At 71.8% G+C, this 56832-nt stretch carries 49 protein-coding genes and 2 tRNA genes (1 of these 51 only partly in view); 18 read left to right on the forward strand and 33 right to left on the reverse strand.

Going from position 1 to position 56832, the window contains the following annotated elements:
• Positions 1–102 precede the first annotated feature (102 nt).
• Positions 103–175 (reverse strand) — tRNA-Glu (locus tag IEX47_RS15635).
• A gap of 113 nt (positions 176–288) precedes the next feature.
• Between IEX47_RS15635 and IEX47_RS15640 the strand changes: the two genes are divergently transcribed.
• The 3 genes from IEX47_RS15640 (at position 289) to IEX47_RS15650 (ending at position 4658) form a co-directional block, all read left to right on the forward strand.
• Positions 289–362 (forward strand) — tRNA-Phe (locus IEX47_RS15640).
• A 94-nt stretch (positions 363–456) separates the two neighbouring features.
• Positions 457–3324, forward strand: coding sequence for an SCO7613 C-terminal domain-containing membrane protein (locus IEX47_RS15645; protein ID WP_188784954.1), 2868 nt, complete (start codon positions 457–459; stop codon positions 3322–3324).
• A 32-nt stretch (positions 3325–3356) separates the two neighbouring features.
• On the forward strand, positions 3357–4658 hold the full coding sequence (locus tag IEX47_RS15650) for a glycoside hydrolase family protein (RefSeq protein WP_188784955.1): 1302 nt from the start codon (positions 3357–3359) through the stop codon (positions 4656–4658).
• 3 nt (positions 4659–4661) lie between these two features.
• On the opposite strand, the gene IEX47_RS15655 is transcribed toward IEX47_RS15650, so the two are convergent.
• From IEX47_RS15655 to purL, 9 genes are all read right to left on the reverse strand, one after another.
• Positions 4662–4859: a BldC family transcriptional regulator gene (locus IEX47_RS15655; protein ID WP_188784956.1), complete on the reverse strand. Its 198-nt coding sequence runs from the start codon at positions 4857–4859 to the stop codon at positions 4662–4664.
• Positions 4860–5077: 218 nt separating this feature from the next.
• Positions 5078–5269, reverse strand: a complete 192-nt coding sequence (locus tag IEX47_RS15660; protein ID WP_188784957.1) for a DUF3073 domain-containing protein — start codon at positions 5267–5269, stop codon at positions 5078–5080.
• Positions 5270–5428: 159 nt separating this feature from the next.
• A complete protein-coding gene (gene purM, locus IEX47_RS15665) occupies positions 5429–6490 on the reverse strand; it encodes a phosphoribosylformylglycinamidine cyclo-ligase (protein ID WP_188784958.1) in 1062 nt (353 codons plus the stop codon).
• Between the two features lie 27 nt (positions 6491–6517).
• Positions 6518–8092: an amidophosphoribosyltransferase gene (gene purF / locus IEX47_RS15670; protein WP_188784959.1), complete on the reverse strand. Its 1575-nt coding sequence runs from the start codon at positions 8090–8092 to the stop codon at positions 6518–6520.
• A 59-nt stretch (positions 8093–8151) separates the two neighbouring features.
• Positions 8152–9495: a dipeptidase gene (locus IEX47_RS15675; RefSeq protein ID WP_188784960.1), complete on the reverse strand. Its 1344-nt coding sequence runs from the start codon at positions 9493–9495 to the stop codon at positions 8152–8154.
• Positions 9496–9597: 102 nt separating this feature from the next.
• Positions 9598–9957, reverse strand: a complete 360-nt coding sequence (locus IEX47_RS15680; RefSeq protein WP_188784961.1) for a sterol carrier family protein — start codon at positions 9955–9957, stop codon at positions 9598–9600.
• 75 nt (positions 9958–10032) lie between these two features.
• Entirely contained in the window at positions 10033–11343 is a 1311-nt protein-coding gene (locus IEX47_RS15685; protein WP_229662926.1) for an MFS transporter, read from the reverse strand.
• A gap of 21 nt (positions 11344–11364) precedes the next feature.
• A complete protein-coding gene (arfB, locus tag IEX47_RS15690) occupies positions 11365–11787 on the reverse strand; it encodes an alternative ribosome rescue aminoacyl-tRNA hydrolase ArfB (protein ID WP_188784962.1) in 423 nt (140 codons plus the stop codon).
• Positions 11788–11884: 97 nt separating this feature from the next.
• Positions 11885–14146, reverse strand: coding sequence for a phosphoribosylformylglycinamidine synthase subunit PurL (gene purL / locus IEX47_RS15695; protein WP_188784963.1), 2262 nt, complete (start codon positions 14144–14146; stop codon positions 11885–11887).
• A 235-nt stretch (positions 14147–14381) separates the two neighbouring features.
• On the opposite strand from purL, the gene IEX47_RS15700 reads away from it, so the two are divergent.
• Entirely contained in the window at positions 14382–15779 is a 1398-nt protein-coding gene (locus tag IEX47_RS15700; protein ID WP_188784964.1) for a glycoside hydrolase domain-containing protein, read from the forward strand.
• A 57-nt stretch (positions 15780–15836) separates the two neighbouring features.
• On the opposite strand, the gene IEX47_RS15705 is transcribed toward IEX47_RS15700, so the two are convergent.
• Genes IEX47_RS15705 through purS form a run of 3 tightly spaced genes read right to left on the reverse strand, consistent with a single transcriptional unit; the run spans position 15837 to position 17196 of the window.
• Positions 15837–16283: a DUF3817 domain-containing protein gene (locus IEX47_RS15705; RefSeq protein ID WP_188784965.1), complete on the reverse strand. Its 447-nt coding sequence runs from the start codon at positions 16281–16283 to the stop codon at positions 15837–15839.
• Positions 16283–16951: a phosphoribosylformylglycinamidine synthase subunit PurQ gene (gene purQ, locus IEX47_RS15710; protein WP_188784966.1), complete on the reverse strand. Its 669-nt coding sequence runs from the start codon at positions 16949–16951 to the stop codon at positions 16283–16285. Before purQ ends, IEX47_RS15705 begins: the two co-directional genes overlap by 1 nt.
• On the reverse strand, positions 16948–17196 hold the full coding sequence (gene purS / locus IEX47_RS15715) for a phosphoribosylformylglycinamidine synthase subunit PurS (RefSeq protein WP_188784967.1): 249 nt from the start codon (positions 17194–17196) through the stop codon (positions 16948–16950). The genes purQ and purS overlap by 4 nt, the downstream gene beginning before the upstream one ends.
• Positions 17197–17303: 107 nt before the next feature.
• Here purS and IEX47_RS15720 point away from each other — a divergent pair, with 107 nt between their 5' ends.
• Positions 17304–18197 (forward strand): alpha/beta fold hydrolase, encoded by an 894-nt coding sequence (locus IEX47_RS15720; RefSeq protein ID WP_188784968.1) that lies wholly within the window; start codon positions 17304–17306, stop codon positions 18195–18197.
• A 72-nt stretch (positions 18198–18269) separates the two neighbouring features.
• Here the strand turns inward: IEX47_RS15720 and IEX47_RS15725 are convergent, their stop codons facing one another.
• From IEX47_RS15725 to IEX47_RS15745, 5 genes are all read right to left on the reverse strand, one after another.
• Positions 18270–19820 (reverse strand): long-chain-fatty-acid--CoA ligase, encoded by a 1551-nt coding sequence (locus tag IEX47_RS15725; RefSeq protein WP_188784969.1) that lies wholly within the window; start codon positions 19818–19820, stop codon positions 18270–18272.
• Between the two features lie 102 nt (positions 19821–19922).
• A complete protein-coding gene (locus IEX47_RS15730) occupies positions 19923–20618 on the reverse strand; it encodes a TetR/AcrR family transcriptional regulator (protein WP_188784970.1) in 696 nt (231 codons plus the stop codon).
• A 40-nt stretch (positions 20619–20658) separates the two neighbouring features.
• Positions 20659–22389, reverse strand: a complete 1731-nt coding sequence (locus IEX47_RS15735; RefSeq protein WP_188784971.1) for an aldehyde dehydrogenase family protein — start codon at positions 22387–22389, stop codon at positions 20659–20661.
• Positions 22389–23507, reverse strand: coding sequence for an oxygenase MpaB family protein (locus tag IEX47_RS15740; RefSeq protein ID WP_188784972.1), 1119 nt, complete (start codon positions 23505–23507; stop codon positions 22389–22391). Before IEX47_RS15740 ends, IEX47_RS15735 begins: the two co-directional genes overlap by 1 nt.
• Before the next feature lie 171 nt (positions 23508–23678).
• Positions 23679–24563 (reverse strand): phosphoribosylaminoimidazolesuccinocarboxamide synthase, encoded by an 885-nt coding sequence (locus IEX47_RS15745; RefSeq protein WP_188784973.1) that lies wholly within the window; start codon positions 24561–24563, stop codon positions 23679–23681.
• 40 nt (positions 24564–24603) lie between these two features.
• On the opposite strand from IEX47_RS15745, the gene IEX47_RS15750 reads away from it, so the two are divergent.
• Positions 24604–24924: an antibiotic biosynthesis monooxygenase family protein gene (locus tag IEX47_RS15750; RefSeq protein ID WP_188784974.1), complete on the forward strand. Its 321-nt coding sequence runs from the start codon at positions 24604–24606 to the stop codon at positions 24922–24924.
• Between the two features lie 20 nt (positions 24925–24944).
• Here the strand turns inward: IEX47_RS15750 and IEX47_RS15755 are convergent, their stop codons facing one another.
• Both IEX47_RS15755 and IEX47_RS15760 read right to left on the reverse strand, forming a co-directional pair.
• The gene (locus tag IEX47_RS15755; RefSeq protein WP_188784975.1) at positions 24945–25433 is read right to left on the reverse strand and encodes an SRPBCC family protein; all 489 of its coding nucleotides are present in this window, start codon (positions 25431–25433) and stop codon (positions 24945–24947) included.
• Between the two features lie 21 nt (positions 25434–25454).
• On the reverse strand, positions 25455–26078 hold the full coding sequence (locus IEX47_RS15760; protein ID WP_188784976.1) for a TetR/AcrR family transcriptional regulator: 624 nt from the start codon (positions 26076–26078) through the stop codon (positions 25455–25457).
• A gap of 107 nt (positions 26079–26185) precedes the next feature.
• On the opposite strand from IEX47_RS15760, the gene IEX47_RS15765 reads away from it, so the two are divergent.
• Positions 26186–27394: a DUF2306 domain-containing protein gene (locus IEX47_RS15765; protein WP_188784977.1), complete on the forward strand. Its 1209-nt coding sequence runs from the start codon at positions 26186–26188 to the stop codon at positions 27392–27394.
• 11 nt (positions 27395–27405) lie between these two features.
• On the opposite strand, the gene IEX47_RS15770 is transcribed toward IEX47_RS15765, so the two are convergent.
• The 6 genes from IEX47_RS15770 to IEX47_RS15795 all read right to left on the reverse strand — a co-directional run bounded on the left by IEX47_RS15770 (position 27406) and on the right by IEX47_RS15795 (position 38406).
• Complete coding sequence (locus IEX47_RS15770; protein ID WP_229662927.1) at positions 27406–29196, reverse strand: BCCT family transporter; 1791 nt, start codon at positions 29194–29196, stop codon at positions 27406–27408.
• A gap of 153 nt (positions 29197–29349) precedes the next feature.
• Positions 29350–31614 (reverse strand): hypothetical protein, encoded by a 2265-nt coding sequence (locus IEX47_RS15775; RefSeq protein WP_188784978.1) that lies wholly within the window; start codon positions 31612–31614, stop codon positions 29350–29352.
• 477 nt (positions 31615–32091) lie between these two features.
• Entirely contained in the window at positions 32092–33510 is a 1419-nt protein-coding gene (gene purB, locus IEX47_RS15780) for an adenylosuccinate lyase (protein ID WP_188784979.1), read from the reverse strand.
• A 79-nt stretch (positions 33511–33589) separates the two neighbouring features.
• Positions 33590–34888: a phosphoribosylamine--glycine ligase gene (gene purD / locus IEX47_RS15785; RefSeq protein WP_188784980.1), complete on the reverse strand. Its 1299-nt coding sequence runs from the start codon at positions 34886–34888 to the stop codon at positions 33590–33592.
• A 45-nt stretch (positions 34889–34933) separates the two neighbouring features.
• Positions 34934–37912, reverse strand: a complete 2979-nt coding sequence (locus tag IEX47_RS15790; protein ID WP_188784981.1) for an efflux RND transporter permease subunit — start codon at positions 37910–37912, stop codon at positions 34934–34936.
• Positions 37912–38406 carry a hypothetical protein gene (locus IEX47_RS15795; RefSeq protein ID WP_188784982.1) on the reverse strand — a complete coding sequence of 165 codons (495 nt, stop codon included), beginning with the start codon at positions 38404–38406 and terminating at the stop codon, positions 37912–37914. The genes IEX47_RS15790 and IEX47_RS15795 overlap by 1 nt, the downstream gene beginning before the upstream one ends.
• 172 nt (positions 38407–38578) lie before the next feature.
• On the opposite strand from IEX47_RS15795, the gene IEX47_RS15800 reads away from it, so the two are divergent.
• A complete protein-coding gene (locus IEX47_RS15800) occupies positions 38579–39826 on the forward strand; it encodes a sensor histidine kinase (RefSeq protein WP_188784983.1) in 1248 nt (415 codons plus the stop codon).
• Positions 39823–40491 carry a response regulator gene (locus IEX47_RS15805; protein WP_188784984.1) on the forward strand — a complete coding sequence of 223 codons (669 nt, stop codon included), beginning with the start codon at positions 39823–39825 and terminating at the stop codon, positions 40489–40491. Before IEX47_RS15800 ends, IEX47_RS15805 begins: the two co-directional genes overlap by 4 nt.
• 6 nt (positions 40492–40497) lie before the next feature.
• On the opposite strand, the gene IEX47_RS15810 is transcribed toward IEX47_RS15805, so the two are convergent.
• Complete coding sequence (locus IEX47_RS15810; protein ID WP_188784985.1) at positions 40498–41784, reverse strand: adenylosuccinate synthase; 1287 nt, start codon at positions 41782–41784, stop codon at positions 40498–40500.
• A 196-nt stretch (positions 41785–41980) separates the two neighbouring features.
• Between IEX47_RS15810 and IEX47_RS15815 the strand changes: the two genes are divergently transcribed.
• Positions 41981–42877: a diacylglycerol/lipid kinase family protein gene (locus IEX47_RS15815; protein WP_229662928.1), complete on the forward strand. Its 897-nt coding sequence runs from the start codon at positions 41981–41983 to the stop codon at positions 42875–42877.
• Positions 42878–42965: 88 nt separating this feature from the next.
• On the opposite strand, the gene IEX47_RS15820 is transcribed toward IEX47_RS15815, so the two are convergent.
• Entirely contained in the window at positions 42966–45290 is a 2325-nt protein-coding gene (locus IEX47_RS15820) for an MMPL family transporter (RefSeq protein ID WP_188784987.1), read from the reverse strand.
• A gap of 185 nt (positions 45291–45475) precedes the next feature.
• Between IEX47_RS15820 and lysS the strand changes: the two genes are divergently transcribed.
• Positions 45476–47161 (forward strand): lysine--tRNA ligase, encoded by a 1686-nt coding sequence (gene lysS / locus IEX47_RS15825; protein WP_229662929.1) that lies wholly within the window; start codon positions 45476–45478, stop codon positions 47159–47161.
• Between the two features lie 224 nt (positions 47162–47385).
• Complete coding sequence (locus tag IEX47_RS15830) at positions 47386–48420, forward strand: type IV toxin-antitoxin system AbiEi family antitoxin domain-containing protein (RefSeq protein ID WP_188784989.1); 1035 nt, start codon at positions 47386–47388, stop codon at positions 48418–48420.
• Positions 48421–48522: 102 nt separating this feature from the next.
• Here the strand turns inward: IEX47_RS15830 and IEX47_RS15835 are convergent, their stop codons facing one another.
• Entirely contained in the window at positions 48523–48927 is a 405-nt protein-coding gene (locus IEX47_RS15835) for a DUF3151 domain-containing protein (RefSeq protein ID WP_188784990.1), read from the reverse strand.
• Between the two features lie 80 nt (positions 48928–49007).
• Between IEX47_RS15835 and IEX47_RS15840 the strand changes: the two genes are divergently transcribed.
• The 3 genes from IEX47_RS15840 (at position 49008) to mctP (ending at position 52638) form a co-directional block, all read left to right on the forward strand.
• Positions 49008–50516 (forward strand): DHA2 family efflux MFS transporter permease subunit, encoded by a 1509-nt coding sequence (locus tag IEX47_RS15840; protein WP_188784991.1) that lies wholly within the window; start codon positions 49008–49010, stop codon positions 50514–50516.
• A 131-nt stretch (positions 50517–50647) separates the two neighbouring features.
• The gene (locus IEX47_RS15845; protein WP_188784992.1) at positions 50648–50920 is read left to right on the forward strand and encodes a DUF3311 domain-containing protein; all 273 of its coding nucleotides are present in this window, start codon (positions 50648–50650) and stop codon (positions 50918–50920) included.
• The gene (gene mctP, locus IEX47_RS15850; RefSeq protein WP_188784993.1) at positions 50917–52638 is read left to right on the forward strand and encodes a monocarboxylate uptake permease MctP; all 1722 of its coding nucleotides are present in this window, start codon (positions 50917–50919) and stop codon (positions 52636–52638) included. Before IEX47_RS15845 ends, mctP begins: the two co-directional genes overlap by 4 nt.
• Positions 52639–52753: 115 nt before the next feature.
• Here the strand turns inward: mctP and IEX47_RS15855 are convergent, their stop codons facing one another.
• The 3 genes from IEX47_RS15855 to IEX47_RS15865 all read right to left on the reverse strand — a co-directional run bounded on the left by IEX47_RS15855 (position 52754) and on the right by IEX47_RS15865 (position 54816).
• A complete protein-coding gene (locus IEX47_RS15855) occupies positions 52754–53335 on the reverse strand; it encodes a hypothetical protein (protein ID WP_188784994.1) in 582 nt (193 codons plus the stop codon).
• Between the two features lie 4 nt (positions 53336–53339).
• Entirely contained in the window at positions 53340–54362 is a 1023-nt protein-coding gene (fbaA, locus tag IEX47_RS15860; RefSeq protein ID WP_188784995.1) for a class II fructose-bisphosphate aldolase, read from the reverse strand.
• 118 nt (positions 54363–54480) lie between these two features.
• Positions 54481–54816, reverse strand: coding sequence for a hypothetical protein (locus IEX47_RS15865; protein WP_188784996.1), 336 nt, complete (start codon positions 54814–54816; stop codon positions 54481–54483).
• An 81-nt stretch (positions 54817–54897) separates the two neighbouring features.
• On the opposite strand from IEX47_RS15865, the gene IEX47_RS15870 reads away from it, so the two are divergent.
• Positions 54898–55245 carry a hypothetical protein gene (locus IEX47_RS15870; RefSeq protein WP_188784997.1) on the forward strand — a complete coding sequence of 116 codons (348 nt, stop codon included), beginning with the start codon at positions 54898–54900 and terminating at the stop codon, positions 55243–55245.
• 15 nt (positions 55246–55260) lie between these two features.
• On the opposite strand, the gene IEX47_RS15875 is transcribed toward IEX47_RS15870, so the two are convergent.
• Entirely contained in the window at positions 55261–55965 is a 705-nt protein-coding gene (locus IEX47_RS15875) for a TrmH family RNA methyltransferase (protein ID WP_188784998.1), read from the reverse strand.
• An 18-nt stretch (positions 55966–55983) separates the two neighbouring features.
• Here IEX47_RS15875 and IEX47_RS15880 point away from each other — a divergent pair, with 18 nt between their 5' ends.
• The gene (locus tag IEX47_RS15880; RefSeq protein WP_229662930.1) at positions 55984–56658 is read left to right on the forward strand and encodes a DedA family protein; all 675 of its coding nucleotides are present in this window, start codon (positions 55984–55986) and stop codon (positions 56656–56658) included.
• A gap of 24 nt (positions 56659–56682) precedes the next feature.
• A protein-coding gene (locus IEX47_RS15885) for a pyridoxal phosphate-dependent aminotransferase (protein ID WP_188784999.1) crosses the window boundary here: on the forward strand, positions 56683–56832 show its 5' end (the start). It continues 1059 nt past the right edge of the window; only the first 150 of its 1209 coding nucleotides appear in the window; it begins with the start codon at positions 56683–56685; the stop codon falls past the right edge of the window.

The raw sequence follows: 56832 nt of genomic DNA on the forward strand, positions 1-56832 counted from the left end.
AAGGATTCACCCGGTGGCCGCGCCTACGTTGGAGGCACGCGCTCACTCAGGACGTCGTACACCACTCTGCTGGACTCCACTCTCCGGCAAGCGGCTGAGCCGCACCCCCTACCGGATTCGAACCGGCGCTACCGCCGTGAAAGGGCGGGGTCCTGGGCCGCTAGACGAAGGGGGCCCGCTCCGCCGCCTGGGCGCCGGAGCCCGCTCAGCATAGGGCCAGCCGCTGAGCACCCCCAAATGGTCGTTTTCACGCCTCCGGCACCTCTGCTGTATGGTTTCCGACGGCCCGGCCAGGTAGCTCAGTTGGTACGAGCGACCGACTGAAAATCGGTAGGTCGGCGGTTCGACCCCGCCCCTGGCCACACCACGAAAGCCGCAGGTCTCCGGACCTGCGGCTTTCGCCATTTGAGTAGCCGGACGCAGTCGGGCGAGGCCTCGGTGGCGGAGGATCGAGCCATGTTCCTCTACGCCGACCCGACGGCCTGCCCGCGCTGCCGCACGGCTCTGCAGCCCGGCAGCACCGACTGCACACGCTGCCGGGCCCGCCTCGACGACACCGCGGCGTACGACGTCTTCGTGGCGCTGCAGCAGGTCGACCGGCTCGTCACGCGCCTGGTGGAGCGCCCGGCGGTGGCCCCGACCGAGGTCGCTGCCGCCACGCCGGCGGCAGTCCCGCTGGCGGAAGCCCCGCCGGCACGGGAGGCGGCACGTTCGGCCATGTCGGGCCTGACCGTCCCGAAGGTCCTCCTCGGCCTCGGCGCCCTCTGCCTGGTCGTGGCGGCGCTGGTCTTCCTGGTGGTCGCTTGGGCCGCCCTCGGCGTCGGTGGCCGCACGGCGGTCCTGGTCGGCTTCACGGTGGTGGCCGGCGGCCTCGCCGCCTGGAGCGCCCGGTCGGGGCTGCGGGCGGGCGCAGAGTCCATGACCACGGTGGCCCTCGGCCTCCTCCTGCTCGACCTCGCGGGCGCGAGGAGCTCGGGCTGGTTCGGAGACCTGGGCGCCAGCGGTTTCGCGCTGCTCGCCGGCAGCGTCGTGACGCTCGTGGGGGCGGCAGCGACGCTGGCCACCCGGCGTACGACGGAGCCGCGGCTCCTCAGCGCGGAGGTCGCCGCCTCGGGCGGCATCGTCGCGGCCCTGGCCGGTCTGCAGGGGACGGTGACGTTCTCCGACGCTGCCTGGATGCTGACCTGCCTGGCCGTGACCGCGGTCCTCGCCCTGGCCGGCCGGCGTCTCCGGCTCGGCCTGCCGACGTGGACCGCGGTCGCGCTCACCGCGATGGCGTGGGTCGGGCTCGCGGGCATCGGCGCGGTCCGCAGCGTCAGCCACCCGTCGTGGGCCGAGCTCGCCGACCACGTCCGCATCTGGCCGCTGCTGGTCGCGGCCCTCCTGGCCGCCGCGCCCGCCACCGTCAGGCGCCTGCCGGTCGACGCGCGGGCCGCGGGCGCTGCTGTCAGCACGTTCCTCCTGACCCTGCTGGTCGCGGTGCCGGGCCTCGACGAGGGCGTCGTGCTCGTTGTCCTCGTCCTGGTCGCCGTCGTCGCCGCGCACGCCGCAGCCGGCTGGCTGCTCCCCCGCCCGTGGCGCCAGGTCAGCACCGCGCCCCTCGCCCTGGCCGGCTGTACGACGGCGCTCGCGGCCGCCGCGGCCGCGCTCGGCTCCGTGTCCACGTCGCCCCTGCTCACGCACGGGCTGTGGGACGCGACGGCGACCGAGATGATCGCTCCCGACCGGATGGACGCCGTGTGGGCGCTGCTGATGCCGCTCACGGCAGCGGCAACCGCCGTCGCGGTGGTGACCCTCGTGCGCCTGGTGTCCGCCACCTCCGGACGTGCGCTGGTCACACCGGCGGTCGCGTGCGTCCTCGCCAGCTGCGCCTTCTGCCCCGTCATCGTGGGCGCCCCGCGCTGGACCGTCGTCGCCGTGCTCCTGCTCGTCGCGGCGGGCCTGCTCGCCTGGGCGCTCAGGCGCTCCGCGCCCGTCAGCGGGCTGGTCGCCGTGCCGCTCGTCGCGCTGGCCTTCGCGTCCGCACTCGCCGACGACGGCCTCACCGTCACCGTCCTCATCCTGCTGACCGCCGTGCTCGCCGCCGCTGGCACGCCGGCGGCACCGCGCTGGGCCCGCACGAGCTCGCCGTGGCTGCTTCCTGCGAGCGTCGCGGCCACTGTCTGGTCCGTCGCGTCGGTGCTCGAGGTCGACGGCAGCTGGCGTGCCGTGCCCGTCCTCGCCATGCTTGCCGTGCTCGCCGTCCTGCGGCCCGCGGTCGCCCACGAGGTGTCCGGCCTGGTGATCGCCCTGCTGGCGATGGCGGTCTCCACAGGCTTCGGCCAACCCGACCTGCGGCTCGTCGCGGCCGAGCTGACCGGGCTCGCGCTCGTCGCGACGTACCTCGGCGTGCGCCACCGCCCGGGTGCGGGCCTCGTCGGCCTCGTCCTCCTGGCCGCTGGGGGCCTTGCTGCCTGGCCGGACGCACGCACCGCCACGATCGTGCTCGCCGTGGCGGTGGGCGTGACGGTCCTCCACGAGCTCCGCAAGGTCGAGCCCGCCGCGCTCACCGCGCGCGCGGCCACACCCGTCGCGCTCGGCGCGCTGCTCTGGACCGTCGCCGGCCTCGCCGGACTGCACGCGGCCTGGCAGGGCGTGCCGGTCGTGGTGGCACTCGGCGCGCTGGCCGTCTGGCGCCCCGACCCCGTGCGCGAGACGCCGGCCGCCCTCGTCGCGACCTGGGCCGCCGTGGCTGCCCTCGCCCCGCTTGCGGAGCCGCAGGGCTGGACGGCGGTCTACCTCACGCTCGGAGGCGTCGCGCTGACCGCCGCGTCGCTGCTCCACCCCACGCGCCGCATGGCCGCGTGGGCGGGCCTGGCGCTCCTGACCCTCGCCACCTGGCTCCGGCTGCAGCAGCTCGGCGTCGGCACCGTCGAGGCGTACACGCTGCCGCTCGCGGCGGTCCTCCTCGTCGTCGGCACCGTCGCGCTGCTCCGCGGCGACCGCTCCAGCCTGCAGACGCAGGGCGCCGGCCTGGGCCTCGCGCTCGTGCCGAGCCTGCTGCAGGCGCTCGCGGAGCCCCTCGCCCTCCGGGCTGCGCTGCTCGGCATCGGCTGCGTGCTCCTCATCGCCCTCGGCATCGGCCGGCGCTGGGCGGCTCCCCTGCTCGCCGGCGGCGCCACGCTGGCCCTCCTGGTGCTGCGGCAGATGACGATCGCCCAGGCGATCCCGCAGTGGGCCCTGATCGCGGCCGCCGGCGTGCTCCTCACCTTCCTCGGCCTCACCTGGGAGCAGCGGCTCGCCAATGTCCGCACCGCCGCCGGCTACGTCCGCGGACTCCGCTGAGGACGTCGCCGGCGGTCGCTAGGGTCGCGGGCATGATCCCGCCGCTGGCCCTCGTGCACCGGTTCCGCCCGGTGCAGCTGGTCCAGCACGAGCGCCGCACCGGCTTCCGCGCACCGTTCGTCGCGGTCGAGGCGGAGGTCGACCCGGCGGCGCCCCAGACGGTCCTGGAGATCCGCTCCGGCACGACACTGCTGACCGTCACCCACGACGTACGCCGCCGGCGCGTCCACCTCGACGTGCACCTGCCCCGCCGGAGCCGCCGCATCCGCAGCCGGCGCCACGGCGGCCTCGGCGCGCCAGCCGCGGGCCTCGCCCTCACCCTCACGGGCCGCTGGCTCACCGCGTGGACGCGCGACGCCCCCGATGCGCCCTGGACCGCCCGCGGCAAGGTGCACGTGACCGACTTCGTCGAGGTCCGCGACCCGGCCTTCCTCGCCGATCTCGAGGTGCTCGAGCCGCAGGGCGCGCTGACGTCGCGCTCGGGCACCTTCGGCCAGGTCGGCCTGCGCGACCTCCACCTCGTGACGTACGCCGACGGGTCGCCGTACGTCCGCGACGGGCGGCACCACGTCACGGTGACGCAGGCCGGGCCCGGCTTCGGCGACACCGCGCAGACCGGCGTGTGGTCGTGGGACGCGGGCACCGACGACCTCCGCCCCGAGGCGCTGCTGTGGTGGCGCCGCGACGGGCTGGTGCAGGGGGACCATGCGGTGCACCTCGTCCGTGACGGCGAGCAGTGGCACGTGCTCGCGAGCACGTGGGGCGACTTCGACCGGACTCGCGTCGCGATCACCCACACGACGACGGCTGACGACCTGCTGTCCGGCGAGCACGTCCTCGAGGGCGAGGAGCTCGACCTGCCACGACCGCCCGGTCGCCACGTGGGCGTGTGGGACCCGCACCTGGTCCGCATCGACGGGACATGGCACCTCTCGTGGGTCGCAGCGCGGAAGTTCTTCGACTTCCGGCCGGCCCTCGGGCGCGCGGCGACGCCGACCGGCCCGTGGGAGCTGGTCGGCGTGGTCGAGGACCGCTCCGCCACCGAGGGCGGGGTCATCGTCGAGACGGATGCGGGGTGGCGGCTGCTCGCGAGCGACGGCCCGGAGAACCCGCGGGGGCTGCGGCAGCGCTACCCGGCGTTCGACCTGGAGCTGAACGAGGTCGGCGCGCTGGACGCGGCGTACGGCACGAACATCCCGTGGCCGAGCGTGGTCCGTCTGCACGCCGTGCCGTCAGTGTGGGCGATGCTCACCTTCGACGGAACGGAGTACGGCGGTCCGCTCCCGGGCTACGGGACGCACGGGGACGTCCTGGTGCTGCGGAGCGACCGGTAGGGCTCAGTCCTCGTCGGTCGCTGCGTCGAGCAGTGCGCGCACCTCGGACTGACGGAACCGGCGGTGGCCACCCAGCGTGCGGATCGAGCCGATCTTCCCGGCTTGCGCCCAACGCGTCACGGTCTTGGGGTCGACGCGGAAGAGCGCGGCCACCTCCGCCGGAGTCAGCAGCGGATCATCGTCGACAGAAGTCGTCGTCATGGGGTGCACCCTTCCCGAGTTGGTTCACGTCAGCGGGACCCGAGTCCCACCGTTGTCGCACCGACTGCCCTCGAGCAGCCGGCCCCCGCGACGCGTCCAGACTGCCACATGGGTCGCGCCCGTTGCCATTCCGAACGGCCCGGGTGACCGAGGTCACCCAGCATCTGCGCATGCCACAGGACAGCCGGGGTATGCGCCCGTACGACGCCCCGCGGGCGTCAGTCGCGCGAGTCGGAGTACTCCGACCAATCGCCGAACTCGTCCTCCGGCGCGGGGTCGGGCTGGCTCGTGTAGGAGCCAGTCTGTGAATGCAGCTCGTTGGCCAGCGCCCCGAAGTCGGTCTCGTGAGTCCGGTACTTCAGGTCGCGGGCGACCTTCGTCTGCTTTGCCTTGGCTCGGCCGCGTCCCATAGGAGCCGACCCCCTCGCGCGTCTGCCGGGGCTGGCTCAGCCAGCACACCCGGTCTGGGTTCGTTGTGTCGTGGCCCCAACGCTACCGGGTCCGTGGTCGTTACCGGAAACCGGCGACGGGCCGCGAGACGTGGCGGTCGCCACGCCGGCCCGCACGGGTCACCAGCCGGGGTGCTGCCCCGTCAGCGCGACGGTGCCGTCACCGACCTGGACCTCGCCGGCGACCCACGCCTCGACGCCGTGGGCGGCGAGCGTGGCGATCGCGGTGTCGACGTCGGCAGCGGGAGTCAGCGAGACCATGCCGACGCCGCAGTTGAGCGTCGCCTCGAGGCTCGCCTGGTCGACGCCACCGGCCGTGCGGACCAGGTCGAAGACCGGCTGCGGCGTCCAGCTGGCGCGGTCGAGCGTCGCGGAGAGGTGCTTCGGCATGACGCGCGCCAGGTTGTTGGCCAGGCCGCCACCGGTGATGTGGGCCATCGCGTGGGTGCCGGTCGCGTCGGCGAGCGCGAGGCAGGCCTTCGCGTAGATCTTGGTGGGGATCAGCAGCTCCTCGCCGAGCGTCGAGCCGAGCTCGTCGACCTGGCGGTCGAGCGCCCAACCGAGCTTGGTGAAGAAGACGTGGCGGGCCAGCGAGTAGCCGTTGGAGTGGAGGCCCGAGGCCTTCATCGCGATGACGACGTCACCGGCCTCGACCTTCTCGGCGCCGAGCAGGCGGTGGGCGTCGACGACACCGGTCGTCGCGCCGGCCACGTCGTACTCGTCAGGGGCCAGGAGGCCGGGGTGCTCCGCGGTCTCGCCGCCGACCAGCGCACAGCCGGCCTCGGTGCACGCCTCGGCGATGCCCTTGACGATCGCGGCGATGCGCTCGGGGACGACCTTGCCGGTGGCGATGTAGTCGGTCATGAAGAGCGGCTCGGCGCCACAGACGACGAGGTCGTCGACGACCATGCCGACGAGGTCGAAGCCGATGGTGTCGTGCTTGTCCATCTTCCGCGCGATGTCGACCTTGGTGCCGACGCCGTCGGTGGAGGTCGCGAGCAGCGGGCGCTCGTACTTCTTGAGCGCGGAGGCGTCGAAGAGCCCGGCGAAGCCGCCCAGGCCACCCATGACCTCGGGGCGACGCGACTTGGCCACCGACTCCTTCATCAGCTCGACCGCGAGGTCGGCGGCCACGATGTCGACGCCGGCCTCGGCGTAGGCGTTCGGGGTGGTCTCAGTCATCGTCAGTCCTTGCTGTGGAGCGGCGGGTCAGGGGCGCGAGAGCGCGTCGGAGGCGCCGCCGGAAGCAGCGGTGGTCGCGACGCCGTCGAGCGGGTCGACGACGCAGCAGGGGTCCTGCTGGACCTCGAGCACGTCCTTGCCGCGGACCTCGGCCAGCGGCACGGGGTACTCGCCGTCGAAGCAGGCGCGGCAGAAGGAGTCCATCGGCAGGGTCGTCGCGTCGACGAGGTCGTCGAGCGAGACGTAGCCCAGCGAGTCGGCGCCGATCGAGGTGGCGATCTCGTCGGCCGAGAGGCCGTTGGCGATCAGCTCGGCGCGGGTGGCGAAGTCGATGCCGTAGAAGCAGGGCCACTTGACCGGCGGGCTGGAGATCCGGACGTGGACCTCCTTGGCCCCCGCCTCACGCAGCATGCGGACCAGCGCGCGCTGGGTGTTGCCGCGCACGATCGAGTCGTCGACGACGACGAGGCGCTTGCCCTCGATGACGTCGCGCAGCGGGTTGAGCTTCAGCCGGATGCCGAGCTGGCGGATCGTCTGGCTCGGCTGGATGAACGTGCGGCCGACGTAGGAGTTCTTGACCAGGCCCACGCCGTAGGGGATGCCGGACTCCTCGGCGTAGCCGATGGCGGACGGCGTGCCCGACTCCGGCACCGGGATGACCAGGTCGGCGTCGGCGGGGAACGCACGGGCCAGCTTGCGGCCGATCTCGACGCGGACGCTGTGGACCCGCTTGTCGGAGATGATCGTGTCGGGGCGCGCGAGGTAGACGAACTCGAAGAGGCAGCCCTTCGGCTTCGCCTCCGCGAAGCGGCGGGTGCGGAGGCCGTCGGCGTCGATGATGACCATCTCGCCGGGCTCGACCTCACGGACGTACGACGCACCCACGATGTCGAGCGCCGCCGTCTCGGACGCGACGACCCAGCCCCGCTCGAGGCGGCCGAGGACGAGAGGACGGATGCCCTGCGGGTCACGCGCGGCGTACAGGGTGTTCTCGTCCATCCAGACGAGGCAGTAGGCGCCGTGGACCTGCGGGAGCAGCTCGGCCGCCTTCTCCTCGACGCTCTGGTCGCGGTGGAGCGCGAGCAGGGCGGTCAGGACGGAGGTGTCGTTGGTCGCGCCGCTCGGGCCGCGCAAGTCGGAGGGGACGCTGCCCTCGAGCTCGGCGATCTCGTCGAGCTTGCCGGCGAGGTCGGCGGTGTTGGTCAGGTTGCCGTTGTGCGCCAGCGCGATCGACCCGTTGGCCGTCGGGTGGAACGTCGGCTGCGCGTTGTGCCACGTGCTCGCACCGGTGGTGGAGTAGCGCGCGTGGCCGATCGCGACGTGGCCCTTGAGCGCCTCGAGCGTGGCGTCGTCGAAGACCTGGGAGACGAGGCCCATGTCCTTGTAGACGAGGATCTGCTTGCCGTTGGAGACCGCGATGCCGGCCGACTCCTGGCCGCGGTGCTGCAGCGCGTAGATGCCGTAGTAGGTCAGCTTGGCGACGTCCTCACCCGGGGCCCAGACGCCGAAGACGCCGCATTGGTCCTGGGGACCTTGATCCTGGGGGTCGAGGGCGGCGGTCAGCCGGCCGTCGCCACCCTTGCGCGCGGGGTTGTAGGGCACGACGGGAATTCTAGGCGCTGACCAGCGACGCGCCGAACCGTGGACGTTTTCGGGGTCGGTCAGGCGCCGGCGAGCTTCTCCAGGAGCAGCGTCTCGGCGACGCAGACCCTCTCGAACTCCGCCAGGTGGAGCCCCTCGTTGGCGCCGTGGGCACGCGTGTCAGGGTCCTCGACACCGGTCACCAACACGCTGGCCTGCGGAAACGCGTCGAGGAACTCCGCGATGAAGGGGATCGAGCCGCCGACGCCCATGTCGACGGGCGCGGTGCCGTCCCAGGCCTCGGCGAACGCCTCGCGCGCCGCGTCGTACGCCGGACCGGTGGCGTCGATGCGCGTCGCCTCGCCGGTGTCGACCGGAGTGACGGTCACCTGGGCGCCCCACGGGGCGTGCGACGTCAGGTGGCGGGTGAGCGCCTCGAGGGCGTTGCCGGCGCTGTCGCCGGGAGCGACGCGGAGGCTGATCTTGGCGCGCGCGGCGGGAACGAGGGTGTTGGAGGCACCGTCGACCTTTGGGGCGTCGAGGCCGATGATGCTGAGGCTCGGCTTCGTCCAGAGGCGGGCGACCGCGCTGCCGTCGCCGATGAACGCGACGCCGTCGGCGATGCCGGACTCGGCGCGCAGCCGGTCCTCGGGATAGTCGATGTCGGCGGCGGGCCCGCTGTGCAGGCCCTCGATCGCAACGTTGCCGGCGTCGTCGTGGAGCGTGCTGATCAGCCGGCTCAGCGCGATCAGCGCGTCGGGGACGACGCCGCCCCACATGCCGGAGTGGACGGCGTGGTCGAGGGTCCGGACCTCGACGTCGGCACGGACCAGGCCACGCAGGCTCGTGGTCAGCGCGGGGACGCCGATGTCCCAGTTGGCGGAGTCGGCGATGACGATGACGTCGGCCTCGAGGTCGTCCTTGTGCGCTGCGAGGAGGGCGGGCAGCGTCTCGGAGCCGACCTCCTCCTCGCCCTCGATGAAGAGGCGGACGGTCACGGGCAGGGCGTCGCCGTGGGCCCGGATCGCGGCCAGGTGGGCGGCGATGCCGGCCTTGTCGTCGGCCGCGCCACGGGCGTAGAGCCGGCCGTCGCGCTCGGTCGGCTCCCAGGGGGCGGAGTCCCACTCGGCGTGGTCGTTCTCGGGCTGGACGTCGTGGTGCGCATAGAGCAGCACCGTCGGGGCGCCCTCGGGGCCCTTCTTCTCGCCGATGACAGCGGGCGCCGAGCCGTCGTGCGCGCGGACGATCCGCGCGTCGAAGCCCTCGGCGGCGAAGAGGTCGCGGGTCGCCTCCGCACTGCGCTCCACCTCGCCCGCGCGGGCCGGGTCGGCGCTCACGCTCTGGATCCGGACCAGGTCCTCGAGGTCGCCGCGGAGCTGCGGCATGAGCTGCTGGATCTTCTGGCGGGCGGCGTCGACGCTCATGGCCCCGAGGTTAGCGACGGATCCGCAGCGGAACGGGGCCGCCGCGGTCACGACCTGGCTACGTTCCGGGTACGACCGGGCCGGAGGCGGGCGGACCGGGCGCTACACCAGCGGGAGGTACGCCGTCAGGTCGGTGCGCTCGCCGCTGGCCCGCAGGGCGCCGGAGGCCAGCGCTTCGTGCCAGCCCAGCTCGCCGGCGGCGAGGGCCAGCCAGGTCGCGGCGTCGGTCTCCACGACGGCCCGCGGGGTGCCGCGGGTGTGGCGACCACCCTCGACCGCCTGCACCGCGCCGTACGGCGGGACGCGGACCTCGACGGAGTAGCCGGGAGCGCGCCGCTCGAGCAGGCCGAGCGTGTCCTTGACCAGGAGCTTGAGCTCGGCGCGCTGCGCGGTGCCGTCGCGCCATGCCTGCCAGGCCGCCGCGAGGGCGGCAGGGTCGACGGGGCGCTGGCGGGGAGGCATGGCTCCATCGTCCCCGATCGGCCAGGCAGTGGCGTGAGGCAGGGGTGTCGTCAGGCAGGGCGTCAGGCAGGGGCGTCAGGCAGGGGCGTCAGGCAGGGTCCGCATCCCGCGCAGGGGTGAGAACACGACCGGAAGCGAGGCCAGGACACCGATCGCCGTGCCGACCCAGAGCGTCGGCACCACGCCGATCTGGCCGGCGAGGAGTCCCGAGCCGAGCGCGGCGAGCGGCATGACGCCCCAGACCAGGAACCGGATGGAGGCGTTCATGCGCCCGAGGAGGCGGGGCGGGCAGACCCGCTGCCGCATGCTCACCTGCGTGACGTTGTAGGTCAGCACGCTCCACGACGTCAGGAACTCCGCCACGAGGAGCATCGCGACGGCGATCGCATGGTTCGGCGCATGCACCGTCAGCGGCAGCAGCACGCACGGGATGCCGAACACGACTGCGGAGACCGGGATGACGGTGCCCTCGCCGATGACGCGGGCGAAGCGCGCGGCCGTGAGCGCGCCGAGGATCCCGCCGACCGAACCGACGCTGAAGACGAGTCCGAGCACCCAGGGCTCGAAGCCGAGCGTGCGCAGCAGCAGGATCGGCATCAGCGTGTTGACCAGCGTCGACCCGATGTTGCTCAGCGACGTGCAGAGCGTGATCGGCCGCAGCAGCTCGTGGTGCAGCACGAAGCGGAGACCCTCCGCGACCGCGGTGACCAGCGGGTCGTGGTCGGCACGCGCGGTCGGCACCTCCGTGTCCCGGACGCGTAGCAGCGCGATCGCCGAGGCGAGGTAGCCCACCGCGTCGGAGAGCATCAGCACCGGCGCGCTGATCACCTTCAGCAGGAGGCCGCCGAGTGCCGGGCCGCCGATGCGCGCGATCTGCGCGGTGCCCTCCAGGCGGGAGTTCGCGGCTCCGACCTGGTCCGGGCGCACGAGGAACGGCAGATAGGACTGGTACGAGACGTCGAAGAAGACCGAGGCGGCGCCGATGACCAGGGCCACGGCGTACAGGTGCCACATCGCGAGGGCACCGGCGAACCACAGGACCGGGACGACGAGCGCCACCGCGACCCGGACCAGGTCGGCGGCGATCATCGTGCGCCGCTTGAGCCAGCGGTCCACCCAGGCGCCGGCCGGAAGCCCGACGAGCAGGAACGCCGCGGTGGACGCCGCGTTGAGCACGCCCACCTGGAACGTCGTGGCGTCGAGCAGCGCGACCGCCACGACCGGCAGCGCGAGCTGGCCGATCTCCTTGCAGAAGACCGAGAGCGACTCACCCGCCCAGAGCCGGTTGAAGTCGCGGTGGCCGCGCAGGGTGGCGGCCGGGGGCCCGGGCAGCACCGAGGCGCCGGGGGTGCCGTCGGGAAGGTCCTCGGGCGCCTCGTTCGTCACCCGAGCATCATGGCCGCCGGGTCAGTCGAAATGACCCTGCCGGCCACGCTTGATATCACTTCGTTGCCTCTTCGAGGCGAGCCGGCGCTCCTTCGAGCCGCGGGTCGGCTTCGTCGGCCGGCGCTTCGGGGCCGGTGGTGCGGCCGCCTCGCGGAGCAGTTGGGCCATGCGCTCGCGGGCCGCCTTGCGGTTGGCGAGCTGCGCGCGGTACTCGCTCGCCGCGATCGTGAGGACGCCGTCGACGAGCCGCCCGCGGAGCCGGTCGAGCACCCGGTCGCGGAGCTGGTCGGGCACGGACCCGGCGCGGGCCACGTCGTACGAGAGCTCGACGCGACTGTCGGTGGTGTTGACGCCCTGTCCACCCGGTCCGGACGAGCGCGAGAACCGCTCGGAGAGGTCCCCCTCGGGGACCACCCAGCGGCTCGTCACGATCAGGTCAGGCATGCGACCAGCCTAGGCGGACCCGGGACCGCGCCTCGACGCGCAGAAACCCGGGTCTCGGCGCACCAGGACCCGGGTTTCGACGTACGACGGGGGTGGATCAGGCCATGGCGGCCGGGAGCGTGGCGCTCCAGGCCTCGCGGACCTCGGCGATCGGCAGCTCGAACTGGCCCTCGACCACGATCGCGTCGCCGCCGGTCGTGCCGAGCGCAGCAGCCGGGACGCCGTGCTTCGCAGCCAGCGCCTCGAGCTCGCCCGTGCGGTCGGCCGGGACCGCGACGAGGACGCGGGCGGTCGACTCGGCGAAGAGCGCCAGGAACGGGTCGCCCTCGAGGGAGACGGTCACACCGACGCCGTTCTTGATCGACGACTCGACGAGGGTCTGCGCGAGACCACCGTCGGCGAGGTCGTGGGCCGTGGCCAGCAGGCCGACGCCCTCACGGAGCAGGAGGGCGAGCGCCTTCTCCGCAGCGAAGTCGACCTTCGGCGGGAGGCCGCCGAGGTGGCCGTGGACGACGTGCGCCCACTCGGAGCCGGAGAGCTCCTCCCGGGTCTCGCCGAGCAGGTAGACCGCCTGGCCCGCGGCCTCGAACGCCGACGGCGTGCGCTTGGTGACGTCGTCGATCACACCGAGGACGGCGACGACCGGGGTCGGCAGGATCGCGGTCTCGCCGGTCTGGTTGTAGAGCGAGACGTTGCCGCCGGTGACGGGGGTGCCGAGCTCCTTGCAGGCGTCCTTGAGGCCGGTGCAGGCCTGGGCGAACTGCCACATGACGGCCGGGTCCTCGGGCGAGCCGAAGTTGAGGCAGTCGGAGACGGCGAGCGGCTCGGCGCCACCGGTGGCGACGTTGCGGTAGGACTCGACGAGCGCGAGCTGGGCGCCGGCGTACGGGTCGAGCTTGGCGAAGCGGCCGTTGCAGTCGGTCGAGATCGAGACGCCGAGGTTGGTCTCCTCGTCGATGCGGATCATGCCGGAGTCGGACGGCTGCGAGAGGACCGTGTTGCCGCGGACGTAGCGGTCGTACTGGTCGGTGATCCAGGACTTGTCGCAGAGGTTCGGGCTCGCGGCGAGCTGGACGACCGTCGAGCGCAGCTCGGCGCCGGTGGACGGGCGCGGGAGCTTCTCCGCGCCGTCGGCCTGCAGGGCGTCCTGCCAGTCGGGGCGGGCGAAGGGGCGGTTGTAGACCGGGCCCTCGTGGGCGACCGTGCCCGGCGGGACGTCGACGACGGTCTGGCCGTGCCAGTCGATGACCAGGCGGCCGGTGTCGGTGACCTCGCCGATGACCGCGGCCTCGACGTCCCACTTGCGGCAGATCGCGAGGAAGGCGTCGATGTTGGCGGGCTCGACGACCGCCATCATCCGCTCCTGCGACTCGCTCATGAGGATCTCCTCGGGCGAGAGCGTGGAGTCGCGCAGCGGCACCTTGTCGAGCTCGACGTGCATGCCGCCGTCACCCGCGGAGGCGAGCTCGGAGGTGGCACACGAGAGGCCCGCGCCGCCGAGGTCCTGGATGCCGGCGACGACGTGGGCGCCGTACAGCTCGAGGGTGCACTCGATGAGGAGCTTCTCCATGAACGGGTCGCCGACCTGGACGGCGGGGCGCTTGGCCGGGCCGTCGGCGTCGAACGTCTCGGAGGCGAGCACGGAGACGCCGCCGATGCCGTCGCCACCGGTGCGCGCGCCGTACAGGACGACGAGGTTGCCGGTGCCGGAGGCGTTGGCGAGGTGGAGGTCCTCGTGCCGCAGGACGCCGACAGCGAGCGCGTTGACGAGCGGGTTGCCGTAGTACGTCGCGTCGAAGACCGCCTCGCCGCCGATGTTGGGCAGGCCGAGGCAGTTGCCATAGCCACCGACGCCGGCGACGATGCCGGGGAGCACGCGGTGGGTGTCGGGGGCGTCGAGCGGGCCGAAGCGGAGCGGGTCCATGACCGCGACCGGGCGCGCGCCCATCGCGATGATGTCGCGGACGATGCCGCCGATGCCGGTCGCGGCACCCTGGTACGGCTCGACGTACGACGGGTGGTTGTGGGACTCCACCTTGAAGCTGACGGCGTAGCCCTGGCCGATGTCGAGGACCCCGGCGTTCTCGCCGATGCCGGCGAGCATCGGGCCGCGCGGGGTCTCCTGCGCGAGCTCGCCGAACTGCTTGAGGTGGACCTTGGAGGACTTGTAGGAGCAGTGCTCCGACCACATGACGGAATACATCGCCAGCTCGGCGCCCGTGGGGCGGCGGCCGAGGATCTCGCGGATCCGGGCGTACTCGTCCTCCTTGAGGCCGAGCTCAGCCCACGGCTGCTCCCGCTCGGGGTCGGTGCTGGCGACAGCGACGGTGTCCAGGGCGGAAGTGCGGCTCTCAGTCACGCGCCAGATTCTACGGGCGCGCGGGACCGCCCCGAGCCACGGTCCGCCCCGCGTGCGGCGCGGCGCCGGGACGCCCCTCCGCACTGCCACGGGCGCAGCGCGCCGACCTCCGCACGACCGCTCGTCACCCCTTCTGACCTGCGAAAACTACATATTTGTAGTTCGCTGTTGCCTCTGTTGCTGGTGTTACTCGTGTGGTTAACGTGGTCCCTCACCTCACTTTCGGAGACTCACCATGCGCGCCCTCACCCGGAACCGGAGCGGCCAGCGGACCTCGTCGTCCGCCCAGCTCCGCACCCGTCTGACCACGACGCTCGTCGCTCTCGCCGCCGTCCTCGGCCTCGGCGCGGGTGGCCTCGCCGTGACCGGCGACGACGCGCGCGCCGAGCTGGCCGCCGGCAGCAACCCGGTCACGCCCGGCTCCTTCACCGGCTACGGCTTCGACCAGTGCCTGGCGCCGACGCAGGCGAAGATGGACGCCTGGCTGGCGAGCTCGCCGTTCCTCTCCGTCGGCATCTACATCAGCGGCAACTCGCGTGCGTGCCGCAGCCAGCCCAACCTCACGCCGGCCTGGGTCTCGACCCAGCTGGCCCGCGGCTGGCGCCTGCTGCCGATCACGCTCGGCCCGCAGGCCAGCTGCCAGCCCCGCTTCCCCCGGTACGGCGACGACCCGACGATCAACCCGGACCCGACCAACTGGTGGTCCAAGGCGAAGGCCCAGGGCACGCTCGAGGCCGGGCGCGCGGTCGCCGCGGCCAAGGACCTCGGCATCGTCCCCGGCAGCACGCTCTTCTACGACCTCGAGGGCTTCGACCTCAGCAACACCAACTGCCGCGAGTCGGCGCTCCGCTTCGTGCACGCCTGGGACATCCGGCTCCACGAGCTCGGCTACAAGGCCGGCTTCTACTCGAGCGCCAGCTCCGGCATCAAGATGGTCGACGACGCCCGCGTGAACCACCCCGGCGTCTTCACGCTCCCCGACACGATCTGGATCGCCCGCTGGGACGGCCAGGCGACCACGACCACCGAGTCGCGCTACCTCCGCAGCGACGGCTGGACCGGCGGCAGCCGGCTGAAGCAGTACCAGGGCGGCCACGACGAGACCTGGGGCGGCGTGACCATCAACATCGACCGCAACTGGCTCGAGGTCGGTGGCGGATCGCGGGCCCGCAAGGAGACGCACTGCGGCGGCATCCCGGTCGACTTCACGTCCTACATCGCGCTGTCGCCGGGCATGAAGCGGACCCAGGTCACCACGCTCAAGTGCCTGCTGAGCGAGCAGGGCATCACCGGCATGCAGGTCTCCAACCCCTACTTCGGTCGCGGGCTCTCCGCCGGCATCAACACCTGGCTCACCCGTGAGGGCTTCCAGCCCGCCACGTCGTGGCGTGCCGGCCACTGGAAGGGGCTCCTGCCCCGCGGCGGCTCGGGCTGGGAGAAGCGCGGCTCCAGCGGCGCCTCCGTCTGGCGGCTCCAGCGCGCGCTCATCGCACGCGGCATCCCCGTGCCGCTCACCGGTGTCTTCGACCAGGCCACCGACGCGGCGGTCCGGACCTACCAGTCGTCACGCGACCTGAAGGCGAACGGCGTGGTCACGCCGTCGACCTGGACGCTGCTCTACCGCGGCCGCTGAGGTCCACCTGGGCCGCTGAGGCGGCGCGAGCTCACCGCCCGCGCCGCTTCGGGCGGGTCAGCCGCCGACGGGCGGGCCGGCGATGAGGGCGACGGCGGTCAGCGCGACCACCGCACCCGCGAACGCCGCGAGGGCGCGCAGGCGGTTGTGCAGCAGCCAGCAGACGGCACGCTGGCCACGGCCCGGGCTGTCGGCCCGCGACTGCCACGAGGTGCCGAGCAGGCCGCGGGACTCGGCGTACCGCTCGAAGAGGATGGTGAAGAACGGCGGGATGGACGACGCCAGCCCGAGCAGGACGCGGCGCTTGCTCCACCCCTGGTCGATGCCGATCACGATCGTGACGAGGCAGAAGGCGATGAAGGCGACCCCGTGGATCGGGCCCGCGATCTGGACGCCGAGCTCAGTCGTCTTGAAGCCGTACTTCAGCAGCATGCCGGTCAGCAGCGCGGCCCAGGTGACCGCCTCGGTGACGGCCAGGGCCTTGAAGAGGCGCAGCGGGGTCATCACGCGAAGACGGACGCGGCGAGCGAGGTGAAGAAGCCGAGGCCCTCGGTGCCCGGGCCGCACAGCTCCTCGACGGCGTGCTCGGGGTGCGGCATGAGGCCGACCACGTTGCCGCGCTCGTTGGTGATGCCGGCGATGTCGCGCAGCGAGCCGTTCGGGTTGACGTCGAGGTAGCGCGCGACGACGCGGCCCTCGCCCTCGAGCATGTCGAGGGTGGCCTCGTCGGCGACGAAGGAGCCCTCGCCGTTCTTGAGGACGACGGTGATCTCCTGGTCCTTCTCGTACGCCGAGGTCCAGGCGGTCGCGTTGTTCTCGATGCGGAGCTTCTGGTCGCGGCAGACGAACTTGCGGTGGTCGTTGCGGATCAGCGCGCCGGGCAGCAGGTGCGACTCGGTGAGGATCTGGAAGCCGTTGCAGATGCCGAGGACGGGCATGCCCTTGTGGGCCGCCTCGATGACCTCGGTCATGACCGGCGAGAAGCGCGAGATGGCGCCGCAGCGAAGGTAGTCACCGAAGGAGAAGCCGCCCGGGAGGACGACCGCGTCGACGCCCTTCAGGTCGTGGTCGCCGTGCCAGAGCGCGACGGCCTCGTTGCCACCGATCGTGACGGCGCGCTGCGCGTCGACGTCGTCGAGCGTGCCCGGGAAGGTGACGACGCCGATCTTCACGCCTGCTCCTCCACGCGGACCACGAAGTCCTCGATCACGGTGTTGGCGAGGAGCGTCTCGGCCATCTTCTCGATCTCGGCGAGCGTGGCCTCGTCGGCCGACTCGACCTCGAGCTCGAACCGCTTGCCCTGGCGGACGTCGGTCACGCCGGAGAAGCCGAGGCGGGGCAGCGCGCCGTGGACGGCCTTGCCCTGCGGGTCGAGGATTTCCGGCTTGAGCATGACGTCGACGACGACACGGGCCACGATGAGCTCCTAGAGAAGTGCGGATCTTCGGCGCTCAGTCTACGGGCGCCCAGCCATGGGCCGGGCACCGCGCCCAGCACGCGGCCGCGCTTGGCAGGATGCTCGCCATGACTGTCGCCCGGAACCTCACCGTCACGACGCCCGACGGTGTGACCCTCGCTGTCCAGGACCACCCGGGACCGGGGCCGACCATCGTCGCCGTGCACGGCTACCCCGACGACCACCACGTCTGGGACGGCGTGGTCGCCGAGCTCACCGAGCGCTTCCGCGTCGTGACGTACGACGTGCGCGGCGCCGGCTCCTCGTCCACTCCGTCGGGGCGGCGGTCCTACCGCATCGACCGGCTGGCGGCCGACCTCGGAGCCGTCATCGACCACGTCGCCGGCGACGAGCCCGTTCATCTGCTGGCCCACGACTGGGGCTCGATCCAGACGTGGGGCCTGGTGACCGACCCCGCGTGGAGCAGCCGCCTGCTCTCCTACAGCTCGATCTCCGGGCCTGACCTGGACATGGTCGGTGTGTGGCTGCGCGGCCTCCGCGAGCGCCCGCGGGCCATCGCGCGCCAGCTGCTCGACTCCTACTACGTCGCGCTCTTCCAGCTGCCCGCCGTGCCCGAGGCGGTGATCCGCCTCGGCGTGCTCGACCGGTTCGTGCGCCACTCGGCACGCCACGGGCTGCCGAAGGACGCGGTCGTCCGTGACCGCAGCCGCTCCGACGCCGAGGCCGGCCTGGCCCTGTACCGCGCGAACTTCCTCCCCCGGCTCGCGCGCCCGCGCCCCCGGCGTACGACGGTGCCGGTGCAGGTCCTGGCGCCGACCGACGACCTCCACGTCGACTCCGAGATGCAGCGCACCGCGCCCGCCCCGTGGTGCGAGTCGCTGGCCACGCTGGAGATCCCGGGCAACCACTGGGTCGTCGAGCACTCCCCCGCGCTCGTCGCCGGCCACGTCGCCCGGTTCATCGACGAGATGACCGGCAAGGCCGACGTCGCCCTCTTCTGAGGCCGGGACGGCAGCGGCCCGGCCCCACCGAGGTGGGACCGGGCCGGCCGGGCGTAGCGCGGGCTGATCGGGTCAGCGCGGGAGCTCGCGCTTGAGGATCTTGCCGGTGGCGGTCATCGGGAGGGACTCCACGATCTCGACGACGCGGGGGTACTTGTACGCCGCCATCTGCTCCTTGCCCCAGGCAACGAGCTCCTCGGGCGTGGCGCTGGCGCCGGGCTTGAGGATGACGAACGCCTTGACCTCCTCGCCGTGGCTGTCGTGCGGGACGCCGATCACGGCGGCCAGCGAGATCGCCGGGTGCGAGAGCAGGACCTCCTCGATCTCGCGGGGGTACACGTTGAAGCCGCCGCGGATGATCATGTCCTTGGAGCGGTCGACGATGAAGTAGTAGCCGTCCTCGTCCTTGCGGGCGAGGTCGCCGGAGCGGAACCAGCCGTCCTTGATCGCCTCGGCCGTCGCCTCGGGGCGGCCGTAGTAGCGCTTCATGATGTTGTGGCCCTTGATCGCGATCTCACCGACGGCGCCGACCTCGGTCACCTCGGACCAGTCGTCGTTGATCAGCTTGACCTCGATGCCCCAGATCGGGGTGCCGATCGAGCCCGGCTTGTTGGGCTTGCTCGGGTCGCCGAAGGTCGCCACCGGCGAGGTCTCCGAGAGGCCGTAGCCCTCGAGGATCTGCACGTGCAGGCGCTCCTTGGTCTCCTTGATGATCTCGACGGGCAGCGCCGCGCCGCCGGAGACACCCATCCGGAGGTTCTTGGCGATGCGGTCGACGTCGACCTCGTCGGTGAGCGCCTGGAGCAGCCCCCACCACATCGTCGGCACGCCGGCGAAGAAGGTGATCTCCTCGGTCTCCATCAGCTGCACGACCTGCGCGGCGTCGAAGCGCGGCACGAGGTACAGCGTGGCGGCCATCGAGAAGCCCGCGTGCATCTGCACGGTCGCGCCGAAGGTGTGGAAGAGCGGCAGGCAGAGGATGTGGGAGTCCGCCGCCGGACGGCTGTTGAAGAGCCGGTTGCTCGTCACGACGTTCATGGTCGTGTTGGCGTGGCTGAGCTCCGCGCCCTTCGGCTTGCCGGTCGTGCCGGAGGTGAAGAGGATGACCGCGGTGTCGGAGGCCTCGCGCACGACCGAGTCGAAGACCGGGCTCTTGCCGGCCAGGGCCGAGCCCATCGTCTCGGCACCCTCGATCGGGCTGGGCGCCGCGGGGTCGGCGGTGATGAGGAAGAAGCTCTCCACCCCGTCGACGGCCTGCGCGGCCTTGAACCCCTCCTCGCCCATCGGCAGGTCAGGGGTGCCCTGGAAGCAGAAGTACGCCTTGACGTCGGCCTCTTCCAGGTGGAAGGCGATCTCGCGGTCCTTGAGCAGGACGTTGAGCGGGACGACGACGCCGCCGGCCTTGAGGATGCCGTAGTAGACGATCGGGAAGTACGGCAGGTTCGGGCAGCTCAGCGCCACCTTGTCGCCCGGCTGGATGCCGCGCTCGACCAGCAGGTTGGCCACCTGGTTGGCGGCGCCGTTGACCTGCGCGTAGGTCAGGCGCGTGGGCCCCAGGACGAGGGCGTCGCGATCCGGGTAGTTGCGGGCGGAGTCCTCGAGGAGGAAGGAGAGGTTCAGCATGCGCCCAAACCTAGGCGACACCTGCCGTGGTGGGGATGTGCATCCGCACAAATTCCACGGCGGCGACGTCGTACGCCGCGACGACCGCAGGGCGCTCGGGAGTCAGGAGCCGAGCAGGGGCGCGTCGGGGTCGAGCTCGAGCCCCAGGGTCGCCGCGTGGCGGATCACCATGCCGACGATCGTGTCAGTCAGCAGCCGCTCGAGCGCGTCGGCATCGAGCGTGTGCGCCTCCTCCGAGGCCCAGTACGCCACCGCCGCGCGGACATGGCCGGCGATGCCGACGAAGAGCAGGTGCGTGGACGCCGCCTGGCTGGCGTCAAGGGTCATCCCGCGACCCACGGCCACCCCGGCGACGATCTGCTCGAGGAAGCCGGCGTACCGCGTGGTGGCCCGGTTGAGCTCGCTCTGCTCCCCATCGCCCAGCTCGCGCTCGACCAGGGCGTGCAGGCTCGGGTTGCCGACGACCCAGTGGACGGTCTCGCCGACGAGCGAGTGCGCCACGGCGTACAGCGTCTGGGTGAGGTCGACCGGCCGGGTGATCAGCGCGAACGCCTGCTCGAGCACGTCGGCCTGCACCGCGCGGGTGAGCTGCAGCCGCCCGCCGAAGTGACGCTGGACGACGGTGCGCACGAGGCCGACCCGCTCGGCGACGTCGTGGAGCCGGAGCTCCGCGCCGGGAGGCGCCTCGGAGACGACCGCGATCGCCGCGTCGAGGATCAGGCGGCGCCGCTGCTCGCGGTGCTCGTCCCAGCGCGTGTTGCGGCCGTCGCGGATGCGGGAGGGGACGGCAGGGGGCACGCGCGGAAGTCTGCCACGCGCGCCCCCTCCGTGTGGCCGGTCAGCCGCGAAGGGCCGGCGGGAAGATCCTCAGCAGGTTGCCCCAGCTCCGCTTGCCGCCGTACGCCGCGAGCGCCTTGCCGGACTTCGCCGCGGTCTTGGCGGTGACGAACCAAGGCATCGTGGGCGCCATCGTGAACTCGCCCTTGAGGTACGAGACCGGGAACGGGTGGAACGGGCCGCTGACCACGGTCTTCTCCGAGCGCGCGATCAGGTGGGTGTTGTGGACGACGCCGATGCCCGAGCCGACCTGCTCGAGCGTGTGGCCCGGGTAGGCACCCCAGGTCGCACCACCGAGGAGGAAGGCGATGCCGCTCCACACGTTGATGCCCACCGCTCCGTAGCGGAGGTCGGCGATGAGCTCGTCGAAGCGGGCACCCATCTTCTTGATGTCGCGCGGGTGCACGATCAGCGATCCGCCCAGCGTGCCGTCGAGCCGGTCGTTGGCGAACGCGACCGCGTTCGTGAGGAACTCCTCGCCCAGGCCGGGCAGCTCCGTGATGCCGAGGACAGCGGCGAAGTACTCACCGTCGTAGAGCTCGGTCGGACTGTCGTCGCCCAGCGTCACGAGCGTGCAGGAGCCGACCTGCTCGGCGGCGTCGCCGTACGTCGCCCTGGCGCGGTCGATCGACGCCTCCGCGTTGGGATACCACGGTGCGCGCGGCGCGATCTCGCCGAGGACCGTGCGGATGGCGTCGAGGAACGCGTCCTTCTGGTCCCAGTCGGACGAGATCAGCAGCGCCTGGCCGCCGATGCAGTTGTGACCGGCGTTGTGCAAGCGCTGCGTGACGACGTGCTCGGCCTGGTAGACGAGGTCGGACTTCGCCCACTTTCCGGGGACCACGATGATGGGCGAGACGCCCCCGAGCTCGGAGGTGATCTCCTTGGTCAGCTTCGGGGTGCCCGCCTTGCGGTTCTTCTCCGCGTCCTTGCCGACGCCCCACACGATCGCGTCGTGGGTACGCGCCGAGCCGGTGATGTGCACGTGGTTGATGCCCGGGTGCGACGTCAGGTAGCCGCCGACCTCGGCGCCACCGTTGACGACGCGGACCAGGTCGGCCTCGATGAGCGGCGCCAGGGCGGCGTCGTACACCGGCTTGAGGTGCTGGAAGGTCGGGTTCAGCTTGATGATCGAGGCGCGGTTGAAGGCGACCAGTTCGTAGGCCGCGTCGAGCGGCGCGATCGCGGAGATGTTGCCCGCGCCGAGCACGAGGCCGACGCCGTGGGTCTTCTCCGGGGCCTCGCCAGCGAGGCGGGCACCGAGACCTGCCTCGGCCTTCGCCTGCTCGGCGGTGACGCCGGGCTGCAGCCAGACCTCGGCAACGAAGCCGTTGAAGAGGAGCATGTCCTTGAGGTCCTCGGGCAGCACCCGGATCTTGGTCTGACCGGTCACGGTCGTCGAGATCTTGAGGCCGTCGAGGGGCGACTTGCCGGCCGCCAGCTTGTCGAGCGACGTGGCGTACTCGCCGAACATCGGAGCGGTGGCGGCGGGGCCGGACATCCACTCCTCGCCCTCGTAGGCACCCGACGGCACCTGCTTCGCGGCGGTGGCGGCACCCGCCCACGTGCCGGCGTTGGCCGCGATCGTCTTCTGCGTGCGGCGCAGGAGGTCGGCGCGCGCGCCCAGGTCGAGCTCGGCCCAGGTCGCTGCTCCCGTGGCGAGCGCGGCGACGGCTGCGTCGAGCTCCTCCGTGGTCGCGGGAGTCATGTCGTAGTTGGTGTCCAGGCTCATCAGGAGACCTTGTCCTTCTGCACGCGGTTACGGATGGTGCCGCCGGTCTCGCCGGCGGTGTCGAAGGCGATGATCTCGTCCTTGTGGTTCTTCTCGTAACCCTTGATCTTGCCAGCCCTGCGCTCGGCGAGCTGCTCGGCGTAGATCTCGCGCGGGGTCCGCGGGAAGCCGAAGGCCGTGCGCGCGTCGGCGACGTCCCACACGGTCTCCTCCAGCGGCGCGACGCCCATGACGTACGGCGCCACGATCGGGAAGGTGCGCGGCGTCATGAACTTGACCGCGGCGATCTTGATCGGGCCACCGTGGTGCAGTGCGGCAAGAGCGGGCTTCATGACGGCGCGGATCGCGACGTCGACGACCGGCGACTGCGGCGTGCCCCCCATCTCGCGCATCCACTGGGGCATCGTGGCGAGGACGGCACGGCTGGTGAAGGCGTTGACCACGTTACGGATGGGCAGCGGGATCGAGTGCGGCAGCGACGAGCGGTACTGGTTGACGAGAAACTCGAACATGTCGAGCGCCGGCTCGGAGGCGACCATCTTCGGGCGGAAGTCCTCGAAGTACTGCACGACCTCGGCACGCGTGCGCGGCATGTTCTCGGTGTCGATCGTCTGGAACGCCGCGGCGACGGTGCACTCGCGCCAGTACTCGGCCTCGTCCTCCGGCGACAGCTTGCCCGGGCCGAACATCTCGTAGGTGATCAGGATGGAGTGCCACGCGGTGAGGTGGATCCAGAGCTGGGAGTCGGGGTTGTTGGCCGAGAAGTCCTGGCCGGTCACCGGGTCGGTGCCGATGGCCCGCTTGTGCACCTTCATCAGGATGTCGGAGGACTTCAGGACCGACTGCGCGTCGCCGTACAGGACGGTCGCGAAGTACTGCATGGTGCGGTCGAAGCGGAGCGGGGTGCGCTGCTTGACCTGGCCCGACGCCACGACCGCGGCGGCGAGATGCGGGTCGAGGTGCTCGATGGTGACCGCGCGGGCGAAGCCGATCAGGAACGACGTCGGGTAGATCCACACCCGCCGCGCGACGGAGTCCGCCGCGAAGAACCCGTTGTCGCGCATCGGCGTGATCGCATCACGCGCCTCGACCGTGTTGCCGGCGTACGCCTCGGTCATCTGTGTCTCCTCGCCTCGAGCGGTGCTGTATGCGGTGCATGACGCACCGCATACAAAGATAAGCGGCACGGAACGACGCGGACACATGTCTGTGACATGACGTGCAACACATGCGCCGGAGAGGCCGGCGACGCGGGACCCCCTCAGGCGAGGAGCCGGGGCCACGGTGGCTCAGAAGGTCTGGCCGGTGAGCTTCTCGTAGGCCTCGACGTACTTGGCGCGGGTCAGCTCGATCACCTCGGCGGGCAGCGCCGGCGGCTGCTCGCCCGACTTCTTGTCCCAGCCGGACTCGGCCGAGGTGAGCCAGTTGCGCACGATCTGCTTGTCGAAGCTGGGCTGGGTCTGGCCGGGCCTCCACGCGTCGGCGGGCCAGAAGCGGCTCGAGTCGGGAGTCAGCACCTCGTCGGCGAGCACCAGCTCACCCGACGCGCCCCGGCCGAACTCGAACTTCGTGTCGGCCAGGATGATCCCGCGCTCGCGGGCGATCTGCTCGGCGCGGCCGTAGACGTCGAGCGTCGCTGCCCGGAGCGCGGAGGCGTCGGCCTCACCGACGGTGGCGACGACCGCGTCGTACGAGACGTTCTCGTCGTGGTCGCCGACGGCGGCCTTCGTCGCAGGGGTGAAGATCGGCTCGGGCAGGCGCGAGCCGTCGACGAGGCCGGCCGGCAGCGCGATGCCGCAGACCTCGCCCGTCGCCTCGTAGTCACCGAGGCCGGAGCCGGTGAGGTAGCCGCGGGCCACACACTCGACCGGGAACATCTCCAGGCTCCGGACGACGACCGCGCGGCCCTTGACCGCCTCGGGCACGTCGGTGGAGAGGACGTGGTGCGGCACGCCGAGCGTCTCGAACCACCACAGCGACATCCGCGTGAGGATCTCGCCCTTGTCCGGGATCGTGCTCGACAGCACGAAGTCGTACGCCGAGATGCGGTCGCTGGCCACCATGAGCAGGTTGCCGGCGTGCTCGCCCTCGTCGATCCGGTAGAGGTCGCGGACCTTGCCCGAGTGCAGGTGCGTCGTGCCCGGGATCGCCGGTGCCGGCGGGATGTTCAGCATGGGCACGAGGGTAGTCGGCGAGGCTGCCTAGGCTGGCGCCATGTCCGTCGTGAAGATCAACGCCATCCACGTCCCCGCCGAGGCCGGCGCCGAGCTCGAGAAGCGCTTCGCCGCGCGCGCCGGCGCCGTCGAGGGCTCGCCCGGCTTCCTCTGCTTCCAGCTGCTCCGACCGGTGAGCGGCGACGACCGCTACTTCGTCGTCACGCAGTGGGAGTCGGAGGAGGCGTTCGCCGCCTGGCGCGACGGCGACGCTCGCGCCGCACACGCCTCAGCCCCGGGCGAGGCGCCCAGGAAGCCGGTCGCCACCGGCGCCGACCTGCTCGAGTTCGAGGTCGTGCTGGACGTGAAGCCGGCCGGGTAGACCGGCCCCGCGGCGCAGGGTCAGCTGAAGTACGCGCGGGTGTCGCGCTCGAGCGCGGCGAAGTCGAGCTTCCGCGCGACGGCGAAGAGTGCGGTCCGCAGCGGCGCCGGCCCCTTGGGCTCAGCGACGAACTCCCACAGGAACTCGCAGCCGCCACCCGCCGTCGGGGTGACGGTGTAGCGCTCGCCGAACCGCCGGAACAGCGGCAGGTTGGTCGACACGAACGTGAACGCCGTGACCCGCGTGGCCTCGTCCCAGACGATGTAGCGCTCCTGCGCGAGCAGGCCGTTGGCGGCCCGGACCTCGCGCAGCGTGCCGACGCCGAACGGGCGCGGCGACTTCCACGTCACCCTGCGCAGCCCGCGGCACCAGTGGAGCGCACGCTCGCCGTGGAGCTCGTCGAAGACCTCGGCGGCGGACCGCTTCGTCCGGACCGTGAAGCGGTGCGTGAACGGCTGGCCGACCTCGAAGTCGGCATCGGCCACGGGCTGGAGCGGGAACGACGGCATGACCGCATCCTGTCCTATCGCTCAGCCGCCGGGTGACAGGGAGGCCGCGATCCGCTCCGGCGCGTCCCCGAGACCGAGCAGCAGGGTGTGGAGCAGCGCCAGCGGACCCCCCTCGAGCGGCGGCATCTCGTCGAGATAGCCCGAGAGACGCGCCAGCGCGAGCCCGTGCAGCGAGACCCAGGCCTCCACCGCCGCGGAGTACGGCGTCGCCCGGGTCAGGCGGCCGGCGCGGTAGGCGCGGCGTACCGCCTCGTGCAGGACCTCGAACGCCGCCGCGCCGAGCAGGAGCTGGTCGCCGGTCTGGCGACGGCCCGCCAGCGGCGACACCGCATAGATGACGCGGTAGAGGTCCGGGCGGGCGTCGGCGAACCCGAGGTACGCGACCGCGATCCGGCGGAGGTCTGCCACCGGGTCGTCACTCGCACCGACCTCCTCGAGCTCCGCGCCGAGCAGCCGGAACCCCTGCTCGACGACGGAGACGACCAGGCCGTCCAGCGAGCCGAACTCGGAGTACACCGCCATCGTCGAGGCGCCGTACGCGTGCGCCACCTTGCGCGTCGACACCGCCTCGGGACCCTCTTCCTCCAGCAAGCGCAGGGCGACGCGGGTGAGCTCCTCACGCCGGGAGGACGGGCGACTGGACACGACTCGACCCTAGTGGCTGCGTGTGCGACGTCACCGTTCCACCGGGTGTCCGCGACTCGGAGCAGCACTTATCGTTGCGTTGTATCACACCGTTATAGGGAGAGTTGATGGCAACGCCCACCTCGCGCGTCCGGGCGGCCGCTGGAGCACTGCTCGTGCTCGCGGTCGCGTTCTACGCACCACTGTCGTTCACCTACTTCTGGAACGGCCACTCCGGCCCCAACCTCCAGGACGATGTCTTCAAGCTGCTGATCTCGCCGACGTTCGCGTTCGGACACGGCTCCGGTCATGACGTGCGGCCGGACACCCACGAGGCCCACTTCGCGACCTTCGCGTCGACGTACGTGACCATGTGGATCCACTCGGTCGTGGGCACCACCGCGCTGGTCGCCGGCCTCTCGCAGTTCTCGGAGCGGCTCCGTCGCGCGCGGCCCGGAGTGCACCGCACGCTGGGCAAGGTCTTCCTCCTGTGCTGCCTCGGCGTCGCGGCGACGGCGGCGTCGTACCTGCTGCAGACGCCGGCCACCGACGTCTTCTCCGGCAGGGTCTTCGAGGAGGTCCTCTGGATCCTCGCTGCCGGCACGGCCGGACTGGCGCTGCTCGCCTTCGTGTCGATCCGCCGTCGGGATCTGGTCGCGCACCGCGAGTTCGCGACCGCAGCCTTCGCGCTGATCTGCTCGGCCGGCTGGCTCCGCCTCGAGTGGATGTCCGTGAGCCTCTTCTGGCAGCCCGGCAAGGAGATGCTGAACCTGTTCGGGATCCAGTTCGCCGCGACCTTCCTGATCACCTGCTCGATGCTCTACGTGCAGAAGTTCTGGAAGGGCAACCGTCGCGCCGACAGCCCGCTGGCGACGACGGGCGCGCTCCGCATCGCCGCCGCCGTCGGCGCCCCCGGCATCGTGGCCCTCGCCGTGCTCGCGGCGACCACGACCGACTGGTCGGCGCCGCACGCGTACTGGTTCACCCCGGGCTGGGCGCCCGTCGTCGTCGGCTGCTTCCTGCCGTACGTCGTGCACACGGCGTGGCTCGCCCGGATGGCACGGCAGGCGCAGCAGCGGGGCAACGGCTCCGCTGCCGCCGCGTGGCGCACGTACCTGGCAGGGGCGCTGGTCGCCCCCACCACGGGCGCCCTGGCCTACGGGTTCGGCGTGCTCGTCCACGGCATGAACACCCAGGAGGCCTGGTACATGGTCGGCTACCTCTGGGGCGGCACCCTCGTCCTCGCCTACGTCGCACACGCGACGGTCACGACCCGGTGGGCCAGGCGGGCCACACCCACACCCGCCACTGCCGGCGGGGAGCTGCAGCCCGCCTGAGCCGCCCGGCGTCAGCCGGCCGCCTCCCGGGCGGCCGGCACGCCGCGGTCGTCCCGCTCGTCCCCGGCACACGGGTCCGCGCTCTCGTCACGCTGCACGGAGAGGACGAAGTCGTCGCCGTGCTCGGTGACGCCGGCGATGACGGCCTGCTCGACCGCCTCGACGGCGTACGTGCGACGGACCATGAGCGGGTCGGAGCGGAGGTCGCGGACCAGCGCGACGCTGAGCCCGACCATCACCACGACGAACGGCAGCGCCGCGACGATGGTGATCGTCTGCAGGCCGGTGAGCGCGTCCTCGCCACCGACGAGGAGCATGACCGCACCGACGGCGCCGGTCGCGACGCCCCAGAAGACGACCGTCCAGCGCGACGGCTCCAGCGTGCCGCGCTCGGAGAGCGAGCCCATCACGATCGAGGCCGCGTCGGCGCCGGAGACGAAGAAGATCGCGACGAGCGCCATGACCACGATGCTGCTCACGGTCGCCAGCGGGTAGTGGTCGAGCGTCATGAAGAGCTGCGACTCGACACCGCCGGCGCCCGCGATGTCGGTGCCGTGCTTCTGCAGGTCGATGGCGGCGCCGCCGAAGATGCAGAACCAGACCAGGCTGACCAGGCTGGGCACGAGCAGCACGCCGCTCACGAACTGGCGGATCGTGCGGCCACGGGAGATCCGGGCCAGGAACATGCCGACGAACGGCGTCCACGAGAGCCACCAGGCCCAGTAGAAGATCGTCCAGGTCGAGAGCCAGTCACTCGTCGCGGAGCCCTCGGCGCCAGTGCGCGCGGCCATCATCGCCAGGTCCTGCACGTAGGAGCCGAGCGCGGTCGGCACCAGGTCGAGGATGAAGACGGTCGGGCCGGCGACGAAGACGAAGAGCGCGAGCGCGACCGCCAGCACCATGTTGACGCTGGAGAGCCACTGGATCCCCTTGGCGACGCCCGAGACAGCCGAGACGACGAACGCGGCGGTCAGCACCGCGATGATCATGACGAGTACGCCGTTGCCGACCGGCCCCGCACCGGAGACGATCTCGAGGCCACTGCGGATCTGCAGGGCACCGAGGCCGAGCGAGGCCGCCGAGCCGAAGAGCGTCGCGAAGATCGCGAGCATGTCGATGACCTTGCCCGCGGGGCCGTGCGCGTGGCGGCCGAGGAGCGGCTCGAAGGCGGCACTGATCAGTTGCAGGCGGCCGCGGCGGTAGACGCCGTACGCGATGGCCAGGCCGACGACGGCGTAGATCGCCCACGGGTGGAGCGTCCAGTGGAAGAGCGTGGTCGCCATCGCGTTCTGGATCGCTTCGGGGTTGCCTGCCTCGCCGGTGCCGGGCGGCGGGGTGACGAAGTGGGTGATGGGCTCGCTGACGCCGTAGAACATCAGGCCGATGCCCATGCCGGCGCTGAACATCATCGCGATCCACGGGACCGTGCGGAACTCCGGCTCCTCGCCGTCACGGCCGAGCGTGATGCTGCCGAAGCGGCCCAGCGCCAGCCAGATGACGAAGACGACGCAGCCGCTCGACGCGAGCACGAAGAGCCAGCCGGTGTTGGCCATCACCCAGCCCAGCGAGTGGCTGGAGACGTCGGCCAGGGCCGAGGTGTTGACGAAGCCCCACACCAGGAAGGCGAGCGCGAGAGCCGCCGTGACACCGAAGACGACCCGGTCGAGGCCTCCCGTGTCCACGAGCTGCTCGTCGGGCACCGCGAAGTCGAGGGCCGGGTGGGCCTGGTGCTCCGGGTGCGGGATGTCCGCCGGGGTGTCGTCGGGGTCTGGCTGCCGAGGTCGTCCGAGATCCAGGGTCAACGTTTCAGGGCGTCAGGGACGCCGTCCTCCTCGAGGGGTGCGTGGATGCGTCCCCTCGACCGTGCCCCATCTCCCGAAAAGAATGCAAGTCGCGCAACGAGAAGCGCGATGCGCAACTCGCTCTCGGGCAGAGGATTGCCGAGCGGGCCGCACTCAGCGGGCGACGGCGAAGGCGTCCACTCGCGCTCCGCCCTTGCCTACGCGTACGAACTTCACTGTGCCGGAGCGAGGCATTGCCATCGTCACGAGGACACGCCTGCTCGACGTCGCCGCCAGGCTGATCCGCCCGGCCTTGACGCCTCCGACATAGACATCGACGTAACCCTGACGGACGCCCTTGACGACCCAGACTCCGAGCGTCGCACCCACGTTGGTCGCGCGATGGACGAGCGTTGCGCGCGCACCAAGCGAGGTGTACGTGCCGTAGAGCGCGCCTGACCAGGTCGAGCGGGTGCCAGCAGACAGGACGAGCGCCCGATCGTCGATGGCCACCGCTGTGCAACGCGCGGCCGACCAGCCGGACACGTTTCCTGCATGGTCACGCGCCCGAAACCGGAGGCACCAGTCGCTACCGCGCACGGCAGCATGGGTGAACGACGTCGCAGAGGTCGCCAAGGCCGCATCCGTCCAGGGCCCGAGAGTGTGTCCAGGTGCAGCCGACTTGGTCTGGACGTCGTACGTCGCGACACCGGACCCGGTATCCGACGCCGCGTAGCGCCAGCTGAGCTTGCCCGAGGCGTCAGTCCGGCCGAATCGCGGGCCACCAGCGAGCGCCGCCAGCGTCGGGGCGGTCGTGTCGGGCTTCACCGTCGGCGCCGCGCCGAGCCACGGCAGGTTGGCGACCGAGACCCAGAGGTTGTGGTCTCGGAACGCGATCCGCTTCGAACCTGCCTCGTCGACCGAGAAGTCCGTGCTGATGCCGTTCGTGTCGTACGCCAAGGACCCGACGAACCTGGTGACGTGGTCCGGCGTCAGGTCAGCAGCGAACAGGAACGTGCGTACGGCGTCGTCCGAGTCGGGGAACTCCGGCCAGGCCACGAAGTCGGAGCCGAGCTGGGGCGGGTCGAGCGGCGCGCGGCCTGGATTGCGCGGGGACACCGGGAGTGCCCATGTCGCGACGACACCGAGCGTGTCGACCACGCTCCAGGCGCCACTACATCGAACAAGAGCCCAGCGTCCCCTGGCCTGGACTGTGTAGCAGTAGGACAGGCCGGTCGGGATCGTGCGGACGGGCGTCGTCGCATCATCCACATCGCGGCCCGACAACACGCCGTCCGGCGAGATGGTCCACAGCCAGGAACCATCGCCTGCGGCCGCCCCGAGGCGTCCGGACCACAGCACCTCACCGGTCGCGACTCGCTGCACCTGAGCCGCGTCGGTGGACGCGTTCTCGAATACCCCCTGCACGAGGCTGCCACCGTGAGCGAGCGTGAAACCCGATCCCGTGATGGTTCGCGACCCACCCGGCCAGCTCAAGGTCCAGTCGTCATCTGTGCCGGCGACACGTTCAAGGCGCGTGCCACCCGCAGTCAGCCCGAGCGGCGCGGTCGGCGTCCATGAGCCGGATCCATCAGCCGGGATCTCGGAAGCAGAATCGTTCCAGGCTGCGGCCACGGAGCCGTCGAACCGGAGGTCCGACGCTTGCTCGTAGAACGGCGGGAGCGTGAGCGGAAGATCCGGCTCACCAGCGGAGACGACCCGGATCTCGCGCGGGTACCGAGACCGCTCTCCGACCGCCACCCGTCCGTCGCCGAGTGCTACTGCGTTGTACACGTCCGAGGCCACGGACTCCGCAGCGCCGAGATCGGCACCCACCGCGGTCATGACCGGGTGCTGGGTGGCGCCGTCGTACCAGGCGAATCCGTCGCCATAGGCCACAGGCTGGCCCGTGAACCCCGGAGCGTCCGCGACCGAACCGCCACCCATCTCACCCGTGGCGAGATCGGTCCATCGAACCGTGAGACCCGACGAATCGCCATACATCGAGTAGGCGCGGCGGGGGCCGACAACGACCCACTGGTCCCACCGGCCGTTGGACGGCCCGGCGATCACGCGCGACGTGGCCGCGGAGAGGTCGATCTCGGCCAGGACCTGCGGATCGCTTCCATCGAAGACGAACATCTTCGACCCCGCGACGCGGCGGACGGAGGGCCAATAGCCGACGGTCACCCCCGCCACGTCGGCGACGGTTCCGTCGGCGCGGCGCACGCGTAGGCCGAACCTGTTGTTGCCGACCCAGAAGGTCGTCAGGACGGCCCGATCTCCGACGCCGAGCAACGCTTCGCCCGACGGAATCACGGTCGAGCCGTCAACGGCCCCCGTCAGAACGTTCCGGAACGAGACCTCGCCTCGATTCGAGGCAGCGGGGTCCTCGACGAACGTCGCCAGGTCATCGCCAGCGATGTCGACACGCGTCACGCCCGCCGGAAGGCGACCAGTCCACACCGTCGCCGAGTCAGCGACCCGCCGGACAGCGAGGGCGCCGGGCTGCTCGAGATCGACGGGGCCCGCTCCGGCGTGGACAACGTACGAGGGCGACGCGGCAACTACACGTGCATCCATCGGCGCCGTCGACTCGACGAGGGGCATCTGATGGATGTCGGCGGACGGAACCGCCGGCGCCGTCGTCGCCAGTGCGGGGGCGCCCACCCCGACGGAGGCCACCACCACTACGCACGCCACAAGCCGGCCGAACATTCCACGCCCCCGTTCCACGCGCGGCACAGACGCGCGCGACTGGCGATTCTAGGATGAGATCCCCGCAATCACTCAGTTCTCCGGAACGTCCCTGCCTCAGCAGGCACGGTTGCGACGCCCGGAGCCACGTCCGGAATATCGGGAGATGCCAGGACCCGGGTTTCGATTGACCAAGACCCGGGTTTCGACGGGATCAGGTCAGAGGATGGCGCCCGGGTTGTACGCCGCCGCCTCGGGGTGCTTCGCGACCAGGGCCTCGACCTTGGCGACGACCGTGCGGACCTGGTCGACCGCGGCACCGGTGAACTCGATCGGGTTCGCGACGAGCGCGTCGATCTGCTCGCGGGTCAGGCCGAGCTCCTCGGAGGCGGCCAGCTTGGCGAAGACGTCGTTGTCGACCTGGCCCTGGCGCATCGCCAGCGCGGTGCCGACGGCGGCCTCCTTGATCACCTCGTGGGCGGTCTCGCGGCCGACGCCGTTGCGGACCGCGCTCATCAGGACCTTGGTGGTCGTGAGGAACGGGAGGTAGCGGTCGAGCTCGCGCTGGATGACCGCCGGGAAGGCGCCGAACTCGTCGAGCACGGTGAGGAAGGTCTGGAACAGCCCGTCGACGGCGAAGAACGCGTCGGGCAGCGCCACGCGGCGTACGACGGAGCAGGAGACGTCACCCTCGTTCCACTGGTCACCGGCGAGCTCGCCGACCATGGAGAGGTAGCCACGGGTGATGACGGCGAGGCCGTTGACGCGCTCGCAGGAGCGGGTGTTCATCTTGTGCGGCATCGCGGACGAGCCGACCTGGCCCTCCTTGAAGCCCTCGGTCACGAGCTCGATGCCGGCCATCAGCCGGATCGTCGTGGCGAGGTTGGACGGGCCCGCGGTGATCTGCACGAGCGCGGAGAGCGTGTCGAAGTCGAGGCTGCGCGGGTAGACCTGGCCGACGCTCGTGAAGAGCTGGGCGAAGCCGAGGTGGGTCGCGACCCGCTGCTCGAGGTCGGCCAGTTTGTCGGCGTCACCGCCGAGCAGGTCGAGCATGTCCTGGGCGGTGCCCATCGGGCCCTTGATGCCACGCAGCGGGTAGCGCGCCATCAGCTCCTCGAGGCGCTGGACGCCGGTGAGCATCTCGTCGGCGACGGTCGCGAAGCGCTTGCCGAGGGTCGTGGCCTGGGCGGCGACGTTGTGGCTGCGGCCGGCCATGACCGTCGCCTCGTGCTCGGAGGCCAGCCGCGCGAGGCGGGCGAGCGTGGCGACGGCGCGGTCACGGATCAGGCCGAGGGAGGAGAGGACCTGGAGCTGCTCGACGTTCTCGGTGAGGTCGCGCGAGGTCATGCCCTTGTGGATGTGCTCGTGGCCGGCGAGGGCGCAGAACTCCTCGATGCGCGCCTTCACGTCGTGGCGGGTGACGCGCTCACGGTCGGCGATCGACTGCAGGTCGACCTTGTCGACGACCGCCTCGTAGGCCTCGATGACGCCGTCGGGGATCTCGATGCCGAGGTCCTTCTGGGCCTTCATCACCGCGATCCAGAGCTGGCGCTCGAGCACGATCTTGTGCTCGGGGCTCCAGATGGCGGCGAGGTCGGCAGCGGCGTAACGGGTGGCAAGAACGTTGGGCACGGTCACGGTGGGAGATTCTCCCACGCGTACGGCGTGCCTCCGAACCGGCGACCGGTTGACGGGTGGCGCGGGAGGGCCGGCGAGGTCAGCCCTCGAGGACGGCGGCGCCCTCGATGACGCCGAGGGGCTCGGCGGCGATGTCGGAGCGGCGCTGCATGCCCGGGAACGAGATCAGGTCAGCAGCGGCATAGGCCCGCGCGCGGGCGTCGGCGATGTCGTAGCCGAGCGCGCGTACGGCGAGGACGCGACCGCCGGCGGTGACCAGGTGGCGGTGCGTCGGCTCCTCGGGCGTGGAGGCGTCGACGATCGCGGTGCCGGCGTGGATCACGTCGACGTCGGAGACCAGGTTGGCGTTGCCGACGCCGCTGATGACGTCGCCCTTCGACGACGACTCCGGATAGCCGGCGGAGGCGAGCACGACGGTCACCGACGCACCGTCGCGGAAGACGGGCGGCTCGACCTCGTGCAGGCGGCCCTCGGCGGCGGCCAGCAGCAGCTCGCCGGCACCGGACTCGAGCAGCGCGAGCACCGGCTGGATGTCCGGGTCGCCGAAGCGCACGTTGAACTCGATGACCCGCGGGCCGGCATCGGTGAGCGCGAGGCCGACGTACAGGCAGCCACGGAACGGCGTGCCGCGGCGCGCCATCTCGTCGAGGGTCGGCTGGACGACGGTGGCGATCACGATCTCGCGCAGGTCGGCGGGGGCCCACGGCAGCGGGCTGTAGGACCCCATGCCGCCGGTGTTGCCACCGCGGCCGCCGTCGAAGATCCGCTTGAAGTCCTGCGCGGGCTGGAGCGCGTAGGCCGTCGCGCCGTCGCACACCGCGAAGACCGAGACCTCGGGGCCCTTGAGGAACTCCTCGATGACGACTCGGCCGCACGCCTCCGCGTGGGCCAGCGCCTCGGCGCGGTCGTTGGTGACCACGACGCCCTTGCCGGCGGCGAGCGCGTCGTCCTTCACGACGTACGGCGCACCGAAGGTGTCGAGCGCCTCCGCCGCCTCCGCGGGGGTGGCGCAGGTGAAGGAGCGGGCGGTCGGGACGCCGGCAGCGTCCATCACCGCCTTGGAGAACGCCTTGGAGCCCTCGAGCTGCGCGGCGTCCTTCGACGGGCCGAAGACCGCGATGCCGGCGTCGGTCACCGCGTCGGCGACGCCCGCGACGAGCGGGGCCTCCGGACCGACCACGACGAGGTCGGCGCCGATCTCCTGCGCGAGCGCCGCGACGGCCGCTCCGTCCATCAGGTCGACGTCGTGGAGCGTGGCGATCGCGCCGATGCCCGGGTTGCCCGGAGCGGCGTGCACCTCGCTCACCTGGGGGTCGCGCGAGAGGGCGAGCGCGAGCGCGTGCTCACGGCCGCCGGTGCCGATGACGAGGGTCTTCACGGGCCGGGAGTCTACGGCGAGGCGCGGACGGGGCCGCACTCCGCCTCAGTCGGCGTGGGCGTGCGCAGCGCCGGTCGAGGGCCACCAGAGCCGCGGACCGACCAGCGCAGCGAACGCCGGCACGACCAGCGTGCGGACCACGAACGTGTCGAGCAGCAGGCCCATGCCGATCGTGAAGCCGATCTGGGTCAGCGTCACGACGCTGCCGGACATCATCGCGAACACGCTCGCGGCGAAGATCAGGCCGGCCGCGGTGATCACGCCACCGGTGACCGCGAGCGCACGCGCCACCCCCTCGGGAGCACCGTCGGGCGCCTCGTCGCGGATCCGTTTGATCAGCAGCATGTTGTAGTCCGCGCCGACCGCGACGAGCAGCACGAACGCGATCGACGGCACCGTCCAGTCCAGCGGCTTGTCGAGCAGCATCTGCCAGACGAGGACGCCGAGGCCCATCGCCGCGGCGTACGACAGGATCACCGAGCCGAGCAGGAAGAGCGACGCGACGACGCTGCGCAGCAGCACCAGCAGGATCACCAGGACCACGAGCAGCGCCACCCCCGCCACCATGCGGAAGTCCGTGGTGGACAGGTCGCGGATGTCGGCGAGCGACGACGGCATGCCGGCCGACTCGACGGTGCTGCCGGCCAGCGGCCCGTCGGCGAGCGCCAGCCGCACCGTGTCGCGGAGCGCCGAGCTGCGGTCGATGGAGGCGTTGCCGAAGGCGTCGGTCGAGCCGACGACGACCAGCCGCGCGGAGTGGCCGTCGGCGCTCATGAAGAGCCCGCGCGCCATCGCGAAGCGCTTGTCGTCGAACGCCGCCGGCGGCAGGTAGAAGCCACCGATCGCCGGGTCGCGGGTGGCCTGCGACGTCTCCTCCAGGTACGACGAGGCATCACCCAGGCCGCTGCCGAGCTGGCCCATCTTCCCGGCCACCTGGTTCGTCCCGTCGGCGACCTTGCCGGCGCCGTCGGCCACCTGGTCCGCACCGTCGGCGAGGTCACCGAGCTTGCCGGCGAGGGTGGCCTGCCCGGCGCGCAGCTGCGCGGCGCCCGCGTCGGCGCGGTCGAGCCCGGCCTGGATCCGGGCGAGGCCGGACTCGAGGTCGGTCGCGCCGGAGGCGATCGCCCGGGCCCCGGCGACCGCGTCGCGCAGGCCGGGGAGGAGCTGGTCGCGCTCGCCCACCCAGATCTGCCGGATGCCCTCACGGGCCTGACGGCAGGCGGGGTCGATGCCGCAGGTGAGGCTCTTGCTCCTCAGCGCGTCGTAGGCGAGGCCGAGGCCGTCGACCGCGACCTGCGCGTTGTCGAGGCCGTCGGCGAGACCGTCGGCGAGGCGGGCCGCGCCGGCACGCAGTCGCGCTGCACCGTCCTTCGCGTCGTCGACGCCGTCGGCGAGGCGCGTGATGCCGCTGGAGAGGTCGTTCGCGCCGGACAGCAGGCGGTCGACGCCGTCGACCGCGCGCGAGGCGCCGTCAGCCACCTGACCCGCGCCGCCGCTGAGCCGGCTCGCGCCCGCGTCGAGGCGCGAGGCGTCCTTCGCCCCGGTCGAGACCTGCTGCGAGGCCTTGCCGAGCCGCTTGCCGGCGACGCCCATCTGGTAGCCGAGCGAGGCCTGCCGGATCGGCGTACCGAGGGGGCGGGAGACGGTGCGCACCGACTCGACGCCGTGCAGCCGCGCGACCGAGCCTGCGGCCTGCTCGATCGCCGCGATGTCGCGGGCGTTGCGCATGTCGTGGTCGCTGGTGATCAGGACGTAGTCGGCGAGCACCTCGTTGGCTGGGTAGTGGTCGGCGAGCAGCCGGTAGCCGACGTTGCTCCCGGTGTCGTCGGGCTGCACGCGGCGCTGGTCGTAGCCGAGGTCCATCAGCGGGAAGAGCGACGCCAGCAGGAGCAGCGGCAGCAGGCCGAGGGCGAGGACCTTCGCCGGCTGCGCCACGACGTACGCCGCGACGCCGGCCCAGCGCGACTCCGAGGTGGTCGGCCGCGGGTCGATCCAGCCCCGCGGGCCGACCAGCGCGAGGAGCGCGGGCAGGAGCGTGAGGCAGAGCAGGAGGGCCAGCGCGACGGCGAGCGCGATCGCGGGGCCGGTGGTGCTGAACATGCCGATCTCGGCGAGGCCCATGGCCAGCGTCGCCAGCACCACGGTGAGGGCCGAGCCGACGATGACGGAGGCGACCTTGACGGTCGCGTCGAGGGCGGCCGCGCGCGCGTCGACGCCCGCACGCCGCTGCTCGTGGAAGCGGCTCAGCAGGAAGATCGCGTAGTCGGTCGCCGAGCCGAGCACGATCGCGGTCACGAACGACGCGGTGAACGTCGAGACGTGGAACCAGCCGAGATGGCCGCCGACCGCCGCGATGCCGCGCCCGGCGCCGAGGGCGGCGCCGATGAAGCCGAGGACGAGCGCGGTCACACCGACGGAGCGGTAGAGCAGGAAGAGGATGATCGCGATCAGCCCGACGGTGATCACGGTGATCTTGCGGATGTCGTGCTCGATGGTGTCCTGCGTGTCCGCGATCGTCGCCGCAGGCCCGGTGACGGCGACATCGAGGCCGGAGGGCACCTGCCCGGCGACGATGTCACGCAGCTCGTGGATCTGCTGCGAGCTCTGCGGGGTGCCGACGTCGGCCGGCAGCCCGACCTGGAGGTAGACCGCCTCGTGGTCCTTGCTGACCACGCCCTCCCAGATGCCCGGGGCCGCGACGTCGGTGACGGCCGTGGCCTCCTTGTGCTGCTTGTCGATGCGGTGGGCGAGCTGTCCGAACCACGCCCGGTCGGCCCGGGTCAGGCCGCCGTCCCGCTCGCCCGCGACGAAGACGACGGACCGGGTGTGACCGGTCCCGAACGCCTTGTCCATGTGCGTGTACGCCGTGATCGACGGTGCGTGCGCCGGGACGAACGCGGTGTTGTCCTCGGCGATCACCTTCTCCAGCTGCGGCACGCCGACGTTGAGTCCGACGATGACGGCCAGCCAGAGCAGCACCACGTAGGGGGCGCGGTGCACGGCGAAGCGGGCGATGGTCTGCATCAGGCAGTGGCCTTCATGAGGGCGAACGAGAGGCGCTCACGCAGCCACCCGTCGCGACGGGCGGGGACGACGAAGCGCGACGAGCGGGCGAGGAAGGCACGGCCCGCGGCGGCGGCGGTCGCCAGCGGGGCGTCGAGCGCGACCAGGCCGGCGGCCACCGCGACGGTGCGGTGCAGGTGCGCGTTGGCGCGCGCGAGCGCCGGCTCGTCGGCGTACGTCTGCAGGAGGCGGTGTACGCCGGGGAGCTCGTCGGCGACCGCCTGCCAGGCCTCGGGGATCGACGCCTCGGGGATGTCGTGGAGCTCGAGGGCCAGGTCGATCCGGCCAGCGAGGCGGCGGGCGAAGAGGTCGTGGAGCGCCAGGAGCAGGCCGTCACGGTCGGCGAAGAGCTCGGCGAGTGAGGGCGACCAGGGCAGGTCGCCGCCGGCGTCGAGCGTGGTGACGACGTCGCGCAGGGCGTCGGTGCGGCGGTGGTGGATCTCCCAGGCGTTCATGACGACTCCTTTGTCGGGGACGGCTCGATGTCCCGAACGCTACGAAGCCGGCTGTGCGTGACACAGCGTTCCACGGACGGGTTCCGGGCGTCCTCCCGCGGGCGGAGAAGGGGACGTGATCCTCCTCCCACGGGCGGATGTGGCGACGCCCGCGCCGCCCTACGCTGGGCAGGTGCCTGTCCAGACGATGATCGAGAAGCTGTCGGCGCGCTGGGAGCGCCACGGCTACCCGCGCTTCGTCTGGTGGATCCCGCTCGTGATGTACGGCAGCACCGCGATCGCGCTGCTCATCGGCGTCGCCCAGCGGGCCGGCTCGGGCCACGCGCTCGCCGCCGCCGGCCTCGCCCTGCTCTCCGCGGTGCCGTGGGCGCTCGACGCCGCCGCGGTCCGGCTGCGCTGGTGGATGACGGTGCCGATCGCCGCCGTTCCGGTCCTGGTGCTGATGGCGGCGTACCCGGTGTCCTACGACTTCGCGGTCTTCGCGCTGGTGATGCTCGTCGGCCACCTCGGCGCGCTCGAGAAGTTCGCCGCGAGCCTCGCCGCCACCGCGCTGGTCGGCGCCGCCGTCGCCGCCCTCGGCATGACCGGCCAGATCGAGGCGTCTGCCCTCTGGGTCGCCGCCGTCGTCGTCGGCTGGGACATCGGCTTCATCATGCAGTACCAGCAGCGCCGCCTCGACGCGCAGGAGTCGGCCGCCGTCACCGCCCAGGCACAGGCCGTCCTCGAGGAGCACCAGCGGATCGCCCGCGAGGTCCACGACGTCATCGCGCACTCGCTCTCGGTGACCCTGCTCCACGTCACCGCCGCGCGCCGGATGCTCGAGGACGACGACCTGCTCCCGGGCGACATCCGCGAGGCGGGTGAGGCGCTCGACGACGCCGAGCGCGTGGGCCGCCAGGCGATGGCCGAGATCCGCCACACCGTCGGACTGCTGGGCGCGGACAGCGGCGCCGTGCACCCCGCTCCCGACCTGTCGGAGCTGCCCGCGCTCGTCTCGGAGTTCCGGGCTGCAGGGCTCGACGTCGTCCTCGACATCAGCGGTACGCCGGAGGCGGTGCCGCAGCAGGCCGCCCTCGGCCTCTACCGGATCGCGCAGGAGTCGCTCTCCAACGTCGCCAAGCACCAGCCGCGGGCGCGCACCGTCGTCGTCCTCGAGGCGGACGCCGACTGCCAGGAGCTGCAGGTGTGGAACACCCTGCCGGCCGGGCCTGCCTCCCCCGCGGCGGAGGGCGGTGGCGCCGGCATCCCCGGGATGCGGCAGCGCGCCGTCCTGCTCGGCGGCGCGTTCAGCGCCGGCGAGCGCGACGGGGTCTGGGTCGTCGAGGCACGCCTGCCGGGCGAGGCCCCGAGCCGCTGCCGCCTCGGCCTGCCGAAGCTGCTCCGTGCCCCGTCCCTCCGCCCCACGACAGGACCCGCATGAGCGAGCCCATCACCGACATCCGCGTGCTCCTGGTCGACGACCAGGAGCTCGTCCGCTCCGGGCTGCGCCGGATCCTGCGCCGCAAGGACGGGTTCGAGGTCGTCGGCGAGTGCAGCGACGGCTCCGAGGTGCCGGCCGCGGTGGCGGCGTACGCACCGGACGTGGTGGTGATGGACCTCCGCATGCGCACCGTCGACGGCATCGAGGCGACCCGGCGCCTGGTCGCCCAGGCCGACGCTCCGCCCGTGCTCGCGCTGACGACCTTCGACGACGACGAGCTGCTGTCGGGCGTGCTGCGCGCGGGGGCCGCCGGCTTCCTGCTCAAGGACTCCCCCGCCGAGGAGCTGATCCGCGGCGTGCGCGCGGTCGCCACCGGCAACGCGCTCCTCGACCCGGCCGTGACCGGGCGCGTGCTCGCGACGTACCGGAGCTCGACGGAGCCCGCGGCCGAGCTGGTCGACGACGAGGCGCTGAGCGCCCGCGAGCTCGACGTGCTGCGGCTGATCGGGCGGGGCCTGTCCAACGGCGAGATCGCCGACGAGCTGGTGATCTCCGAGGTGACGGTCAAGAGCCACGTCGGCCGGATCTTCACCAAGCTCGACCTGCGCGACCGCGCCGCCGCGATCGTCTACGCCTTCGACCGCGGCATCGTCACCCCGCGCTGAGCGGCCTCAGTCGCGCGGCGGGACGATCGTCTGCTCGCGGCCCGGGCCGACGCCGATGCCCCAGAACGGGGCCCCGGACATCTCCTCGAGCGCGCGGACGTAGACCTGCGCGTTCTTCGGCAGGTCCTCGAAGGTGCGGCAGCCGGAGATGTCGGTCTTCCAGCCCTCGAAGTACTCGTAGACCGGCTTCGCGCGCAGGAACTCCGACTGCGTCATCGGCATCTCGTCGACGCGTACGCCGTCGACCTCGTAGGCCACGCAGACCGGGATCCGCTCCCAGCTGTCGAGCACGTCGAGCTTGGTCAGGAAGAACTCGGTCAGGCCGTTGACGCGCGCGGAGTAGCGGGCGATGACCGCGTCGTACCAGCCACAGCGACGGGTGCGGCCGGTCGAGACGCCGATCTCGCCGCCGATGCGCTGGAGGTTCGCACCGTCCTCGTCGAAGAGCTCGGTCGGGAACGGGCCCGAGCCGACGCGGGTCGTGTAGGCCTTGATGACGCCGATGACCCGGTCGATGCGGGTCGGGCCGACGCCGGCGCCGACGCAGACGCCACCGGCGACCGGGTTGGACGACGTCACGAACGGGTAGGTGCCGTGGTCGACGTCGAGCATCGTCGCCTGGGCGCCCTCGAAGAGCACGGTCTTGCCCTCGTCGAGCGCCTTGTTGAGCAGCAGCGACGTGTCGGCGACCATCGGCCGCAGCCGCTCGGCGTACGACGTGAGCTCGGCGACGACCGCGTCGACCTCGATGGCGCGGCGGTTGTAGACCTTGGTGAGCACGTGGTTGCGCAGGTCGAGGGCGGCCTCGACCTTCTGGCGCAGGACCTCCTCGTCGAAGAGGTCCGAGACGCGGATGCCGACGCGGTTGACCTTGTCGGAGTACGCCGGGCCGATACCGCGGCCGGTGGTGCCGATCATGTTCTTGCCGAGGAAGCGCTCGGAGACCTTGTCGATCACGCCGTGGTAGCTCGCGATGACGTGCGCGTTGGCCGAGACGACCAGGTTGGCGACGTCGACGCCGCGCTCGATCAGGCCGTCGAGCTCGCGGAAGAGCGCCTCGGGCGAGACCACGACGCCGTTGGCGATGACCGAGGTCGCGCCGGGCGTGAGGATGCCGGAGGGCAGCAGGTGCGTCGCGTACTTCTCGCCGTTGACCACGATGGTGTGGCCGGCGTTGTGGCCGCCCGACGTGCGGACGACGTAGTCGATGGGGTCGGTGGTGGCGAGCAGGTCGGTCGCCTTGCCCTTGCCCTCGTCGCCCCACTGGGCGCCCAGAACCACGATCGCTGGCATGTGGTGCTCCTTGTTCCTACGGAGTCCCTCCGCCAACAGGCGGCTGCTCGACGCATTTGAGTCTTGTAGGTGTCCGGTCCAGAAACACAAGGAGCCCCGGCAAGACCGGGGCTCTTGCGGCCACACGTTACCAAACAGCGACCTGATCGGTCCTTTTCGCGGCGTACGACGGGGCCCGCGCGGATACCGTCGAGGCGTGACCGACCTGCTGCTCATCACCAACGCCGACGCCGGCTCGTCCGACGACGCGACCCTCGAGACGGCCCTCGCGGTCCTCCGCCAGGGCGGCGCGGTGGAGGTCGCGGCGACCTCCTCCCCCGAGGAGCTGGAGCCGGTGCTCGCCGCAGCCGGTGACCGCACGATCGTGGTCGCGGGTGGCGACGGTTCGCTCCACGCGGTGATCGGCGCCCTCCACTCCCGCGGCGACCTCGAGGGACGCACGATCGGGCTGCTCCCCCTCGGCACCGGCAACGACTTCGCCCGCGGCGCCGGGGTGCCCCTCGACGTCACGGACGCCGCGAAGGCGGTGCTCGAGGGCACGCCGACCCCGGTCGCGCTGCTCATCGACGAGCGCGACGAGGTCGTCGTCAACAACGTCCACGCGGGGGCCGGCGCGGAGGCCAGCCAGGTCGGTGCGGCGTGGAAGGAACGCCTCGGGCGCGTCGGTCTCGGACGCCTCGGCTACCCGGTCGGGGCGCTGGTCACGGCGTTCCGCCCGCCGGCGCTGCGGCTGACGGTGGTCGTCGACGACGAGGTGCTGATCAGCCACGAGCACCACACGCTGATGGTCTCCCTCGGCAACGGCTCGCGCGTCGGTGGCGGCGCGGCGATCAATCCCGACGCCGACCCCTCCGACGGGCTGATCGACGTCGTGCTGACGCGGCCCCTGCGCCCCCTCGCCCGCCTGCCGTACGCCGCGCAGCTCGCGGTCGGCCGCCACCCCGACAACGGCCGCGTGCTCCACACGACCGGGCGTGAGGTCCGGGTCATCGGCGAGCCGTTCCACTGCTCGGCCGACGGCGAGATCGAGGGCCCGATCACCGACCGCACCTGGCGGATCGTGCCGGCGGCGTACTCCCTGCTGCTGCCCTGACCGTCCCACGGGCGCCCGCGGATCCGTCCCCGGAAGGACACGACGGCCCCGCACCGGGGAGGGTGCGAGGCCGTCGTGGGCTCGTGGGTCAAACTCCGGCGAGCAGTCGCTCGCCCTCGTCGAGGTCATCCTTGCGCGTACCAACGGGTCGCCGCTGGAGATTCTCGCCCTCGACGTCGACGTTCGGCAGGATCCGGTCGAGCCAGGCGGGGAGGTACCAGGCCTTCTCGCCGAGCAGGTACATCAGCGCCGGGATCAGCACCAGCCGGACGACGAACGCATCGAAGAGGACCGCCAGCGCCAGGGCGAAGCCCATCGACTTCACGATCACGTCGTCCATGAGGATGAAGCCGGAGAAGACCGCGGCCATGATCACCGCTGCGGCCGTCACGACGCGTGCGCTGTTGCGGAAGCCGTCGACGACCGCCTCGCGGGTGCTCGCGCCGTGGACGTGCGCCTCGCGCATCCGGGTCACCAGGAAGACCTGGTAGTCCATCGCCAGCCCGAAGACCACGCCGATCAGGAAGATCGGGATGAAGCTGACGATCGGCTGCTCCGGGAAGAGCCCGAAGGCACCCTTCTGGAAGACCGCCACCGTCGCCCCGAGCGTGGCGAGCACCGAGAGCAGGAAGCCTGCGGTCGCGGTCAGCGGCACGAGGAGCGACCGGAAGACGACCATCAGCAGGAGGAACGCCAGGCCGATGACGACGGCGAGGTACGGAACCAGTGCGCCGTTCAGCTTGTCGGAGATGTCGGCCATGACCGGCTGCGTGCCGGTGACCGCGAGGTCGACGCCGGTCTCCTTCTCCAGGGCAGGCTCGCCCGCCCGGATCTCCTTGAGCAGGGCGTCGGTGGCGGCGTCGTCCGGGCCGGTCTCCGGCTCGACCAGGATGATGGCTCCCCTGTCCGTGCCGGGCTGGGCCACGACCCGGGCGACGCCGTCCAGCGACCTCGCCCAGGCGGCCACCTTCGCGTACGCCGCCTGCTTGCTCGCTGCATCGCCGTCGACCTTGCGGGCGTCGACGACCAGCATCATCGGGTCGAGTCGGCCGGGGCCGAAGCCCTCCTCGATCAGCTTCACCGCCTGGTAGCGCGAGCTGTCTGCCGGCGCGGTCTGGTCGCTCGGCATGCCGAGGTGGAGGTCCTTGAACGGCAGCGCGACCGCTCCGAGGCCGATCACGACCGCGATCGCCCAGACGACCGGCTTGCGGCCGATGAGGCGGGCGAAGCGGACGCCGTTGTTGAGCACCGCGCCGTCCGCGTCCCGCTGCGGGACGTAGCGCCGGACCCGGCCGCCGAACGCCTTCGACTTGAGCATGCCGAGCAGTGCCGGGAGGAGTGTCAGGGCGACCAGCACGGCGACGGTCACGGTGATGGCAGCGCCGATGCCCATCCAGCCGAGGAAGGGGATGCCGACGACGGTGAGGGCGGCCAGCGCGATGATGACCGTGAGGCCGGCGAAGACGACGGCGGAGCCCGCCGTGCCCACGGCGAGGCCGGCGGCCTCCTCGCGGTCGTCGGTGTGCTCGAGCTCGCTGCGGTAGCGGCTGAGGATGAAGAGGGTGTAGTCGATGCCGACCGCGAGGCCGATCATCATGCCGAGCATCGGGGTGGAGGAGGGCAGCTCGGTGAAGGCCGTCAGTGCCGTGATGCCGATGCTGCCGAGGGCGACACCGATGATCGCGGTCAGGATGGGGAGGCCCGCGGCGACGAGGGCGCCGAAGGTGAGCACGAGAACGCCGAGGGCGATCGCGATGCCGACGAGCTCCGCGCTCGCGTTGGCGCCGCCCGCCGCCTGCATGCCGGCGCCCCGGACCTCGACCTGGAGGCCGGTCTCCTGCGCGATCTTCTTCGCGGTGTCGAGGACCGCGGTCTGCATCGCGGGGGTGACGTCCGCGACGCTCGGGACCTCGAACGCCGTCGAGATGAGGCCGATCCGGCCGTCGGCGGAGAGCGCGGGCTGGGCGGCGAGCTGGCCGTCCAGCATCTTCTCGGCCTGCGCCACCGGGACACCCATCGCCCTGGCGGTCGCGGGAGCCGCCGCCTTCGCCTGCTCCGCCGTCCACAGGTAGGGGATCCGGTCCGGGACCTCGGGGAGGCCGCCCAGCGCCGTGGTCAGCCGGGCGACGTCGGCGGCGTACGGCTTCTCGGTGAGGGCGTGGCCCTCCGGCGCCGCGACGGCGATCTCGATCGACGCGGCCTCGGTCGGCGACTGGGCCCCGTCCATCAGCTCGGGCAGCTTCTCGGCCGCCTCGACGGACTCCAGGCCCGGGATCGTGAAGGCGTCGGAGAACGGCTTGCTCATCGTGCCGGCGACTCCGCCGACGACGCCGATGACGAGCAGCCAGCCGACGAGGAAGAACGGCCAGCGACGGTAGGCCGCCTTGCCGAGGCGGTACAGCAGGGATGCCATGGGTGGACTCCTGTAGATAGCGGGAATGTCCATATCGTTGCAGTCCGCAAGGTTCAGGGGGACCGACTTTGGTCGACCGGTCGTGTGACGCCGGTATCGTTTCGGCCTGCACGCGCGGCGCGTGCGACGACTTTCGGCGAGGGAGCGGACACGCGATGGCACGAGGCGGCAAGCAGCAGGAGCCCATGGACTGGGTGACCCGCGCCGCGGACGACGCGATCCGCCACGCGGCCGGCTCGGGCGACCCCGCGGCCATGGCGGCGTACGTCGAGGGCGGTGGGCTGGTCACCGTGGCCTCCGGCGCCTCGCCGAGCGGCCCGATCCACCTGGGCAACCTGCGCGAGTTCCTCACCCCCCACTTCGTGGCCGAGGAGCTCCGTCGTCGCGGTGTCCGCACGCGTCATCTCCACTCCTGGGACGACTTCGACCGCTACCGCAAGGTCGGCGCGGGCATCCCGCCGGAGTGGTCCGAGCACATCGGCAAGCCGCTGACGGCCGTGCCCGACCCGTTCGGCTGCCACGACAACTGGGCCGAGCACTTCAAGGCCCCGCTGCGCGCGGCGCTGGCCGAGATGGGCGTCGAGGTCGAGGAGATCTCCCAGACCTCCATGTATCGGAGCGGCGCCTACCGCGACCGGATCCTGCACGCCGTCGCCCACCGCGACGTGATCGAGGGCGTGCTGGCGAAGTATCGGACGAAGGCCCCCGTCGAGGCGGCCGACGAGCAGGAGGCCGAGGCGCTGGCCGACTCGGTCGCCGCGTCCGAGGACCTCGAGCGGTTCCCCTACAAGCCGTGGTGCGGCATCTGCGGTCGCGACACCACCACGGTGACGTCCTACTCGGACGAGACCCATGACCTGGCCTACACCTGCGCGTGCGGCCACACGGGGTCGACCAACCTCGCCACCGAGGACAACGGCAAGCTCGTCTGGAAGGTCGACTGGCCGATGCGCTGGGCCTTCGAGGGCGTCAACTTCGAGCCCGGTGGCCTCGACCACTCGACCCCGGGCTCGTCGTACACCGTCGGCAAGGAGCTCGTCGCCGAGGTCTTCGGCGGTCGCGCTCCGGCGTACGTCGCCTATGCGTTCGTCGGCTTCGCGGGCATGCAGAAGATGTCGTCGTCGTCGGGCGGCGTGCCGATCCCGGCCGATGCGCTGAAGGTGCTCGAGGCCCCGATGGTCCGCTGGCTCTACGCCCGCAAGCAGCCGAAGCAGGCCTTCACGATCGACTTCGGCCCCGAGGTCGTCCGCCTGTACGACGAGTGGGACGCGCTGTCGAAGAAGGCGGCCAATCCGGAGAAGCGCGACGTCGCTGTGCTCGCCTGGGAGCGCGCCGTCTCGACGTCCTCCGCCGGCGTCCTGCCGGTGTCGCCCGTGGCCGTGCCGTTCCGCGTCCTCGCCGGTGTCGCCGACGTGACCGCCGGCTCGGCCGAGCAGATCTCGCGGATCGTGTCGCACGTGGGCTACGAGCACGCGTCGGTGGACGACCTGGAGCCGCGGCTGGGCCGCGCCATGGCGTGGACCGACGAGTTCGTGCCGGCGTCTGAGCGCACCGTCGTGCGGTCGTCGCCCGATGTCGAGCTGCTCGGCTCGCTCGCGGCCCGGGAGGCGGAGTGGCTCGCCCTGCTCCTGCAGCACCTGCCGTCGGGCGACCTCGAGCTCGACGAGGTGACCACGCTGGTCTACGGCGTCCCGAAGCTCGCCGCCGGCCTGGCCCTCGAGGACCAGCCGACCGACGAGGTGAAGGCCGACCAGAAGGCGTTCTTCACGCTCCTCTACAACCTGCTGGTCTCCGCCGAGCGCGGCCCGCGCCTGCCCACCCTGATCGTCGCCCTCGGCGCCGACAAGGTGCGCTCGCTGCTCAGCGCCTGACGCTCTGCGGGGCTGCCGCCGGCCGCCGCCTGCCGCATCCCTCGCGCGCGTCTCGCTGTAAAGCCCTGTTACTGACACTGGTGCCCTCGTGCACGAGGGCGCCAGTGCTCCGGACAGGGCCCTGGTGCGCCCCTTTCTCCTCACAGGTCCAGGAGACCGTCGCCGCCTCCACAGGGTCGCGCCGGGCAGACCGACGTGCGCACCCCCGCGCGCAGAGTGGCGGCATGCTCGAAGAACGCGCCCGACGGGCCATACGCCGCTTCGGCCTCGTGACTGCCCGCGCCGCACACGAGGCCGGCCTCGACCAACGCGACATCCGCCTGCTGGTGGCCAGCGGCGCCTGGGTCGCGATCCGCCGGGGTGTGTACGTCGACGAAGCGACCTGGGCCGCAGCGGACGAGTGGCGCGGCCGACCGCGCCTTCGCGCGCGGGCGGTGCACCTCTCACTCGCGCATCCCCACGTGTTCAGCCACGACTCCGCGGCAGCCGAGCTCGACCTCCCGCTCATGCCCGACGCACACGCGTGGGTCCACGTCACCCGCACCGGCATCACGGGTAGCCGCCGGCGCCGCGGAGTCGCCCAGCACGGAGCACCCTTCGACGGGCACCGCGTCAGTGCGGCGACAGGCCTCCCCGTTCTCTCCGCCGCACGCACGGCGCTCGACATCGGGAGGGAGCACGGGTACGCCGCCGGACTGGCCGCCTGCGACGGCGCCCTGCGCCTCGGCGTACCCCGGGAAGAGCTCGCCGCCACTGCGGCATCGATGCGGCGGTGGCCGGGCATCCGCGGCGCACTCGCAGCCGCGGAGGATGCCGACCCGGGGGCCGAGAACGCGGGTGAGTCCCTGGCGCGGATCCTGGTTCGTTCCCTCGGCGCGGGCCAGCCGCGCACCCAGTTCCCGGTTCGCCTCGAGGACGGCAGCACCGCCTGGCTCGACCTGCTCGTCGGCTGCCACGCCTTCGAGTTCGACGGACAGATCAAGGTCCGGAGCCCGGCCGACGGCGGTGTCGCCGTACGCGGCGCGGAGAAGGCCCTCTGGGACGAGAAGAAGAGGGAGCGCCTGATCCGCCCGCTCGGGCTGGGCATCTCCCGGATCGTCTGGATCGACACGACCTCCGGCTTCGACGCTGCCCGCCGGCGGCTGGTCACGGAGTACCGACAGACGCTCGCGGTTCACGGCGACCGCCTGCCGCCGGCGCTCGAGGAGTACGCCGCGCGGATGGCGCCGCACCGTGCGCGCCGGCTCCGCGCCAAGTAACGCCCTGTTTGGCGCACTACTGCCCTTGTGCACGAGGGCAGTAGTGCGCCTGACAGGGCGTTACTGCGAGCGTCCAGGCGCCGTGCGGCGCCGCGGCCGGGGTCAGCCCAGCAGCAGGTCGTACGCCGTCGGGCTGGAGCTGCGGAGGAACTCGGAGCAGCGCTGCCACTCGTCGCTCTCGTCGATGTCACGCGCGGACTCGGCGAGCAGCGCCAGGCAGCGCAGGAAACCGCGGTTGGGCGCGTGCTCCCACGGGACCGGGCCGTGGCCCTTCCAGCCGCTGCGGCGGAGCAGGTCGAGCGAGCGGTGGTACCCCACGCGGGAGTAGGCGTAGACGGTCACGACGTCCTCACCGGCGTCGCGGGCGGCGGCGGCGAACGCGGCCCAGGCGGACGGTGAGGCCGGGTGGCGGCGTACGACGTCGGCGGGGGCGGCGCCGTCGGCGAGCTCCACCTCGGCAGCGTCGTCGGGAAGGTGGACGGGGTCGGGGCCGGCGAGGAGATCCATGGCGGCCAGCCTGCCACGGGCGCCTGACGTTCCTCCCGTGGGCGGATCCGCCTGTCGGTGCCCGGTGCTTGGATGGCTCCATGACTTCTCAGGACAGTGCCGTCCAGACCGGGCCGGTCAAGGACCCGTGGCCCGCCCTCTGGGCGCTGGTGCTCGGCTTCTTCATGATCATGGTCGACACCACGATCGTCTCGGTCGCGACGCCGGCGATCATCGAGGACCTCCACGCGGAGGTGAACTCCGTCGTCTGGGTGACGTCGGCCTACCTCCTGGCCTACGCGGTGCCCGTGCTGATCACCGGTCGCCTCGGCGACCGCTTCGGCCCGAAGAACCTCTACATGATCGGCCTGACCGTCTTCACGCTCGCCAGCCTGTGGTGCGGCCTGTCGACGTCGATCGAGATGCTGGTCGTCGCGCGCATCGTGCAGGGCCTCGGCGCCTCGATGATCACGCCGCAGACGATGGCGATCATCACCCGCATCTTCCCGGCCGAGCGCCGCGGCCAGGCCACCTCGCTGTGGGGCGCCACCGCCGGCGTCGCGCTCCTGGTCGGCCCGCTGCTCGGCGGCATCCTGATCGACTCGCTCGACTGGAGCTGGATCTTCTACGTCAACGTCCCGGTCGGCATCATCGGCCTGGTCCTCGCCGCGCGCCTCGTGCCGAAGCTCCCGACCCACCAGCACCACTTCGACTGGCTCGGCGTCGCGCTCAGTGGTGCCGGCATGTTCCTGCTCGTCTTCGGCCTGCAGGAGGGCCACCAGTACGACTGGGGCACGGTCACCGGCTTCCTCACCGTGCCGATGCTGATCGCCGGCGGCCTGGTCGTGCTCGGCCTCTTCGTCTTCTGGCAGAGCCGCAACAAGGCCGAGCCGCTCGTGCCGCTGGGCCTCTTCGCCGACCGCAACTTCTCGCTGGCCAACCTCGGCATCGCGACGGTGAGCTTCGCCTTCACCGCCCTCGGCTTCCCGCTGATGCTCTGGGCCCAGCTGGTCCGCGGCCTCAACCCGACGCACGCGGCGCTGCTGCTGATCCCGATGGCGCTGATGTCGATCCTGCTCGCGCCCGGCGTCGGCAAGCTCACCGACACCGTGCACCCGCGCAACATCGTGGCGGTCGGCTTCGCACTGCTGAGCGCGGCGCTGCTCTGGCTCGCCCTCGGCCTCGCGCCCGACGCGTCGTACGCCGTGCTGCTGATCCCGATGGCGCTCATGGGCTGCGGCAGCGCCTGCATCTGGGCGCCGCTGACCGCGACCGCCACCCGCAACCTGCCGATGCACCTGGCCGGTGCGGGCGCGGGCGTCTACAACGCCTCGCGCCAGATCGGCGCGGTCCTCGGCTCCGCCGCGATCGCGGTGCTGATGGACGCGCGGCTCTCCGCCGACCTGCCGAAGGGCGTCACCTTCGACCCGTCGAAGGCCGCCCCGGGCGCCAAGCTGCCGGCGTTCCTCCACGGGCCGTTCAGCGACGCGATGGGGCAGGCGCTGCTGGTCACCCCGGCCGTGCTCCTGCTCGGCCTCGCGGCAGCACTGCTGCTCGCCCGGCCCAAGGCTGCGGCGCCCGGCGCGGCGCCGGTGATGGTCGCCGACTGACCCGAGGCGGCCCGCACCCTGCACCCGACTGCGGGGCGAGGCGGCGCACACCTGGTGCAGGTGGGCGCCGCCTCGTCATTTGCCTGTGTGTCGCAAGTGATCTGGACCACAGACCACTAACGTCAGGGGGTATGGCTGACACTCACAACTCCCCGGCCGACGACCGCGACGCGGTGCCTGCGACCGACCGTCGCAAGATCGCCCTCGCAGCCGTGCTGCTCGCGATCCCCGTCGTCGTCTTGATCGCGGTCCCGCACTACGCCAAGGAGGGACCGGAGCTCTTCGGCTTCCCCTTCTTCTTCTGGTACCAGTTCCTCTGGGTCTTCCTCTGCTCCGCGCTCACCTGGTGCGCCTACCGGCTCACGCTCGCGGCCCGTCGCCCGCAGGGTGGTGCGCACCGATGAGCGCCCAGATCCTGCCCCTGGCTGCGGACACCGGTGGCGTCAACGGCGTCGCCCTCGCGGTCCTGGTCGTGCTCTTCCTGCTGGTCACGGTGGCCGGCTTCATGGCGACCCGCTTCCGGCGCGGCGCCTCGCTCGACAGCCTCGAGGAGTGGGGCCTCGGCGGTCGCCGGTTCGGCACCGTCATCACCTGGTTCCTGCTCGGCGGCGACCTCTACACCGCGTACACGTTCGTCGCGGTGCCGGCGGCGATGTTCGCGACCGGTGCGGTCGCGGGCTTCTTCGCGGTGCCGTACACGATCGTGCTCTACCCGATCATCTTCGTCTTCATGGCGCGGCTCTGGTCGGTCAGCCACCGCCACGGCTACGTCACGACGGCCGACTTCGTCCGCGGCAGGTACGGCGCGCGCTCGCTCTCGCTCGCCGTCGCGCTGACCGGCTTCATCGCGACGATGCCGTACATCGCGCTGCAGCTGGTCGGCATCCAGGCCGTGCTCGAGGTGGCCGGGCTCGGCGGTGGCGACAACGTGCTCGCCAAGGACCTTCCGCTCTTCGTCGCCTTCGCCGTGCTCGCGGCGTACACCTACTCGAGCGGACTGCGGGCGCCGGCGGTGATCGCGTTCGTCAAGGACCTGCTGATCTACGTCGTCATCATCGTGGCGATCGTCTACCTGCCCGGCCAGGTGGGCGGCTGGGACGCGATCTTCGGCGCCGCCAAGGAGAAGATGGCGGCCACCAACCCCGCGACGGGCAAGCCCACCGGCGCCTTCATTCCGGGCGACGGGCAGGCGTGGGCCTACGCGACGCTGGCGCTCGGCTCGGCGATGGCGCTCTTCATGTACCCCCACTCGGTCACGGCGTCGCTCTCCTCGAGCGGGCGCAACGTGATCCGGCGCAACGCGGCCATCCTGCCGGCGTACTCGTTCGTGCTCGGCTTGCTCGCGCTGCTGGGCTGGGTCGCGATCGCCGCGGGCACGAAGCCGATCGGCCTCGACGGGAAGCCCAACGCACAGCTGGTGATCCCGCAGCTCTTCGAGGACATGTTCCCGTCGTGGTTCGCGGGCGTCGCCTTCGCGGCTGTCGCGATCGGCGCGCTCGTGCCGGCCGCGATCATGTCGATCGCGGCGGCCAACACGTTCAGCCGCAACATCTACAAGGAGTGGCTCAAGCCCGACGCGACGCCGGCGCAGGAGGCGAAGGTCTCCAAGCTGATGTCGTTGCTGGTGAAGGCGTTCGCGCTGGTCTTCGTGCTGACGCTCGACAAGCAGAACGCGATCAACTTCCAGCTCCTCGGCGGCATCTGGATCCTGCAGACCTTCCCCGCCGTGGTCTTCAGCCTCTACACGCGGTGGTTCCACCGGTGGGCGCTGCTCGCCGGCTGGGCGGCGGCGATGGTCTACGGCACGTGGGCGGCGTACGACGTGGTCAACCCGGCGACCGGCGCCCACTTCGGCGGCTCGCTGGCGGCGATCCCGGGGCTCGGCGACCTGGGCTACATCGCGCTCACCTCGTTCGCCCTCAACGTCGCGATCGCGGTCGTGCTCAGTGCCGTGCTCCACGCGCTGCACGTGCCCAACGGCCGCGACGAGACCGCTGCCGGTGACTACTTCGCCGACGCCGACGACCCGCGGGTCGGGGCCGACCTCGCGGCGCACCACCCCGGCCCCGGCGCGGCATACGGCGACCCCGACGGCGTACCGGGCAACGCACCCACCCCCTGATCGGGGACGGGAACCCCACGTGCCGAGAGGGCAGATGCGGCGCACCACATCTGCCCTCTCGGCACGCACGATCTGCCGTCTCGGCCCGCCCGATCTGCCGTCTCGGCGGCTGGAGTCAGTGGCCGCCGACGGGCTTGGTGCAGCCGCCCTCGGCGTACGGGCCGTTGGCCTCGACGACGACGCCGTCAGGACCGACGGTGCCGTCGAGGCAGACGACCAGCGTGACCCCCGGCACGGTCGACTCGGCCACGAAGTCCACGACCTCGCCCGAGCCGGCCACGGTCATCAGCCCGTCGTCGACGTGGAGCACCTGCCCGAGGACGCGCTCCACGGCCGCAGCGTTGGCCTCCGGCAGGCGGCGGAGCGCCTGCTTCGCCCGCGCCGCCTCGGCGTTCGCGCGGACGAGATCGTCACCGCAGAGGCGCATCCGCTGCTGGAACGCGTGGTTCGCCGCGTAGTTGGGCGGCGCGTCACCCGGCGTGTCGCCGTCGACGTAGCCGCTCGGCCCGTACGACGGCTCGCTGACCTGGCGGTCGAGCCCGGCGCACCGGGCGGTCGGGCCCGTGGAGTCCTCGACCGTCGCCGACGACCCCGCCTGCCCGGAGGACACCGCCTCGCCACAGCCGGCGAGCAGCAGCACGAAAAACGGCAGGGCGGCCAGCAGCATCGCTGCCGGCCGCCCTGCCGTCGGACGCATGGGGTCAGCCGATGCTCGTGCCGGCCGAGCGGAGGTCCTGGCAGGCCTGGACGACGCGGCCCGCCATGCTGGCCTCGGCGACCTTGCCCCAGGCGCGCGGGTCGTAGGCCTTCTTGTTGCCGACCTCGCCGTCGACCTTCAGGACGCCGTCGTAGTTCTGCATCATGTAGCCGGCGACCGGGCGGGTGAAGGCGTACTGCGTGTCGGTGTCGACATTCATCTTGATGACGCCGTAGTCGACCGCCGCGGAGATCTCCTCGGGCAGCGAGCCGGAGCCGCCGTGGAAGACGAAGTCGAAGGCGCGGTCCTTGCCGGTGAGCTCCTTGACGGCCTCCTGCGCGTGGAGGAGCACCTCGGGGCGGAGCTTGACGTTGCCGGGCTTGTAGACGCCGTGGACGTTGCCGAAGGTGAGCGCGGTCAGGTAGCGCCCCTTCTCGCCCGAGCCGAGCGCCTTGATCGTGGCGATCGCGTCCTCGGGGGTGGTGTAGAGCTTGTCGTCGATCGCACCGACGACACCGTCCTCCTCGCCGCCGACGACGCCGACCTCGATCTCGAGGATCACGTTGGCCGCAGCGCAGAGGCCGAGGAGCTCCTCGGCGATGACGAGGTTCTCGTCGAGCGGCACGGCCGAGCCGTCCCACATGTGCGACTGGAAGTACGGCAGGCCGCCGTTCCTCACGCGCTCGGTCGAGGCCGCGAGCAGTGGACGCACGAAGCCGTCGAGCTTGTCCTTGGGGCAGTGGTCGGTGTGCAGCGCGATGTTGACGGGGTAGTTCTTCGCCACCTCCTGCGCGTACGCCGCGAAGGCGAGCGAGCCGGCGACCATGTCCTTGACCGTGGGGCCGGAGAGGTACTCCGCGCCACCGGTCGAGACCTGGATGATGCCGTCCGAGCCGGCCTCCGCGAAGCCCTGCAGGGCCGCGTTGAGGGTCTGCGACGACGAGACGTTGATCGCCGGGTACGCGAAGGAGCCGGCCTTCGCGGCGTCCAGCATCGCGGCGTACTTCTCAGGGGTGGCGATGGGCATCGGGTTGCTCCTGTGAACTCGGATGTACGTCGGGGGCGTGCGGCCCGCCGGTAACTCTAGGCGGTGCGGGCGTGCGCCGGGGCGGTGCGATCGCCGTGGCGGCGGTCGGTGACGCCGGTCAGTGGCGGCAGTCGACGGCGTAGACCGGCCGGACCGTGTGGCCGTCGACGTCGATGCCGTGCGGGGCGACGTAGACGAAGCCGCTCGTCGTGTGGTCGGTGAGGCACTCGGGCCAGCCGCCGGAGTGGAACGTGCCGTCCTTGCCGAACCACGGCACGGAGGTCGCGACCTTCGCGGTCCAGGTCGGGCCCTCGAAGCTGGCGGTGTGCCCGCTGACGGAGGCCTGGGTCTGCTTCCACTGCGCCTCGCTCTTGTTGCCGCCGACCATGAAGCCGAACACCGCCCCGAAGAGCAGCAGGAAGAGGGCGAACGCGGCGAGCAACGGCTTGGGCATGCCGCCCATCCTCGCGTACGCCGCGGCGCGCGGCCACGGCCGGGGCGTGCGGCGCGCACCACACGGCGTACATTCCCGGGCATGAAGAGTTCACCGGAGGCCCTCGTCATCGCCTGCTTCACCTTCGTCGTGACGGTGCTCCTCGGCGGCTGGCAGCAGATCCACCTGCTCGCCGCCACGACCGGCATCCTGCCGGGTGGCAACGGCTCCCTCGTCGCGGTGCTGCTCGCGGTCGCCGTCGACGTCCCGGTGGCGCTGGCAGCGGTGGGCGCCACCCGCTCCGCGGCGGCCACGGTGACCCCGTGGGCACGGGCGCTCGGCCAGGCCACCCTCCCGCTGGCGGGCCTGATCGTGCTCGCGAGCGTCATCTACGTGATCGGCAGCCTCACCAGCGGGCAGGGCCACGGTTACTTCCTCCCGCGCATGTGACGTGCCGCGGGGCGCTCAGCCGCGCCAGACTCCCCCGTCGGCCGACTCCAGGTCGGCGTACGCGCGGATCCAGGCGTGCATGGCGATCGCGGCGGCCGCCGAGGCGTTGATCGAGCGGGTCGAGCCGAACTGCGCGATCGAGAAGGTGCCGTCGCAGACCTCGCGCGCGCCCTCCGAGAGCCCGGGGCCTTCCTGCCCGAAGAGGAAGCAGACCCGCCGCGGGAGCTCCATCGTCTCGAGGTGCGCCGACCCGGGCAGGTTGTCGATGCCGAGGAGCCGCACGGGCTCCGGCAGCGCGTGCAGGTAGGCGGCCAGGTCCGCAGCGGTCTCGTGGTGTCGCACGTGCTGGTAGCGGTCGGTGACCATCGCGCCCCGCCGGTTCCACCGCTTGCGGCCGACGATGTGCACCTCGGCGGCGAGGAACGCGTTGGCCGAGCGCACGATCGTGCCGATGTTGAAGTCGTGCTGCCAGTTCTCGATCGCGACGTGGAAGCCGTGGCGGCGGGTGTCGAGGTCCGCGCGGATCGCCTCGAGGCTCCAGTAGCGGTAGCGGTCGACCACGTTGCGCCGGTCGCCGTCGCGCAGCAGCTCCGGGTCCCACTGGTCCCCCGCGGGCCACTCCCCCTCCCAGGGGCCGACCCCGACCTCCTCGGGCCCGTGCGGCATGGGGTCGTACGGCGCGCGCTGCTGCTCGTCGTACGGCGCACGGGATTCGGACATGCCGACTAGTGTGCCCTCGTGATCCTCGACGTCGTGCACCCCCTTCTCCTCGGCATGAGCTGGATGGACCCGGAGTGGTGGCTCAACCAGTTCGGGAGCGCGTTCTTCTGGATCAGCCTCGTCATCGTCTTCGTCGAGTGCGGCCTCTTCTTCCCGTTCCTGCCCGGCGACACGCTCCTCTTCGCGATGGGCCTCTTCATCGCCGGCGACAAGATCGACGTGGTGCCCGGCCCGCAGATCCTCGACCTCCTGGTCGCGCTGGGCCTCTTCGTGGTCGCCGGCATCGCGGGCAACATCGCCGGCTACGAGATCGGGCGCGCGATCGGCACGCCGCTCTACGACCGCGACGGCCGGGTGCTCAAGAAGAAGTACTTCGACCAGACCAGCGAGTTCTTCGACAAGCACGGCAACAAGGCGCTCGTGATCGGCCGGTTCGTGCCCTTCGTGCGCACCTACATCACCGTCGTCGCGGGCGTCTCGAAGATGGAGCGCCACCGCTTCATCACGTGGAGCCTCGTCGGCGCGATCGGCTGGGTCCTCTCGATCACCCTGCTCGGCTACTTCCTCGGCGGCGTCTTCCCCGGCCTCGGCCAGAACATCGACAAGGCGATCATCGTGATCCTCGCCTTCTCGGTCATCCCCGTCGCCTTCGAGTGGTGGAAGCACAGGCGCACCAACCGCGCCAAGGTCTGACAGGCACCCCCTAGTCTCGGAGACATGGCTCTGCGACGCCTCTCCGCGTTCCGCCCCCAGCCCCGGCGTACGACGACGTCGGCCCGCGTGCGGGCGGTGCCGCCCACGGTCTTCAGCCGGATGTCGGCGCTGGCCGCGAGCACGGGTGCGGTCAACCTCGGCCAGGGGTTCCCC

Source organism: Nocardioides phosphati, from assembly GCF_014646375.1.
In the GTDB taxonomy this organism is placed as follows: Bacteria; Actinomycetota; Actinomycetes; order Propionibacteriales; family Nocardioidaceae; genus Nocardioides; species Nocardioides phosphati.

Bases quoted from the DNA above. Each gene is read 5' to 3' on its own strand.
- IEX47_RS15870 (WP_188784997.1), top strand. From the start codon at position 54,898: ATGAAGAGTTCACCGGAGGCCCTCGTCATCGCCTGCTTCACCTTCGTC.
- IEX47_RS15675 (WP_188784960.1), bottom strand. From the start codon at position 9,495: ATGAGCGTCGACGCCGCCCGCCAGAAGATCCAGCAGCTCATGCCGCAG.
- IEX47_RS15875 (WP_188784998.1), bottom strand. From the start codon at position 55,965: ATGTCCGAATCCCGTGCGCCGTACGACGAGCAGCAGCGCGCGCCGTAC.
- IEX47_RS15700 (WP_188784964.1), top strand. From the start codon at position 14,382: ATGCGCGCCCTCACCCGGAACCGGAGCGGCCAGCGGACCTCGTCGTCC.
- lysS (WP_229662929.1), top strand. From the start codon at position 45,476: ATGGACTGGGTGACCCGCGCCGCGGACGACGCGATCCGCCACGCGGCC.
- IEX47_RS15835 (WP_188784990.1), bottom strand. From the start codon at position 48,927: ATGGATCTCCTCGCCGGCCCCGACCCCGTCCACCTTCCCGACGACGCT.
- IEX47_RS15655 (WP_188784956.1), bottom strand. From the start codon at position 4,859: ATGACGACGACTTCTGTCGACGATGATCCGCTGCTGACTCCGGCGGAG.
- IEX47_RS15830 (WP_188784989.1), top strand. From the start codon at position 47,386: ATGCTCGAAGAACGCGCCCGACGGGCCATACGCCGCTTCGGCCTCGTG.
- IEX47_RS15740 (WP_188784972.1), bottom strand. From the start codon at position 23,507: ATGACCGAGGCGTACGCCGGCAACACGGTCGAGGCGCGTGATGCGATC.
- fbaA (WP_188784995.1), bottom strand. From the start codon at position 54,362: ATGCCCATCGCCACCCCTGAGAAGTACGCCGCGATGCTGGACGCCGCG.
- IEX47_RS15735 (WP_188784971.1), bottom strand. From the start codon at position 22,389: ATGAGCCTGGACACCAACTACGACATGACTCCCGCGACCACGGAGGAG.
- IEX47_RS15790 (WP_188784981.1), bottom strand. From the start codon at position 37,912: ATGCAGACCATCGCCCGCTTCGCCGTGCACCGCGCCCCCTACGTGGTG.
- IEX47_RS15805 (WP_188784984.1), top strand. From the start codon at position 39,823: ATGAGCGAGCCCATCACCGACATCCGCGTGCTCCTGGTCGACGACCAG.
- IEX47_RS15855 (WP_188784994.1), bottom strand. From the start codon at position 53,335: ATGCGTCCGACGGCAGGGCGGCCGGCAGCGATGCTGCTGGCCGCCCTG.
- IEX47_RS15845 (WP_188784992.1), top strand. From the start codon at position 50,648: ATGGCTGACACTCACAACTCCCCGGCCGACGACCGCGACGCGGTGCCT.
- IEX47_RS15755 (WP_188784975.1), bottom strand. From the start codon at position 25,433: ATGCCGTCGTTCCCGCTCCAGCCCGTGGCCGATGCCGACTTCGAGGTC.
- IEX47_RS15795 (WP_188784982.1), bottom strand. From the start codon at position 38,406: ATGAACGCCTGGGAGATCCACCACCGCCGCACCGACGCCCTGCGCGAC.
- IEX47_RS15680 (WP_188784961.1), bottom strand. From the start codon at position 9,957: ATGCCTCCCCGCCAGCGCCCCGTCGACCCTGCCGCCCTCGCGGCGGCC.
- IEX47_RS15645 (WP_188784954.1), top strand. From the start codon at position 457: ATGTTCCTCTACGCCGACCCGACGGCCTGCCCGCGCTGCCGCACGGCT.
- IEX47_RS15725 (WP_188784969.1), bottom strand. From the start codon at position 19,820: ATGCTGAACCTCTCCTTCCTCCTCGAGGACTCCGCCCGCAACTACCCG.
- IEX47_RS15750 (WP_188784974.1), top strand. From the start codon at position 24,604: ATGTCCGTCGTGAAGATCAACGCCATCCACGTCCCCGCCGAGGCCGGC.
- IEX47_RS15820 (WP_188784987.1), bottom strand. From the start codon at position 45,290: ATGGCATCCCTGCTGTACCGCCTCGGCAAGGCGGCCTACCGTCGCTGG.
- IEX47_RS15650 (WP_188784955.1), top strand. From the start codon at position 3,357: ATGATCCCGCCGCTGGCCCTCGTGCACCGGTTCCGCCCGGTGCAGCTG.
- IEX47_RS15705 (WP_188784965.1), bottom strand. From the start codon at position 16,283: ATGACCCCGCTGCGCCTCTTCAAGGCCCTGGCCGTCACCGAGGCGGTC.
- IEX47_RS15720 (WP_188784968.1), top strand. From the start codon at position 17,304: ATGACTGTCGCCCGGAACCTCACCGTCACGACGCCCGACGGTGTGACC.
- purM (WP_188784958.1), bottom strand. From the start codon at position 6,490: ATGACTGAGACCACCCCGAACGCCTACGCCGAGGCCGGCGTCGACATC.
- mctP (WP_188784993.1), top strand. From the start codon at position 50,917: ATGAGCGCCCAGATCCTGCCCCTGGCTGCGGACACCGGTGGCGTCAAC.
- arfB (WP_188784962.1), bottom strand. From the start codon at position 11,787: ATGCCTGACCTGATCGTGACGAGCCGCTGGGTGGTCCCCGAGGGGGAC.
- IEX47_RS15660 (WP_188784957.1), bottom strand. From the start codon at position 5,269: ATGGGACGCGGCCGAGCCAAGGCAAAGCAGACGAAGGTCGCCCGCGAC.
- IEX47_RS15865 (WP_188784996.1), bottom strand. From the start codon at position 54,816: ATGCCCAAGCCGTTGCTCGCCGCGTTCGCCCTCTTCCTGCTGCTCTTC.
- IEX47_RS15840 (WP_188784991.1), top strand. From the start codon at position 49,008: ATGACTTCTCAGGACAGTGCCGTCCAGACCGGGCCGGTCAAGGACCCG.
- IEX47_RS15810 (WP_188784985.1), bottom strand. From the start codon at position 41,784: ATGCCAGCGATCGTGGTTCTGGGCGCCCAGTGGGGCGACGAGGGCAAG.
- IEX47_RS15745 (WP_188784973.1), bottom strand. From the start codon at position 24,563: ATGCTGAACATCCCGCCGGCACCGGCGATCCCGGGCACGACGCACCTG.
- IEX47_RS15765 (WP_188784977.1), top strand. From the start codon at position 26,186: ATGGCAACGCCCACCTCGCGCGTCCGGGCGGCCGCTGGAGCACTGCTC.